General features: G+C 63.1%; 55 protein-coding genes (1 of these 55 only partly in view). 11 read left to right on the top strand and 44 right to left on the bottom strand.

Annotated elements, in window-relative coordinates; all coding sequences use genetic code 11:
* Window positions 1-1112: the 5' portion of a hypothetical protein gene (locus tag ACOABP_RS31975; RefSeq protein WP_474231459.1), read on the bottom strand. It extends 166 nt beyond the left edge of the window; only the first 1112 of its 1278 coding nucleotides appear in the window; its start codon is at window positions 1110-1112; the stop codon falls past the left edge of the window.
* Between the two features lie 219 nt (window positions 1113-1331).
* Here ACOABP_RS31975 and ACOABP_RS31970 point away from each other — a divergent pair, with 219 nt between their 5' ends.
* Window positions 1332-1661, top strand: coding sequence for a hypothetical protein (locus tag ACOABP_RS31970; protein WP_474231457.1), 330 nt, complete (start codon window positions 1332-1334; stop codon window positions 1659-1661).
* Window positions 1662-1731: 70 nt separating this feature from the next.
* On the opposite strand, the gene ACOABP_RS31965 is transcribed toward ACOABP_RS31970, so the two are convergent.
* The 7 genes from ACOABP_RS31965 to ACOABP_RS31935 all read right to left on the bottom strand — a co-directional run bounded on the left by ACOABP_RS31965 (window position 1732) and on the right by ACOABP_RS31935 (window position 6045).
* Window positions 1732-1854, bottom strand: a complete 123-nt coding sequence (locus ACOABP_RS31965) for a hypothetical protein (RefSeq protein WP_474231456.1) — start codon at window positions 1852-1854, stop codon at window positions 1732-1734.
* 79 nt (window positions 1855-1933) lie between these two features.
* Window positions 1934-2407, bottom strand: coding sequence for a hypothetical protein (locus ACOABP_RS31960; protein ID WP_474231454.1), 474 nt, complete (start codon window positions 2405-2407; stop codon window positions 1934-1936).
* Complete coding sequence (locus tag ACOABP_RS31955; protein ID WP_474231453.1) at window positions 2404-2826, bottom strand: hypothetical protein; 423 nt, start codon at window positions 2824-2826, stop codon at window positions 2404-2406. The genes ACOABP_RS31960 and ACOABP_RS31955 overlap by 4 nt, the downstream gene beginning before the upstream one ends.
* A 142-nt stretch (window positions 2827-2968) precedes the next feature.
* The gene (locus tag ACOABP_RS31950; protein ID WP_474231451.1) at window positions 2969-3310 is read right to left on the bottom strand and encodes a hypothetical protein; all 342 of its coding nucleotides are present in this window, start codon (window positions 3308-3310) and stop codon (window positions 2969-2971) included.
* Window positions 3311-3397: 87 nt separating this feature from the next.
* Window positions 3398-3655, bottom strand: a complete 258-nt coding sequence (locus ACOABP_RS31945) for a hypothetical protein (protein ID WP_474231449.1) — start codon at window positions 3653-3655, stop codon at window positions 3398-3400.
* Window positions 3656-3792: 137 nt separating this feature from the next.
* A complete protein-coding gene (locus ACOABP_RS31940; protein ID WP_474231447.1) occupies window positions 3793-4335 on the bottom strand; it encodes a hypothetical protein in 543 nt (180 codons plus the stop codon).
* 48 nt (window positions 4336-4383) lie between these two features.
* Window positions 4384-6045, bottom strand: a complete 1662-nt coding sequence (locus ACOABP_RS31935; protein ID WP_474231446.1) for a hypothetical protein — start codon at window positions 6043-6045, stop codon at window positions 4384-4386.
* Between the two features lie 427 nt (window positions 6046-6472).
* On the opposite strand from ACOABP_RS31935, the gene ACOABP_RS31930 reads away from it, so the two are divergent.
* Together ACOABP_RS31930 and ACOABP_RS31925 are read left to right on the top strand one after the other, a co-directional pair.
* Window positions 6473-6970, top strand: coding sequence for an ATP-dependent DNA ligase (locus ACOABP_RS31930; protein WP_474231444.1), 498 nt, complete (start codon window positions 6473-6475; stop codon window positions 6968-6970).
* Window positions 6971-7096: 126 nt separating this feature from the next.
* Window positions 7097-7585: a hypothetical protein gene (locus ACOABP_RS31925; RefSeq protein ID WP_474231443.1), complete on the top strand. Its 489-nt coding sequence runs from the start codon at window positions 7097-7099 to the stop codon at window positions 7583-7585.
* A gap of 167 nt (window positions 7586-7752) precedes the next feature.
* Here ACOABP_RS31925 and ACOABP_RS31920 read toward each other — a convergent pair whose 3' ends face one another.
* The 35 genes from ACOABP_RS31920 to trfA form a co-directional block, all read right to left on the bottom strand.
* Window positions 7753-8985 (bottom strand): hypothetical protein, encoded by a 1233-nt coding sequence (locus ACOABP_RS31920; protein ID WP_474231441.1) that lies wholly within the window; start codon window positions 8983-8985, stop codon window positions 7753-7755.
* Between the two features lie 10 nt (window positions 8986-8995).
* A complete protein-coding gene (locus tag ACOABP_RS31915) occupies window positions 8996-9394 on the bottom strand; it encodes a hypothetical protein (RefSeq protein WP_474231439.1) in 399 nt (132 codons plus the stop codon).
* A gap of 38 nt (window positions 9395-9432) precedes the next feature.
* Window positions 9433-17067, bottom strand: coding sequence for an N-6 DNA methylase (locus tag ACOABP_RS31910; RefSeq protein ID WP_474231438.1), 7635 nt, complete (start codon window positions 17065-17067; stop codon window positions 9433-9435).
* Between the two features lie 187 nt (window positions 17068-17254).
* Window positions 17255-18013, bottom strand: a complete 759-nt coding sequence (locus tag ACOABP_RS31905) for a hypothetical protein (RefSeq protein WP_474231437.1) — start codon at window positions 18011-18013, stop codon at window positions 17255-17257.
* Between the two features lie 125 nt (window positions 18014-18138).
* Entirely contained in the window at window positions 18139-19557 is a 1419-nt protein-coding gene (locus ACOABP_RS31900; protein WP_474231435.1) for a hypothetical protein, read from the bottom strand.
* A 200-nt stretch (window positions 19558-19757) separates the two neighbouring features.
* The gene (locus ACOABP_RS31895; protein ID WP_474231434.1) at window positions 19758-20051 is read right to left on the bottom strand and encodes a hypothetical protein; all 294 of its coding nucleotides are present in this window, start codon (window positions 20049-20051) and stop codon (window positions 19758-19760) included.
* 41 nt (window positions 20052-20092) lie between these two features.
* Window positions 20093-20542: a hypothetical protein gene (locus ACOABP_RS31890; protein WP_474231432.1), complete on the bottom strand. Its 450-nt coding sequence runs from the start codon at window positions 20540-20542 to the stop codon at window positions 20093-20095.
* A gap of 230 nt (window positions 20543-20772) precedes the next feature.
* Entirely contained in the window at window positions 20773-21171 is a 399-nt protein-coding gene (locus tag ACOABP_RS31885) for a hypothetical protein (protein WP_474231430.1), read from the bottom strand.
* 31 nt (window positions 21172-21202) lie between these two features.
* Entirely contained in the window at window positions 21203-22759 is a 1557-nt protein-coding gene (locus ACOABP_RS31880) for a DNA topoisomerase (RefSeq protein WP_474231429.1), read from the bottom strand.
* Window positions 22760-22808: 49 nt separating this feature from the next.
* Window positions 22809-23681 (bottom strand): hypothetical protein, encoded by an 873-nt coding sequence (locus tag ACOABP_RS31875; protein WP_474231427.1) that lies wholly within the window; start codon window positions 23679-23681, stop codon window positions 22809-22811.
* Between the two features lie 95 nt (window positions 23682-23776).
* Window positions 23777-24052, bottom strand: a complete 276-nt coding sequence (locus ACOABP_RS31870) for a hypothetical protein (RefSeq protein WP_474231426.1) — start codon at window positions 24050-24052, stop codon at window positions 23777-23779.
* 8 nt (window positions 24053-24060) lie between these two features.
* Window positions 24061-24336, bottom strand: coding sequence for an HU family DNA-binding protein (locus ACOABP_RS31865; RefSeq protein ID WP_474231424.1), 276 nt, complete (start codon window positions 24334-24336; stop codon window positions 24061-24063).
* Between the two features lie 24 nt (window positions 24337-24360).
* Window positions 24361-24567 carry a hypothetical protein gene (locus tag ACOABP_RS31860; protein WP_474231422.1) on the bottom strand — a complete coding sequence of 69 codons (207 nt, stop codon included), beginning with the start codon at window positions 24565-24567 and terminating at the stop codon, window positions 24361-24363.
* Window positions 24568-24629: 62 nt separating this feature from the next.
* Window positions 24630-24941: a hypothetical protein gene (locus ACOABP_RS31855; protein ID WP_474231420.1), complete on the bottom strand. Its 312-nt coding sequence runs from the start codon at window positions 24939-24941 to the stop codon at window positions 24630-24632.
* Window positions 24938-25672: a hypothetical protein gene (locus ACOABP_RS31850; protein ID WP_474231419.1), complete on the bottom strand. Its 735-nt coding sequence runs from the start codon at window positions 25670-25672 to the stop codon at window positions 24938-24940. The genes ACOABP_RS31855 and ACOABP_RS31850 overlap by 4 nt, the downstream gene beginning before the upstream one ends.
* Entirely contained in the window at window positions 25669-26583 is a 915-nt protein-coding gene (locus tag ACOABP_RS31845; protein ID WP_474231418.1) for a thioredoxin domain-containing protein, read from the bottom strand. The genes ACOABP_RS31850 and ACOABP_RS31845 overlap by 4 nt, the downstream gene beginning before the upstream one ends.
* On the bottom strand, window positions 26576-27070 hold the full coding sequence (locus ACOABP_RS31840) for a lysozyme family protein (protein WP_474231417.1): 495 nt from the start codon (window positions 27068-27070) through the stop codon (window positions 26576-26578). The genes ACOABP_RS31845 and ACOABP_RS31840 overlap by 8 nt, the downstream gene beginning before the upstream one ends.
* The gene (locus ACOABP_RS31835; protein ID WP_474231416.1) at window positions 27058-27261 is read right to left on the bottom strand and encodes a DUF3717 domain-containing protein; all 204 of its coding nucleotides are present in this window, start codon (window positions 27259-27261) and stop codon (window positions 27058-27060) included. The genes ACOABP_RS31840 and ACOABP_RS31835 overlap by 13 nt, the downstream gene beginning before the upstream one ends.
* Complete coding sequence (locus ACOABP_RS31830; protein WP_474231415.1) at window positions 27254-27622, bottom strand: hypothetical protein; 369 nt, start codon at window positions 27620-27622, stop codon at window positions 27254-27256. Before ACOABP_RS31830 ends, ACOABP_RS31835 begins: the two co-directional genes overlap by 8 nt.
* On the bottom strand, window positions 27619-28176 hold the full coding sequence (locus tag ACOABP_RS31825; protein WP_474231414.1) for a hypothetical protein: 558 nt from the start codon (window positions 28174-28176) through the stop codon (window positions 27619-27621). Before ACOABP_RS31825 ends, ACOABP_RS31830 begins: the two co-directional genes overlap by 4 nt.
* Complete coding sequence (locus ACOABP_RS31820) at window positions 28176-28529, bottom strand: hypothetical protein (RefSeq protein ID WP_474231413.1); 354 nt, start codon at window positions 28527-28529, stop codon at window positions 28176-28178. The genes ACOABP_RS31825 and ACOABP_RS31820 overlap by 1 nt, the downstream gene beginning before the upstream one ends.
* Before the next feature lie 136 nt (window positions 28530-28665).
* On the bottom strand, window positions 28666-31803 hold the full coding sequence (locus ACOABP_RS31815; protein WP_474231411.1) for a type IV secretory system conjugative DNA transfer family protein: 3138 nt from the start codon (window positions 31801-31803) through the stop codon (window positions 28666-28668).
* A gap of 8 nt (window positions 31804-31811) precedes the next feature.
* Entirely contained in the window at window positions 31812-34892 is a 3081-nt protein-coding gene (locus ACOABP_RS31810; RefSeq protein WP_474231409.1) for an IcmB protein, read from the bottom strand.
* Between the two features lie 26 nt (window positions 34893-34918).
* Window positions 34919-35113 (bottom strand): hypothetical protein, encoded by a 195-nt coding sequence (locus tag ACOABP_RS31805; protein WP_474231407.1) that lies wholly within the window; start codon window positions 35111-35113, stop codon window positions 34919-34921.
* Window positions 35100-36335 (bottom strand): hypothetical protein, encoded by a 1236-nt coding sequence (locus ACOABP_RS31800; protein WP_474231812.1) that lies wholly within the window; start codon window positions 36333-36335, stop codon window positions 35100-35102. The genes ACOABP_RS31805 and ACOABP_RS31800 overlap by 14 nt, the downstream gene beginning before the upstream one ends.
* Window positions 36332-37144, bottom strand: a complete 813-nt coding sequence (icmJ, locus tag ACOABP_RS31795) for a type IVB secretion system protein IcmJDotN (protein ID WP_474231811.1) — start codon at window positions 37142-37144, stop codon at window positions 36332-36334. Before icmJ ends, ACOABP_RS31800 begins: the two co-directional genes overlap by 4 nt.
* 4 nt (window positions 37145-37148) lie before the next feature.
* Window positions 37149-37514, bottom strand: coding sequence for a hypothetical protein (locus ACOABP_RS31790; protein WP_474231810.1), 366 nt, complete (start codon window positions 37512-37514; stop codon window positions 37149-37151).
* Window positions 37515-37542: 28 nt separating this feature from the next.
* Window positions 37543-38106, bottom strand: coding sequence for a hypothetical protein (locus ACOABP_RS31785; protein ID WP_474231809.1), 564 nt, complete (start codon window positions 38104-38106; stop codon window positions 37543-37545).
* A 12-nt stretch (window positions 38107-38118) separates the two neighbouring features.
* A complete protein-coding gene (locus ACOABP_RS31780; protein ID WP_474231808.1) occupies window positions 38119-39162 on the bottom strand; it encodes a hypothetical protein in 1044 nt (347 codons plus the stop codon).
* A 121-nt stretch (window positions 39163-39283) separates the two neighbouring features.
* On the bottom strand, window positions 39284-40693 hold the full coding sequence (locus ACOABP_RS31775) for a TrbI/VirB10 family protein (RefSeq protein WP_474231807.1): 1410 nt from the start codon (window positions 40691-40693) through the stop codon (window positions 39284-39286).
* A gap of 7 nt (window positions 40694-40700) precedes the next feature.
* Window positions 40701-41615, bottom strand: a complete 915-nt coding sequence (locus ACOABP_RS31770) for a DotH/IcmK family type IV secretion protein (RefSeq protein WP_474231806.1) — start codon at window positions 41613-41615, stop codon at window positions 40701-40703.
* Between the two features lie 9 nt (window positions 41616-41624).
* Entirely contained in the window at window positions 41625-42311 is a 687-nt protein-coding gene (locus tag ACOABP_RS31765; RefSeq protein ID WP_474231805.1) for a DotI/IcmL family type IV secretion protein, read from the bottom strand.
* Window positions 42312-42564: 253 nt separating this feature from the next.
* Complete coding sequence (locus ACOABP_RS31760) at window positions 42565-43134, bottom strand: hypothetical protein (RefSeq protein ID WP_474231804.1); 570 nt, start codon at window positions 43132-43134, stop codon at window positions 42565-42567.
* 873 nt (window positions 43135-44007) lie between these two features.
* On the bottom strand, window positions 44008-44574 hold the full coding sequence (locus ACOABP_RS31755; protein WP_474231803.1) for a YcbK family protein: 567 nt from the start codon (window positions 44572-44574) through the stop codon (window positions 44008-44010).
* Window positions 44571-45905: a plasmid replication initiator TrfA gene (gene trfA / locus ACOABP_RS31750; RefSeq protein ID WP_474231802.1), complete on the bottom strand. Its 1335-nt coding sequence runs from the start codon at window positions 45903-45905 to the stop codon at window positions 44571-44573. Before trfA ends, ACOABP_RS31755 begins: the two co-directional genes overlap by 4 nt.
* Before the next feature lie 123 nt (window positions 45906-46028).
* Between trfA and ACOABP_RS31745 the strand changes: the two genes are divergently transcribed.
* The 8 genes from ACOABP_RS31745 (at window position 46029) to ACOABP_RS31710 (ending at window position 53462) form a co-directional block, all read left to right on the top strand.
* Window positions 46029-46895: a hypothetical protein gene (locus tag ACOABP_RS31745; protein WP_474231801.1), complete on the top strand. Its 867-nt coding sequence runs from the start codon at window positions 46029-46031 to the stop codon at window positions 46893-46895.
* A gap of 243 nt (window positions 46896-47138) precedes the next feature.
* Window positions 47139-48485: an AAA family ATPase gene (locus ACOABP_RS31740; RefSeq protein ID WP_474231800.1), complete on the top strand. Its 1347-nt coding sequence runs from the start codon at window positions 47139-47141 to the stop codon at window positions 48483-48485.
* Complete coding sequence (locus ACOABP_RS31735) at window positions 48485-49468, top strand: ParB/RepB/Spo0J family partition protein (protein ID WP_474231799.1); 984 nt, start codon at window positions 48485-48487, stop codon at window positions 49466-49468. The genes ACOABP_RS31740 and ACOABP_RS31735 overlap by 1 nt, the downstream gene beginning before the upstream one ends.
* A gap of 242 nt (window positions 49469-49710) precedes the next feature.
* A complete protein-coding gene (locus ACOABP_RS31730) occupies window positions 49711-51084 on the top strand; it encodes a hypothetical protein (protein ID WP_474231798.1) in 1374 nt (457 codons plus the stop codon).
* 530 nt (window positions 51085-51614) lie between these two features.
* Window positions 51615-52241, top strand: a complete 627-nt coding sequence (locus ACOABP_RS31725; protein ID WP_474231797.1) for a hypothetical protein — start codon at window positions 51615-51617, stop codon at window positions 52239-52241.
* 75 nt (window positions 52242-52316) lie between these two features.
* The gene (locus tag ACOABP_RS31720) at window positions 52317-52610 is read left to right on the top strand and encodes an Arc family DNA-binding protein (protein WP_474231796.1); all 294 of its coding nucleotides are present in this window, start codon (window positions 52317-52319) and stop codon (window positions 52608-52610) included.
* 225 nt (window positions 52611-52835) lie between these two features.
* A complete protein-coding gene (locus ACOABP_RS31715; RefSeq protein WP_474231795.1) occupies window positions 52836-53117 on the top strand; it encodes an AbrB/MazE/SpoVT family DNA-binding domain-containing protein in 282 nt (93 codons plus the stop codon).
* Between the two features lie 6 nt (window positions 53118-53123).
* Window positions 53124-53462 carry a type II toxin-antitoxin system PemK/MazF family toxin gene (locus ACOABP_RS31710; protein ID WP_474231794.1) on the top strand — a complete coding sequence of 113 codons (339 nt, stop codon included), beginning with the start codon at window positions 53124-53126 and terminating at the stop codon, window positions 53460-53462.
* A 744-nt stretch (window positions 53463-54206) separates the two neighbouring features.
* Here ACOABP_RS31710 and ACOABP_RS31705 read toward each other — a convergent pair.
* Window positions 54207-55202: a hypothetical protein gene (locus ACOABP_RS31705; protein ID WP_474231793.1), complete on the bottom strand. Its 996-nt coding sequence runs from the start codon at window positions 55200-55202 to the stop codon at window positions 54207-54209.
* Window positions 55203-55602 lie beyond the last annotated feature (400 nt).

The raw sequence follows: 55602 nt of genomic DNA, 5'->3' as shown, positions 1-55602 counted from the left end.
TGGGCGCGCGTCTCGCCGGGCACCCGCGCCGGCAATGAGACCGCGAGGTCTTCATTGCCGGGGACCTTCAGGTCCGTCTCCGAGCATTTGTTGAGCAGCGGATCCAGACACTGGAGCACGGCGCCTTTCATGGTGGCCAGCACCGCCTGCAACGCCTGCTCCTTCCCGGCGAGCGCCACCGCGTCGTGAGGATCGAACTCGCCCGGATGCAGGCGGATGTATTCCAGATCGCCCAGCAGCGCCCGGCGCTTGCGCGCCGCGTCGTCGTAGGCCTCCAGTCGCAGCAATGCCGGCGTGTCGCTGTTGGCGGCCGTACGCAGGGCATCGGGCAACGTCAGGTTCAGATACGGTTGCAGCTCCACGGAGGAGACAAAGAGATCGGCATCCTGCATCGTGCGCAGGGCCACCGGGAAGGCCAGCGCGTCGGCCAAGATCGCATCGGAATCGGCGGCCACGGCGCCCTGCCCGCCTTTGCGCACAATGCGCGCGGAGTAGCTGTACTTTTTGAGGACCTGCGAGAGCTTGGTCCCGCCCTTGGCCTCGGTTTTGAAGATGCCGGTCGCCCCACCGGCGTCGCCTTCGGCGGCCTGCTTTTCGGTACTGGTCGACGTGAAGATCTCGACCACCGCTGAGTACTCGCCGCCGCGTGTCTGCGTGCGCACGAAATGCGTGCCGCACTGCTGCCGGAACGCCTTGGGGTCCTTCTGCCCCAAGTCAAAAACGGCCTTCTTGAGGGCCGGTGTTTCGGCGCGGTTCGTGCGGATGTCCACGCGGGAGATCACCGCCAGATAGACCGAGTAGCTGTTGAAGGTGGTCTCCCTGACATACGAACCGCTCGCGTTGAACAGGCCGTACTTTGCTTTGACCGAGACGTTCAGCTGCTGGCTGAAATCCTTCTCGTCAGTGATCCTGACGACTTGGAAATACCCATCCTCGCCCTGCACCGGCGCAAGCTTCCCGGTATTGACGCAGTCGCCCGCCATCTCGCCCGTGAGCACATCGTATCCCGCCCCGATCTGTGCGAGCGTCGACGGGCCCGTGAGCTTGACCTGACCGTGTGCCAGCGATGCCGTGACGCCCAGACAGCACACCACGTACTTGGCTGCCCCCATATGCCCCCCTTTGTCCTATCCGATGTGTCGCGCTCGCGCACGCATGAATTGGCAGCGTTGAATCTGGCGAGATCGATGTATGTGCGCTACCGGACGGAAATGCCGGAATTGTGAGCGCAGCCTGCCGCAGGCGAATATGGGAGCCCGCGAGATTGCGGTGTTCTTTATGAAGGCGCGGCCTCCGTGCCATGCCGATGCCCACAAGCCAAGGGAGAAACAATGGTCACGCTTCGCTTGCAGAACTTCACTGGCTTTTCGCAGCTCAATGATCCCACCGCGTTTGTCGAGTTGGTGTTCGACGCTGACAAGACGTGGAGGCGCAAAGCGGCCCAAGGATTTGACCTCGCACCGGCTTCGGGGGTCTGGAGCGCCGTCATGGCGCAGGAAACGCATGTGAAGACGTCCGCCGCCGCCAAGCCGCAGTGCATTCTTTCCGACTGCAACATGGCCAATCCCGATACCCTGCCGCAGGAGGGCGAGTTCTATTGGTACGGGGACAACGATCCGGTGACGATTGGAGGCAGGTGGCTGCTGATAGCAAAGTCATAGCTGACTGCACACGCACGCTTCGCAACGGCGCGCTGGCCAACCCCGTCGCGGGGTCGGTCACAGCTGCCGATCAGTACGCCCCGGCGATCAGCGCGCCGGCCAGCTGGCGCAGGTGAATCTGCCGGCTCGCCTCGCAGACATCGGCTTGCAGGCCCCGCCGGGCCACACCCAGCAGATAAGCGGTATAGGACATTGCACCCCCTCGGCGTTGTATATATCCCATCAGTATGCCCGATGCCGCCGCGCGGCGTAGGGCGCCCTGCGTGAACGCTTTAGGGTGCCCAACGCCAGACGGTCCGGGCTCCCGGCGCGACTTCACAGAGATGCAGGTCGTTGGCCACGTAACGCCAGATCGGCAGGCCATTGACCCGCCCGCCGGTATCGACCCGCGCACCATACACGTCGTATTCCACAAGTCTTGGCCCCGTGTCCTCCGTCACGGTGCCGGCGATGAGGGTTACCTGCTCCGGATAGAGCCGTACCAGTTCGCGCACGAAGGGCGCGATATGGCGCTCCCACGGGATGCTCTGGGATCGCACCAGTTGCAAGGCTTCCTGCGCGGGCAGCCTGCGGGCTTGGCGCACGCGGACCTTCGTGCGGCGCGAGCCATGCCGGCGCAGCCGGGCGAGCCGCTTGCTGGCCTGCTTGTCGGTGATCGATCCGTCAGTGATCGGTCCGACCTCGATCGACGGCGCCATCGCCGTGTCAGCCGTCGCCGCTTGTGCCCTACCGATTCTCTGGCTCATGGTGTCAGTCCGTAGGTGACCTGCCGCGCCATGTTGGCGAGAAAATTGCGCATCTGCGCGACGTCTGGCGCGTTCCCCAGCGCGCCATCGACCCCATAGGGATTGGTGACCCACAGTACGTCGTCTTCGTACTGGAGACGATGCTCGCAGACCATCTCCACGGCCCCCGCGAGCAGCCGCTCGGTCAGGGCCTCGGGGCTGGGCAGGCGCAGCGCCGCCCAGTCATTGCGGGCCAGCAGCGCCTCGATACGGGAGCGCGCCGCTTCGTCCGCAGAATCGGCCATCCGCCCGGCCTCCTGCTCAGCACGCCAGTCCGCCCAGCCGTGCACGCCCTCCGCGTAGGCCTCGGCAAGCGCCGGGACATCGGACAGCATCAGCGGACAGGTCGCGTCGCCAGCGGCACGCGTGAGGGCGTCCATGGCCTGTTCCACGGCGTCACAACACTGCAGGTGCGGCGTGCCCTCGTCGTACACGCGTGTGAGCGCCCAGCGGTACCGGACCTCCAGCGCCAACGCGAACAGCTCCGCGCCAACGGCAGACGCCACAGGCGCCACAGGCCCCTCAGAGCGCGCGCGCATCGACCTCCCCCACGGCCTTGCCGCTCGCCAGATCCGTCAGCAGGTAGCGGCCACCTGACAGGGCCGTCGCCCGGGTCCCGGGATGTTGTACGGCGAGCTCGCGCACAATGCGCTCGTGGCGGTCGGCGGCAAGGCGCAGCCGGCGGTTTTCCCGCACATTGGACCAGATGGCGAGCAACACGCCGATGACCAGCAGTGCGCCCAGCGTGGCACCGATCCACAGCAGGGTTCTCGTATCGGGCTTGACTGGCATCCAGTAGAAGCCCAACCCGAGGACCATGGCGATGGACAGGAGTTGGGAACCAATGGGAATGATTGGAGGCATCGAAAGTCGTCCTTTTTGATAGCGAAGTGGTCCGGGCCACCGGCCCGGCGGATCCCCGGCGCGCAGGCCGGGCGGTTAAATGCGAAATTACGCGGTCGTAAAGCCCAGCAGCGCCGCCAACCGGTCTTCGCTGAGATCGGGTATCGACACCAGCGGCTTGGCCTTGAGGACCACGCGCACGATGTGCTTGGTCTCGCTGTCATGCTGCGCCATGCGGCACTGCGCGTCGGCCAGCTGCGCCTTGCCGGCGTCGCGGTCGGTCAGCTGCGCGGTGGCAGCGGCGGCTTGGTCCTTGAGCGCCTGCAGCGCGCGGCGATAGGGTTCAGGCAGTAGGGAAACAGTCATCGTGTGTCTGGTTTAAGTAGGAGGTGAATCGGCAGTGCGTCTCGTAACCGCCGCGCTTTCCGGGCGTTGGCACGCGGCGGTCGTGCTGCCGCACGGCGGTCATTGCGTCAGCGTCGTCTCTGCCTTGCTCCGCGTGGTCACGGCTCGGGCGAGGTCGTGGACAACGCGCGCGGAGCGGCGACAGGGACGGCCTCCAGTGCGCCGTACTCGCTCACGATGACGGCCACGCGCGCGAGCTCGTCCACCGGCGTCGCGTCGTCCACGCGCCGCACCATGTGCGCGGCGCCCGCGTCGGGACACTCCCAGACCTCCCCCACCGGCAACGCCGCGATGGCCCGGCGATCCGCCGCGCTGTAGCCCGCATCCGCGCCGAAGGCGGCGGCATCCACCAGTTGCTCGCCCGGCTGCGCAAAGCTGGCGTCCCACTCGGCCAGATAGCGCCGGCAGGCGAGCGCCGCCACCGGCGCCGGGGCGGCGAGCCAGACCTGTACGGCCGCCCCCAGCGGCTGGCCACCGGCCGCGCATGCCTCCACGAGTTCGGCCATGGTGCGCCCGGTATCGACGTCGTAGGTCGCGCGGGCGTCGCGCTCGCAGAGCAGGCCGGCCTGCAGGAGCAGCCCTTCCTGTTCGGCGCTCAGCGCCAGCGGCCCGGCGGGCGTGTGAAGCATGGGATCGGGCATCAAGAATTCCTGTGTGAGGGGTGAGGGGTGAGGGGTGGGCGGACACGCTCAGGGCGCGACGTCCGCTGCGGGCGTGCGCGGCGCGGGGGTGGTCTCGCGCGTCCACGCCGGCGGCGTGTCCGACGCGGACAGGCCCCAGTGGTCCGGCCCGAAGAGCGCTTCGGGATTGGCGTGTACGAGACTGTCCTCGACACTCGCGCGCTCGGCCTCGGTGGCCGGGATCCAGCCTTTCGTACCATGGCGGACCTGCAGGGCCGTGAGCTTGTAGGTGTGGCGATCGAATACGAGGCGGCAGTCTCGCTCGGTCCCCCCGGCCTCGGCAAACAGATGGCCCCAACCGCCATGCACATAGCGCGGCACCGCTTCGCTCTGGTATTCGGGCGTGCAGCGTGCCGCGCGCAACGCGGGCGTCCACAGGCGGTCACAGGCCCGCACCTCGGCGTCGCCGGCCGACGCGCCGTGGGCAAAGACCACGCCCAGCGGCGCGCGCTCGCCCTCGGGCGTCACACTCAGCACGGCCACGCGATAGGTGTGCGCCGGTCGGCGGACATAGTCCTCGGTGTCCGGGGCCGGCGTCACGATGCGCGTCAGTTCGCCCTCGGTAAAGCGCACGACCGGCATGGCCGGCTCAGCCGGTTGCATGTCAATCGTACGGCCGGCGGCGCGGTCGGCCAACGCGTAGTCCTGCAGGACGATCCCGGTGCGCGAGGCCGCGTCCGTTTCGGCCGAGAGCTCCACGGTCGTGCCTGCCTTGAGCAGCACGTCGTCGCGGAAAGTGGGGAGCAATGGCAGCACCCGCGTGCCGGGCTGCGGATCCCACGTGGCCGCGATCGACGAGAAGTCCGTGTACAGAAAGGGCGAGAGCGCGCCCTGCGGATCGTCGAAGCGCCGGGGCGCATCGAACTGCAGCTTGACCCACGTGCGGCCGTTTTCCGTGTCGACGTGAATGATGGTGGCTTCGGCCTGCTCGTTGTTGAGCTTCGCCCGGTGCCCCACGGTGAAGCCACCAAGCGTCGTTCCGACCGGGCTCTCGTAGCGCGGCGCCGGCTCGGGGCTCACCTGCAGGTAGTCACGCAGCGCCGCGACCAGCGCGTCCTGCTCATAGCTGTACGCCGTGATGACGTCGTGAAAACCGTGGTGCGTGAGCGTCAGCATCTCGCAGCTCGACGGGGCGATCTGCTTCATGATGACGTAGCGCGCCGCGTCGATCGCGCACACGAAGATCTCGCCCTGCCCCCAGTGCTTGGCCCCGCGCACCACCTCGGCGAGCAGGCCGAGGTTCGTGTAGTGCATCATGCGTTTCGGATCCGCCGCCTCGTCGTGCGCGGCCAGAATCGCCTGAACCTGCGCGCGCGGCAGGCTGTGGCCGCCCTGACGGCCGGCCAGCGCCTCGCGCTGGCGCGCCAACCATGCCGGGCGGCGCAGCGCCGGCCGCGCTTCGAGAAAATCGAGCCACGCCGTCTCGCCGGCGCGCTCGGCCGCCGTCATCACAACCGTGTCGAGCGGCCCGTCGAGGTCGCTGCTGCGCGCATGCAGCGCATGCGGAAAATCGTTGACGTGCTCCGCCAGACGCGCGCGCCCCGCCTCGCCCGTCGCGACGTAGAACGACTCGCCATCCTCGGCGCGCCCGGGCGCCACGTCGATACCCAGACTTTCCAGCATGGCGCGCTCGGATTCCGCCGCCCGCACCTGACCGTAAAACATCCGCATGGTCGACCTCAACGTAAATTAATGTTTTTTTTGCATCCTATCACGCTGAATTCTTTGGAAAACAACGCAACCGGCCCGAATTGGATGGTAATCCCGATGCCTGCTCTTCGGCAACCCGGGCGGCCGGCCGCTGGGCCACCCGGCAAACCGGGCTGTGGAATATTTCTGGAATAATCGGACGCAGGTTCTGTCGTAGCGAGAGACCCCCTTGCCCCGCCGCCCTGTCGCGCCCCCGCCTGTCCCCCGGCCGCCCGCCCCACCCTTGGCCGCGCTCGACCCGATGCTGGCCCGGGCGATCCGCCAGCTGCCGGCCAGCGGTGACTGGCAATGGCAGCCGAAGCACGACGGTTATAGGATTCTCGCGGACACCGCACCCCTCGATATCGCGCCCGATCCGGCCGGCCGCCGGCCCGCCCCGGCAGCCCCCGTGGCTCTGCGCACTCGCCACGGCGCGGACGCCACCGTGTGGTTTCCGGAACTGCACGCGCCGCTGGCCCAGCTGGCCAGCCTTTCCCATGGTCGCCACGTGATCGATGGTGAGGTGGCCGTGCTCGACGCCCGGGGCGTGAGCGACTTCAACCGCCTGCATGCCCGCGCCCTGCGCCGGGGCTGGTATCCGGGCGCCGACCCCACCACCTATTGCGTGTTCGATCTGCTGGTCCATGATGGCGAGGACATCCGTGCGCGGCCGCTGGAGGAGCGGCGCGCCCGTCTGCGCGATCTGGTGGCCCCGGTGCCCGCGCTGCTGTTCGTCGACGATGCGCCGGACCCGGACGCCCTGTGGGCGCTGGTCCTCGCCCTGCGGCTGGAGGGCATGGTGGGCAAACGGGTCGGCAGCGCCTACACGGCCGGCCCGAGCCACGACTGGGTCAAGATCAAGCGCCCCGGCGCCATCGCCCCCGGCCGCTTCCACCGGGAGCCGTGAGCCCCGGCGATCACGCCCGGTGACCGGCGCAATCGCCGCCTATCACATTTAGTATCATATTGATACTTGCGGAGTCGGCAGAACGCCTCTACCATGGCGACATACTCGACCGCACCGGATTCCCTCATGGCCCAGCCGCTGACCCGCTTCTATTTCCTGCTGCACGCGCCCACGCATACGCATGCCGAGTCGTATGTCGAGGCGAAGAACAAGACCGAGGCCCGGGCCATGATCGCCAAGGCCTACCGGGCCGAGACGCCGCGCCGGGCGGCCGCCAGCGGCTACACACCATTCCATCAGTGCCGTATCGAGTGGACCACCGAGGAGGAGGTCGTGCCCGACTTGTCCTATGCAGACCGCTGGCACGCTGACCCCACCCCGCAGGCGGATGCGATCGCGGCGCTGCCGCTCACCCCACTGGAAGCCGAAGCGCTGCATCACGAGGGCGCCACCGTGCTGCCGCCGTCGCTGCGCGATCCGCGCATCGGCATCCTGATGCGCGAGGGCAAGGCGGTCTACTACCACTACCGCGACAGCGACTACCAGCACGGCTACCACGAAGGGACGCTGCTCACCGTGGTGCGTGCGCTTGGCGAGATCCGCCACAACGTCTGAGCTTTCCCAGCCGCCCGCGCCGAGCGCGCCGGCGGACCAAAACAGAAAAGGCCGGCATGCCCTCGCATGCCGGCCTTTTTCGTTGGCGTAGGCCGGTCGGATCAACCGGGCAGAGACTCGGCTAGACTCGGCTAGACGCGGCTAGACCCGGCTGGACCCGCCTGCTGTCAGAGTTCCAGCGCCGTGGCGCCGGCCGTGCGTGCCGGCTGCTCCAGCTGGCGCTGCACCGCGTTGCGACGGTGCACCTCCCGGTTGACGTCGCGCAGCACGTCGGCCGCTCGCATGCCCCCCAGTTCGGTGCCCACCGTGTAGCGCAGGAAGGCCCGGTACCCGGTGAGCGTTTCCGCGTCGACCGTGTCCACCGGCACATCCAGCAGCAGCGTGCGCGTATCGACACGATGTTCCGGCAACGCGTGCAGCGTGGCATGGAAGTCCTCGCGGTACTCGTTGAGCTGGCGCAGCGCCTGCGCGTCGACCCGCGCCGGGAACGCCCCCTGCATGTCGTCGTAGACCCCCAGATCGATGCCCATGCTCTGGAGGAAACTCCGGTCATCCTCGCTGGCCGCGATGTAGCCATAGTGCGTCAGCGCCGGTGCCTGATGCGGTTTCTGGTCCACCGTGAGCCCCAGATCCGCCAGCAGCGACGGCGTGCCCCGCGATGGAGCTTGCCCGATCAGCGTGCGGCCCAGCGGCGGCATCCCGGCGCCGGCGCTGACGCCGGGTTTCAGCGGCGTGAGGTCGATCCCGGGCAGCTCGCGCAGCCGCCACATCAGGTGGGCCGCGCCCGCATACGGATTCGGCGCGTTGCGGCGCACGTACTCGACGAAAGCCGGGGTCGCGACTTCCCGCAGCATGCGCTGCACGGCCTGACGGTGCGCGTCGCCCGTCAGCCCCGTATTGTCGATCCGCCCCGCCAGCGACGTGGCGCGCCGGTCGTGCCCCAGCAGCATGTCCTTGGTGCGTTGGTAGAGCTGGGTGAACGGGCCGCCACCTTCGCCCACGTAGGCCCGTTCCATGTCGTCGGGCGAGGCCTCATTGACCAGCCGGCTTGTCGCTTGCAGCTCGGCGTCCGCTGCGGCGAGCCGCGCATGGTGGATCAGCACACGTGCGGCCACCGCCGTCGCCGTGCCGCCGGCCACCAGCAGCGCGGCTGGCACCATGACCGGGGCCGACGACACCGCCAGCATGCCGAGCGAGCCGACCAATCCCCCCAATGCCACGATGGCGGACCGCTCCTGTACCTTCTCCTGCTTCGCCTCCAGCGCGCTCCAGCGTGCGTACACCGCATCGCGCTTGGCAGTGAAATAGTCCATCAGGCTCTGGCCTGAGGCCTTCACGGTCGGGGGGGTCATGGTCTCGACCAGCGTGCCGAGATCGGCTTCCAGTGTTGCAAAGTTCATGGCCTGCCCCTTATGCGTGTGCGAGGACACGATCGGCCATCGCATCGCCCATGTCGATAGCCTGCAGCACCACCGCATCCTCGGGCTCGAAGACGAGTGTCGTCACCGACTGGCACACCAGCATCAGCGCCTCGGTCTGCTCCATCACGCGTGCGAACGCGCGTTCGGCCGGGGCCAGCTCCGGGTGGCCCGTTTCAAGGCCACGGGCTGCCCCCAGCATGCGGTCCCCCGCGCGCTGCAGTTTCGCCACCACAGCCTGCGCGCGGGTCGCGACATCAACGACCGTGGCCACGCGGGCCTCGTCGATCTCGCGCCCCTGCGAGGTAAAGATCGCCCGCACCAGCGCCGGGGTCACGGGCGTCTGCGGGGTGCTGACCGGCGCCGCCGGCGCCGCTTGGTTAGTCGTCATGGATTCTCCTGACTGGGGATTCGGATTCACGTTGTGCCTCACGCGGCCAGATCGAGCGGGTTCGCCGCGCGGGCGAGTTCGAGACGCGCCTTGGCCAGACGCTCGCGGTCGTTGACGAAGAAATTCTCGTTGTGCTGGTCAATCAGGTAGCTGATGACCGCCTGCAGCCTGTGCGCCGGCACCGTGGCACGGCGCGCGCCGTTGATTTCCTTGAAGTCGAGCTCGAAGCGGTTCAGCGTCTCCACGCCCTTGATGACCGACATCACCGGATCGAGGAAGTACTCCCCGCCCTTGGCCACACTCCCCGGCACCCGGAACAGATAGTCGCCGTCGCGGCTCTTGTAGAAGTAGACCGCCCAGCGATCGTCGGTCTCCACCTTGCCCGAAGGATGGGTGCCCACCGGGCCCGACTCGATCAGTTGCGCGATCAGCGCCGGATCCCGCACGCGTTCCGCAAGCGAATTGAGCGCCTTGTCGGTGATGTGCGGATACACCAAGATGCCGTGCTGGCGGCTGCCAGCATCGTCGGTATAGACGATCTTTCGCCCCACGTGCTCACGCAGGTTCAGGCCCGTGGCGTCGAACAGGTTGCCGTCGAGCACCCGCACACGGCGCGTGACAATGCCGTTCTCGGCTTCGTCGAAGGTGTCGCGGGCGTCCAGATGGTCCTTGAAGGCATCGGCCTCGAAGTCGATGCCTTCGGCCGCCAGTGCACTGAGGGTCACCGTATTGATGACGTCCGAGCCCGGCTGCAGCGTGTACACGTAGTAGCTGCTGGGACGCGAGTACTCCTCGGCCTTCCCCGGCAGCGCGTACCACAGCACCACATGCGGCTGGGCTTCGCCGGTGATGTCCTTCTGGTAGAACACCGAGCCACGTCCGAGCACTTCCAGATTGCGCTCCATCCAGTCGAGCTTGTCGGCGAGCTTGCGCGTTTCGTTCTGCTTGTTGTCCTTGTCGGGCGGTGCGGCCAGCGCCTGCGCGACGCTGTCGAACTTCTTGCCGGTGACCTGCTGCAGCAACGCGTCGCGCCGGCTGCGCAGATTCTCCACGATGGCCATCGCGCCGCCCGCGCCGTGATCGCGTCCGTCGCCCTTGCGGATCTTTTCATCCACCTCCAGCGCGCGGACCGCCTTCATCTCCTGCTGATACTCCAGCGACGTGAGATAGACCGGCGCATCGAACATCGAAGCGCCGGCGGCCTGCGCGCCGGCCTGAGCGGCGGCCACTGGCTGCTCTTTCGCACCACCCTGAAAGATGCTTCGCCCCGTGCGCACGGCACGCCAGTCGTGACAGACCACTTCCAGCGGATTGCGGCCCTCGGCCTTGAGTTGGTCCAGCCGCTCGGTAAAGCGCGCCTGCAGTTCGGCGTACAGGGCGAACTGCTCATCCGAACGCAGCAGCGTCATGTGGCCGGTCAGGGACTTCACGAACCACAGCGGCCCCTTCATGAACACATCGCCGACATCCGGCATGTTGATGTCCAGCTTGTCGGCCAACCCGTCATGCTCCAGCAGCATGCGATGCGCGACTTCATCGCCCACCACATTGAGCAGATCCGGCACATGCTTGATGAGCTCGCCACTGTCACGGTTGGCCACGGTGCTGGCGGTCAGCGACCGGTTGGCGTTGTTGAACATCATGGCGAGGCGGTCATCCGCCGGCAGGCCCGTGAGCGGAATCAGGTACTGCGGCCGCTCGACCGAGCCCGTCCGGTCATGCCGGCCATCCATCTGGCGCTCCTGCGTGATGTCGGACTGCATTTCGGCCTTAATCATGCGGCGCGGCCGCAGATCGGTACCGGTAGCGGGGCTCGCGTGCAGCGAGATGCCGGTGCTGCCCGAAGAGGTCAGCAGAATCACATCCGCGCCGGGGTCCCCGTTATTGAAGGCACGCACGGCACGCTGCACGCGGGTCTTGTCGGTCTTTCCCGGTTGCGCTTCCACCGCTACCTTACCGTTCTCCATGGTGCGCGCGCGCAGGTTGCGGCCCGACACTTCAACCATGCCGTGGCCGAAGGACGCAAGGCCTTCGCGCAGATAGTCGATCGGGGTGAGCGGCAGGTCGTCCGGCAGCTCGTCAATCAGTCCCTGCAGGCGCTCGGTGACGGCCTCGATTGCCTCCCCGACCGCCTGCCGCTTGCTGACCTTGCCATAGCGGTTGGTGTCCGTGATGACCAGCAGTCGCTGCAGCGTGCGACGCAGATAGTCCTTGAAAGTGATGGGGCGCTCCAGCGTCACCGTACCCATTTCTTTCTTACGGCGCGTGCTGTCCGGCTCGTGCGCCACCTCCTGCTCGCCGATGTATTCGGCCAGCAGGCTTTCGCCCGTGCGGCGCAGCGCAATGATGGGCTTCACATTCTCGGCCAGTGCCTGCACGGCGTAGTCCAGCACGTCCGGCATCTTCAGCGCCAGCAGCAGCTGACCGGTGATCGCGTGCAGACGCGAGCCGAAGTTCATGCTGGTCGCGCCCATCCGCGCGCCCTCGCGCTCGGATTCCGGGATCTTTTCCAGCTCCTTGGCGTATTCCTTGTTGATCTGGCCGACGATCTTCTTCACGTCGCCCGACAGGAAGGCCATGCCGCTCAGGATCTCGGAGACCTGATCGGCCACGCGCAGGTTGCGCTCATTGCGCGGCGACACGCGGAACTCGCGCACCACGTTGCTGCTGTCCAGCTCGCGCGAGATCAGGCAGCCACGGGCCGCGATCTCGTAGTTCAGGGCCTCCTGCAGCGACAGCGGATCGCTGGCCACCGCTTGCAGCAGCTCCTCCGTGTTGATGCCCTTGGGGAGGATCGCTGTGTAAAGGCGCAGGTTTTTCGCGCCCTTGATCGGCGTACCCGACGAGAACAGCAGATTGCCCCCGCGCCGCGCGACCAGCGTCGTCATGGCCGCGAGGTTGTCGCTCGTATTGCTGCTGCCAGCGCCGTTGTGCGACTCGTCGAGCAGCATCGAGATCGGGAACTTGTCGGCGACCTGCAGCATGAAGCGCGAGGTCAGGTGGTTCTCCGGTCGGCGCGACAGCTGCGAGTACGTACACAGGATGATGTCGGTGCCCGGTGGCAACTCGCCGGCCTCGGCGAAGCGTCGGTACACGTCGCGCTTAAGCGAGCGCGCGACCACATTGCCGTCCCGATCCACGGTCTTCGAGTTGTCGTTGATGATGAGCGGATTCTGGAACAGTGCCCGGCTGTCGACGTCCACCATGTCCCGTTCCAAGAAATCGGTGAACAGGTTGTCGGTCACGGTCACAAACACCGGGATACGCCCTTCCAGTCGCTCCCGGCGTGCCACCAGCGCGATCACGCGACCCTTCCCCGCGCCCATCTTGTCGGCCAGCAGGAAACCGAGTTTCTGGTCGTGCGCGGCAAAGATCAGGGCCAGTGCATCGATCTGTTCGGGCTTCATGTTCAGCCGCTCCAGATCACTCACGTCGAACTGGAGCGCCTTGGCCACGTACTCGTCGATATCGCCATGACGGGCCTTGACCATGGCGAGCGCCGCATAGACCGGACCCGACAGGTTGGCCGGGATCATCATGGAAGCTTCGCCAACGTTCGAGAACGGCACGTAGGGCTGCTGGAATTCGTTGTCCTCGCGCTTGTCCTCGGCGAGCGCCCCCTCGGGCAGATCGAGCGGCTGCAGCAGCTCGTCGAGCGTATCCAACGCCTCGGGCGCCGGGCCCGCGAAATCCGCGATGGGCAACACTTCGCTGGCTGGCGGGATCACGACCGGCTGAGCCTGCGCAGCGGGCGTGTTCTCCTGTGCGTCCAGTCGCGCGGCATTGGCGCCGGCGATCAGGAACTCCGCGAAATCCATGCCGGTCTTCAGTATGGCCCGCTCGTCGTAGAAGTTGTTGGCCGGGCCGGTCAGGCGTCGCTCGCCATCGGGGCTGCGCGTAATGCGAAAACCATCCGCCACCATCTGGCGGATGTGGTCGCGCAGCTTGCCCGGCTCACGCTGATTCAGTGTGTAGGTCTTGTCCAGCGTCGCCACGATCTTGCCGCGACGCTGCGGCGACAGGTCATCTGCAAAGCCGCCCAGATCCTGCGCCTGCGTGGCGGCCTGCTGCGCCGCCTGCTCGCGGACCTGTTGCTCTGCCCGGCGGGCTTCGCGGTCTACCACGCGCTGGGCGTCTTCCTTGATGCGGGCTTCCAGCGTGTCGCGCTCCACGATGGGCGCGCCGAGCGTCTTGCCATTGAGCAGGGTCTGGTATTTGGCCGGGTTGCCCTGCCAGTGCGCAATGATCTCGATCTCGCCGGCGGCGGTGTGCCACTTGCGGCCAAGGTTCGGATCGGCTGCCTCGGCCGTGGCGGCAGCGGCCGGCTCGACCGACGCACCCGCCACCGGTTGCTGCGCGGCCCAATAGTCCTCCATCGCCGTGGCCAGTACCGAGCGTGGCACGCCGCGCTGCAGGTTCAGCTCGGCGTAGAACGCCGCACGGTCGGTGTCGAGCACACCGTTGAACGCTTCCATCGCGCTGTTGCGATAGGCGTTACGCGAGTGGGACGCCTGCACCAGAGACCGCATCTCCTCGACGAAGGCGTTGGGCGCCCCGTCCGCAGAAACGGGTACGGCCGTCGCTTCACTCGATTCCACCGACGCGACGGTGTGCGGCAGTTCCGGGGCCGGGGCCTCGTGCGCCGGCAGTGCCGTCACGGGCATGCCCTTGGCCGCCAGCGCCAGCAGTTCGCCGTACGTCTTGCCTTCGTTGAGCTTGTTGATCTGCGGACGCAGGATGTCCTTGCGGTCCGCCTCTTCGTATTCGAGATAGTTGGCGTGATAGCGCGGATCGATGTTCTGCAGGGCCATCGCCATCAGCACGGCGTCATCGGCCGCCAGATACACGTAGGCATCGTCACGGCGGTTCTGCTCGATGTAGCGCGCGGCCATGAAGCCGGCCGGATCGATCGCGGCGTAGAAACGGCCGTGCTCGAACTCACCTTGCGCGAGCTGATCGCCTAGCAGCGGACGCGGCGCGTTCATCACGATCCACCCTTGGGGCAGATCTGCGAAGGGGCCCTTGCCCCCCACCCAGCCGCGCAGGGCCAGCGCCTGTTCGCGGATCGCTGCGCCAGCATCGGCCGGCGCAGCGGTGATCGCAGGGTATTCCGCGAGCACGTGCTCGGGCACCGCCTTGCCCTCGGCAACCGCCTTCCGGATGACGTCCTCGTGCGTCGCCCCGAAACCATCGGCCACCCATTCCACGGCCTCGGCATCGCCCGCTTTGGCGCGCTCGTGGTACCACTGGGACACGCCATAACGCAGGCGCTCCCGTTCGGTGATACGGGCGACTTCCCGGCCGCCCGGATGCTGACCACCCACCTCGGGCGTCGCCAGCGCGGACATCGCCGCGTCCCATTGCGCCGCCGTCATGGTCCATGCCAACGCGTCGGCTGCCGGGCGCAGCAGTTCGCTGCCCTGTGCGGCGATGGGCTGCGAAGCCTCGATCGCCAGTTGGGCCGCCGCCACGGCCTCGTCGACGGCCCGCGCCACGTCCGCGTCGTCCGGGCGCGCTTCCTTCACACTTTCGAGACTGCCGATCAGGCCGGCCGCCTCGGACAGCAGCAGCTTGCGGACGCCCTCCGATGCAATACGCTTGCCATTCGCCGGGTGCGTGCCATCGCGCAGCCCTGCGGTGACGGCCTGCAGATCCGGCAGATCGACGGCAAACGTGTTGAGGGCTTCCGCTGCATTCTCGGCCGCCTGCACGGTTGCCGCATCCTCAACCGTCGCCTCGACCATCGCCGGCGCCGGGTCCGCCGGGTTCTGGGCCTGCTTCGGCTTCTCATCGGGATCGCGGCCGGCTTCGGCCATCACCAGACGCTCGAACGCGCCGCTGTAGCGTTGTTCCGCGTCATCACCGATCGCGAGGACGTTCATCTTGGCGAATTGACCTGCACGGCGTTGCAGGCCAATCACCATGAAGCGGCCATCCATGCCGCGCAGCGCAATGCGGGGATTGCGCTCGTCCCACCAGAAGGCCCCCGGCGTGCGCAGAATCACATCCTTCCCGGGCTGGGGGATCACCAGCGACAGCAGCTTGCTCTCGAAGGCGTAGCGATGCAGGCCGGCGTTCACCGTTCGTGCCTGCTCGGCCAGATAGTTGACGAGGTCGATCTCGCCGGTATGCGCGTGCATCTCGCGGCGCGCCTGTTCCGACGCACGGGGCGACATCAGGCGCAGTTCCGGTGCGATCGCCGGGTTGTCGCGGCGATCGATAATGACCTGCGACCATTTGCGCAGCTCATCATAGGAGCGCAGTACCGGCAGACGGTCGGGCAGTTCGGCCTCGACTGGCTGAGCACGTCGGGCGCCTACCACGTACATGCGCAACGGATACGCTGCACCCTGCTTCTTGTACAGATCACCACTCACATCCACGACACCGTCAACGTGATAGTGGTCCAGCAGATAGGCCAGCAGATTCTTGCTACGCCCCTCAACCGCCCCTTCATCGACCGTGCTGTCTGCACCGGTGATGAACACGGCGCGACCGTTGTCGCGACGAGCATGCAGGGATCGCAACAGAATGTAGTGGTCGAGCCGCTGCACTTCCATGTCCTCGGTCGCACTGCCATCGGGCAGACGCACCGTGCGCTTGCTGTTCATCTTGCCGAACGGCGGATTTGCGATCACATAGTCGAAGCCCTCGGGCTCGCCGAACTGCTTGCGAAACGACACGTCCGTGGCATCACCCTGCACGACCTTGTCGGCAAAATCGCGCGCGGCAGCGACGCGCTCCTCATCCAGCTCGATCCCGTAGATACGGCAGCGCGTGTCGTCGGCGCGGCCCACGTTGAAGGTGGTCACCAGCGACGCATTGCCAATGGTGGGATCCAGCACGGAACGACCGACCAATTCTTCCCGGGAAGCCAGCATCGCCTGCGCGAGCACCGACATCGGCGTAGGCGTGGAGTACTGCTGCAACGCCATGGAGCTGGCCGTGCGGTGGGCCATCTTGGGCAGGCCCAGATAGATGCGGTTGGCGATATCGAACACGCCCATCGCGTCCCAGCCCCGCGCGAGGTGCGCACGGGCCTGATCCTGCAGCAGGACATTCGCCTCGGTCTCGACCGCTTCCTGATACTGGCGCTCGGTAAAGCCGCCTTCGTTGGACAACGACATCAGCGCCTGCAGGTCCTCGCGCTTGAGGTGGTTGTTGCGCACGACAATGCGGCGCACGAAACCGCGTACGACCTGCCGGAGTTCGCTGTCTGTCCGGGCGCGCAGGAAGGTGGCGCGTTCGAGGCCATCGTCGCGGACGATGGACTTCCTGCCGTCAATCACCCGCTGCACGAAGCGGCCCGAGTTCGAGTCGAACACCACCTCGTCGCGATCGTTCATGCCGATGGCCTTGGCCGAGTCGTACATGGCGTTGACGGTGGCGTTGCGCTTCTCTGCGACCTTGCCTTTGAAGATGTTCTGGATGAGCTCAGGAGAGCCGCTGACCCACTTCAGGTGCTCGGACCCGAAGGCTTCCTTGAGCGATGCCGCAGTCAGGGTGTGATTGGGCTTGCGATAGATATCCTGCCCGTAGGTGCTGGGCATGGGCTCGAAGCCCAGCTTGCGGATGGCTTCGCCATGCTGGCCGGACATGTCGACCACGGAGATCCCTGCGACGCCCGTATCGCGAAAGGAGCCGAAATACACGCCGATCGCGCTCAAATCCATCCACTCGATTTTCTTCATCGCCACGGGCGTCAACGCGCCATCTGTGTCATCAATGAAGAAATTATCCCCGACGTCATTAGAAAACCCAAAATCAAGGTCACTGTCGTGGTAAATATGAGTTTTATCATGATTTGAGCGATCATTTTGACGTTTTTTTCTGTCTTGATTGCACCAAATCGATGGGGTCTCAGGCGCGGGCGACGGGCGCGCGCAACGCCTCGGGAAGGCCCGGCGGCTGGCCGTTGGCCACGGCCAGCGGCGTCACGGCTGCCGCATGAAAGAGATCCGAGACATCGGCACACACCGGGCCGTGGGCGCGGCCAGCGTGCTGCGGCCGATAGTCCCACGCCCGCACCTGCAGGGCGTGTTGCGCGATCCATGCGCGCACGGTCTGCCAGTGATGGGCCAGCACCGGCAGGCTGAAGCTCAGCACCCACGCGGGACTGGGATCGCACGCAAGCGGCAGGCCGTCTTGCGAGGCGCTACCCGCCAGATAGGGCGCGGCGGCGGCCGTGTGCAAGAGCGCCGCGTATAGCCGCAGCAATTCGGCGCCGGCATGGGTGGCTGTGCCGCTCAGTTCGAGCCGCAGACCCGCAACATCCTCGGCGCGTGGCACTGGCACGGCCCGTGCCACCTCGGCCATGCGCTCACGCAACGCGCGTTGTGCGGCGGCGTGCAACGCCCGTTGCTTGGCCTCGATGCCCCGCAGGTAGTCGGTCCAGTCCAGAAAGTAGAGGCGCAGACGGGCCTGCGCATCGAAGTCTTGGCCGCGCTGAAGCATGGCGTCGCGCAGGCGGCCGATGGCCGCATACGCCTGACGCCTGTCTTCGCTGTCGCCGTCGGGCAGGACCGTCAGTTGCTGGAGACGCTGGTCGAGTTCGGCGGCGAGCCCATCGAGCGTCAGACGGCTCGATACCGGCACGGCTACTACAGTGGACGGCTGCATGGCATGGCCCCGAAATCATCGCCCCCCGGAATGAAAAAGACCGCCCAACGGGGGGATGGGCGGTTTAAGACTACTGCGTCGCCGACGGGAGTATGGCGGCGACGGTTCGGACAATGGTCCTGCGATTACATGCCCAGCTCTTCGGTATCGAGTGCCGCCGCCGCTTGCGCCAGCTTGCCGTCGACGGTGCGCTCCGCTGCATCGTCGATGGCCGACGGGTCGAAACCATTGCCGTCCGCTTCGGTCAGCTGCGCTTCCTCGACACGCTCCTTGGCCGCGTCAGCACCGTTCTGGAAGTCATTAACGGTGGCCAGCGTGGCGATCGTGACCTTGCCCGGGCTGTAGTCTTCCAGCACGTTCTTGGTGAAGAAGCGCAGACCGTCGCGGCCGATTTCGGTGGTCAGGTACGTCGGCAGGAAACGACGCTCCTTGACGCGGCCATTCTCGTCGCGCGGCGACCAGAACATGTGCACAGGATGATTCGACTTGATTTCCGCCTTGGCATCATCGCCGGTGTAACCTTGCTTGATGAGGCTTGCACGGGTGGCGGGGCCAGCCGCGATGCGTTCGCCGGGAATGGCTTCCACCAGAAAGTCGCCGTTGCGCACGCCATCGACGATCGTCTTCAGATCGGCGACCACTGCGCCGTCCCCGGCGTCGGAAAAATCGGGGTAGCCCGGCTGGTCGCCCAGCGCGTAGACCATGGCGCGCGCCACCAGCATGTCCTGCGAAATGCGGTCGTCCTTACCGGCCGGCGTCGTGATCTTGGCGATGGACTGCTCTGCCGGCGCGGCATCGTGTCGCGTAATCTCGATGCCGGTATCCCAATCCTTCTTGGTGGTGGGCACATAGGCGGCATGTACGCGCGCCGGCGCAATCAGCAACTTGCCGTCTTCCTTGTTGATAAGGCGCAGGAACACGAACGGGCGGCGGCCCACCGGTTCATCATTGAGCGTAATGCTCGGCGCCATGGCGGCCAGCAGCGTCGGCTGCGCGTTTTCGGTATTCAGTACGACGGCGCTCTCGGGCATCACGATGTCGGCGACCACCGTTTCCTGCCAGCGCTTGTCGGTGTCGTTCCAGCGGCGGTCCAGCACGATGTTCGCGTGAACACGGTCGCACTGCACGCCTGCCGACGCGGCCAGCGTTTCCGGCCAGTACGCACGATAGCTGCCGTCTTCGTTCTTCAGGCAACGCGTGAACACCATCAGGCCATTCGTTTCGCAATGAACCTTGTTCTCGGGGTCATTGAATTCGCTCGGGCGCGGGCGACGCTTCTGATCGGTGCCACCAAACGTCTTTTCGAGCTTCGCGATCGCCGCTTCGCGGGTCGGGGCGAACTTCGAGCCGACGACCGCCAGCGCTTCGTTGACGTCCATCAGACGGACCGACACCGGCTCACCGGTGACGGCATCGAGCCCATGGAAGAAACTCGGGCTGTTCGGAGCCATCTTGATGGACTGCTTTCGCATCACGATGGTCTTCGGCTGTTCGGCCTTCGGGACGCGCTTGGGCTTTTTGTTGTTCAGGGCATTCAGTTGCATGTCGTTGCTCTCCAAATCGCAAAGTAAGTGGGACTTCTCACACCGCTTTTGCTAATCCACCGTCGGGATCGCAACGAGCGATTGGTGGAATTTTTATCACGACGTGCACGAAACGCAAAATTCACGGGTCTTTTGTGCCAAATAATGCAAAACGCTCGCCGGAGCGAGCGTTTTTTAACTTTAATTTCTTACACAATGCATCAGATTGGCGCATTTGGTGCGGACGGGGCCTGCGAGCCCGAACCCGTGGCCACCATCATCGGGAAGCGGCGCCCTGTCGCATCGCTGCCGGTGGTTGCCTTCAGCAAGCCCTTCTCTACCATGGTGCGGATCGTCCTTGCGTTCACGCGCGTGGCCACGGCCACGGCGCCACCCTGCACCGCACGGGTCTTGCCAAGGTGAATCTCGTAGCCGCGCGACGCGGCACAGAGCAGTTTGCCTTGCGCCAGTGCCTGCAGGATCTGGCGATGCAACGGGGTCAGTGACTCGGACATGCAAACCTCCCATGGTGGCAAGAATGCAGCAGCGACGTAGCCTATTGGGGCTGGTGCTTGGAAATGGGATCCGGGGCCGGCGTGTTCAAGACCATCCGTTCGCCCTGCCACGCGCGGAAATTGGCGAAAAGAATCGACAGGTCGAAATCGCCCTGCACGCTCGGCAACATTTCATTGCGCAGGAAGTCGCTCAAGAAAAACAGCGGCGTCGACTTGGCATTCCACTCCGAATAGATCTTCGGCATCGTCACGCCCAGCAGCGCCTGCGGGTCCGGCTCGAAATCGAACGTCGCAAATTCGATCTCGTAGCTGGCCAGAAACTCCTCGGCAAAATACAGCACCGCCGGCAACCCACCGTCGGGGGCTGCCACAAGTTCTGGCGTCAGCGGTCGACCATCGTCGTGCAGGCGGCCGCCGTTGCTCACAAAGCTCTCCAGCGCCTCACGCACCAGCGCGGCGGCGGTGTGTACCAGCTTTTCGTTCGTGTCCATGTGTCATCCAATGAGGCCGCGACTTCCTCCGTTGGGTCGCGTAATAATTTGATGTTTTTTTTGTGCGCTTCCGCACCGAAGATTACCACAAAGACAGAAAGAACTACATTTGATGTAGCTTTTTCTACGCTATTGCATCATCACCGGCGCGTACGCGGCCCCAAAAACAACGCCCGGCCAAGGCCGGGCGCGGGAAAGACAGCGGTGGCCCTGCCACCACACATGCGAGACTACAGACGCTCGGTGAACCGCTTGCGGCCCGCCACAATCATTTCCGTCTGGGTCTGCCCGGCCTTGCGCACGAGCTCCAGATCCGTGTTGTCGTTGAGCACGCCCCAGCGCACCGCACGCGCTACGGTGAGCGCGTCCACCCCCTGCTCGATCAATTGCACCCAGACCTGCCCCAGCGCGTGCGCCCGCTCTTCCTCCATGTCCTGCAGCCATGACTGCACCGAGCCCAGCGCCGCCGGCTTCAGCTCCACGTGCAGGGGCTTGGGCAGCTCTTCGTCGCCGATGAGGTCGTAATAGCCCACACCCGATTCGTCCACCACCGCCAGCTTGCGCTGGCCGGTCATGATGTCGTCCAGCTCCACATAACTAGCGGGGCCCAGTTTCACCACCTGACTCATTTCGTTTCTCCCAAACCTTGAATTCCGTATCTCATGGTTCCATCACCGCCGCCGGCGCGGCGCGCGGCGTGCTTGGCGTCATGCGGGCAATCGCCGTACCGACCTGATCGAGCAGGCCGTGCTCCCGCAGGATCGCGCGGGCGCTCGCATGTACATCGTCGATGGGCGCAGCCAGTCGCGCCTCGATGCCCACCGACACCTGTGCCGACAAGCCCGCCTGTCGCGCGTGTGCGAGCCAGTGCCTGCCCTTGTCATTCAGCGCGATCCGCCCGCCATCCACGGCCAGCAGATTGCGCTGCATCAGCGTCGCCACGTGCCCGACAATCGTACTGGGCCGCCCGAGGCCTGCGTGGCGCACATGCCGGAGCAACGCCACATCGGTCGGCCATGCTTCGTACCCGGCTTTCGCCGGCTTGTCCTTCCAGCTGCGCATCGGCGTACGCGCCGCATAGCAGAACAGCAGTTCCCGCTCCTCCACCGCCACGCGCAGGCGCTGCTGCCTGACCTGCTGTCCGCATTCAATCAGGTTGCGCGCCAGCAGCACATGCACGGCTTCCGCCGGACCCATCAGCGAGAGCGAGCGGCCAATCGCCGCCTCGCCTTCATCGTCGAGCGGGCGCGGCGCCTCGTGCGGCTTGCCGACGGACGCGTCGCGGTCTCGCACCGGTACCCGGCCCGCGTCATAGGCACAACGGTTGTTCTCGGCGAGCGTGCTACCCAATGCCGCTCCCGCCGGTGAAAAGGCCTGTGCACGGGCACGCGGGTAGGTCACCAGACCACGCTCATAGGCATCCTGCAGCGCCTTCGCCGCCGGCTCGATATCGATATGCAGACGCAGCGCGATCTGCTCGACCGCCTCCTCGTAAGCCCACGGCGTGCTCGCCGGGATATCCGCTTCGGATTGCTCGCGCAACTGGACCTTGCCCTGCGCAAGTGCTGCGGCCAGTTGCTCGCAGGCCGCGACGTCTTCCGGCCCATGCACCGGGATCTCTGTGATGAAAACCCGGCCGTCCTTGACCGGAAGGGTCAATCGATAGACGCCGACCTGCGGGGCCTGCGCTTGAATCGCATCGAGAATGCCGCTCTGTACCCGCCCCACGGGGATCGTGGCGCCTTCGACAATCACACTGAATGCGCTGCCGATCGCACGATCGATGATTCGCCGGCACATGCCCGCGTGCGCATCGGCCGCATCCAGCGGCGTGGCGCGCTCGAAGGCCCAGCGCAACTCGCCCTCATCCAGTGAGCCCAGCCGCACGCGCGACATCTTGCCCCGCTCACCTGACAGCAGCGCCGCCACGTCGTGGGCAATGACATCCCCCTCCTGATCGTCATCCATAGCGAGGAAGATCCGATCGGCCGCCATGGCCGCACCTCGGATCTTCTCCAGCAGCGCAGCGCGATCGTCGCGCAGGCCATACGCGAGCTCACGCAGCTGGGCATCCAATGCGATCGGTCGCAGGGATTTAGGGTTGTCGCAGAGATGGCCGACGGTGGCGAGAACCTGCACGGTATAGCGCAGGTCGCGCAGCCGGCGCGCAAGCAGATCGGTCTTGCCAGAGGCCTCGACCAGCACCAGTGTTTTCATGATGCACTCCGCCTGTCGCGGGCCGCCTCAGCGGCCCCGAAATGAAAAGTTAGCTGGCCTTGCCGACCTTGCTCGCACGCGGCAGCGGTACGCCGTACGCCACGAGGTGCATCTCGCGAAGGGCGCTGTTCACCAGCTTGGTCAGGGTAAGTTGATTGTCGCGCGCACCGGCGCTGCGTTTCTTCGCGCGGACATCCCCGAGGAATTCGAGCACATCCGCGTCGAGCGTCACGCGGCTGCTTTCCTTCGCGGCCGCCCGGCCCGGCGTGAAGACACCAAGCTCCATGGCTTTGGCACGAATGCGCGCGAACTCGTGATCCTTGACATCGTACTCGTTGCGCAGGATGTCGCGGCACGCGCCGATCGCCAGCTTGCGCTTCGTGCGCAGGTCCCCGAGCAGAATGGCGAGCTCGCGGTCACGGTGGTCGCGCAACAGCTTGTTGGTTGCGGACTGGATTTCGTTTTGCTGGATCTTCGTGCGTTTCTTGACCGAGTACAGGTTGAATTCAAACGCCTTCATCGCTTCCGCATCATCCAGCGGATTGGGCTTGAATTCGATCGTCACGCCGTCGCGCACGCGTCGCACACCGTTGTCCATCGCGCCGGCCTGCTCGCCCCGGAAGTACAGCATGCTCTTCTTCTGCCAGACCTTGATCCCGAACATCTTGACCGCAAACACGAAGTCACGTTCGGTCACGATGCCCGGCATCCCCATCAGTTCAGCACGCGTCTTGAGGAATTCGACGGACGAATCAATGGGGGTATGTCGGTCCGAAAACATGAACTCGTTCGCCAGCATCAGTTTGCAGAGCGCAAACGTATGTGGCGTACTGGACAGATAGTCGAACGACCGCTCCGCTTCAGCGATCATGGTTTTCAGCGCGTCGTCGGAAAGATCCGGACTGGCAAGAGCGGTCGGCATGCGATTCGTATCCGAAAATTCGGCAGTTTGATATTCTTTTTTATTGTACCCGAGCACTGGAAAAAAATTAAATTTCTGTTGCCAAGGCGCAGCAATTACGGGTTTTCGCCACTTTTGGGGATAAGAATGATGTCTATCCTCGCCAACGCATCATCAAAGGTCATGCCTTCATTGATGTAAACATCAAACTGCCTGATAAGTGACTGGATCAGCTCGTCCCGTCGCCAATCCGGCCAGCCACCGGCATCCGCCACGCGTTGGGCGCGCTCTGTCAGCGGGGCGATGCGCCATGCCAGCCGCTCGTCGATCTTGACCAGCGCACCGTCCGCATACACGGACGGCGGCATGTCATCCGTCAGGGTACGACCCACCGCAGCCGTCAGCGATTCAGGCGATCTTTCACCACCTTCGCCGCGCGGAACGCCACGCCACGCGACGCGCCAACCTGAATGGCCTCACCCGTCCGGGGATTGCGCCCAGTGCGCGCGGCACGGGTCTTCACCTCGAAGGTACCCAGCAAGGGAATCGTGAACGGCTCGCCGGCGACAATGGCGTCACCGAGCACTTTCACGACACCGTCGAGCACGCGGCCCGCTTCGGCCTTGCTCGATCCGAGCTGCTCGGCCAGCTTGCCTACCAGTTCTTCCTTGGTCATCTTCACTTCCTCCTGCAGCAGGCCTCAGCCGCCACTCATTTCATCAAAGCATCCGACAAATTCTGGATGCACGGTTTCAATCGAGGCGAGATTCGCCTGCATGCGCGCATAGCCCACGCAGTCGTTCGCGTTGTGTTCCTTGGATGGGCACGAAAGGATGTCGTTGCCGGGATGGCGCATATGGCACGGGAATCCCTCCAGTGCCTCCGCATTGGCCTGCATCTGCTGCACGAGTGCCCAATCCAGTTCGCCCCGGGCAGTCACACGAAACGGGCACTCGCTGCACGCCTCCATCACTGGCTCCGGCTCTCGGCAAGACGTCGCTTGAGGTCCGGCACCGTCAGCTTGGCCAACGCAGCGTCCGGGTCGTCTTCGACGGCGAGCCAACGCTGGATGCGATTGGAGGCGGCCAGCACATCCTTGTCGGCCTCCAACCCTTCCCACAGTTCCTTCACGCGCTGCTGGAGCGCCTGTTCGGCGATCGCTACGTCGGCGGCCTCACGGTCGAGCAGCATGAGCGAGCGCTCATGCCGCTTGATCTCCTGCAGCACCTCAAGGGCGCGGCGAAAGGCCTTGGGCACGCCCGAGCCAAAGCTCAGGATCATCGCTTCACGCCAACGAGGCAGCCGGCGCTTGCCTTACCCGGTTCGAGTCCCATGGCGCGCATGGTGCCTTGGGCCACCGATGTGCCATCAAGGCCCGGGAGGGTGGACCCATCCGCCGTCGCGTTCATGACCTGCTTCCTGATCCTCTCCTGCAAGCGCTCCTGATCCTCGGCGTTATAGGTCAGCCCTGCGAAGGCTGCCTGCTCTGCCGGCTTCTTGAGATAGCCGTAGGCCACGGTGCAAACACCGAACGCGACAACCAAGCCGAGGAACGACTTGCCCATATTGCGGCGTGCCCACGAAGCCGAGCGGCGCAGCCGGCCACCCGTGACTGGCGGCACAAAGGCAGGCGCCGAGGGCGCGCCAGTGGCCGGGCCGGCGATAGTCGCTGTAGCCGCCCCATCCTTTTCCACGAAATCGAACACCGCCGTGGTAAAGGCCGCCTGCACTTGCGCAGCCATCGCTGCGCCGATCTTGGCATTCGGGACCGTAAGCTCGGCAAGCGGGTGGTGGCTGCCGTCACCGGTCACGATGTCCAGCTCGACCCTGCTGCCGTCTTCGTTGGTTGACGTGATGGGCTTGTACTGCACCGTCGCGTCGATCAGCTGGCTGCTGGCCAGCTTCGCGGTGCGTGGTGCGACCGCGACGCCTTCGCTTGCCGGCAGGATCAGTCCAATGAGGCAATCGCCACCGTGGCGGGCGATGCGGATGGTTGGCTGGGTATCAGTCATTTCTTGATGTCCGTCAGAATGCGCTTGAGCAGTTCGTCGTCGTCAATGCCCGCAACCATTTGCGGGCCTTCCTTGGTTTCGAAATACGCCACCGGCACGCCGGCCGTGCCGGCCCCCTTGTTTGCGTCGAACGAGGCCCAGAAGTACGACTCGTTCTCGGCTACGGTCCGGCGCGTGTCGGCGTTCGGGGCGCTCGCGCCACCGCTCGTCTTCCCCATGACCTTGGCCAGCGCTGCGCGCTGATCCTTGGCTTGCATGATGTCCGCGATCAGACGCATGCCATCGTCCGGCCGACCCAGCACGGTCGACGGCAACCACTTGATGCTGCCGCCAGCTGCGACGTACTTGCGGGTCTTCTGATAGGCCGCATGGCAGTGCGGGCAGCGCGGATCGAAGATGATGTAGAGCGTCTTGTCGAACGGCGCGTTACCTTCCTTGATGCCCGTCAGCTTGCTGATGCTCTTGAGCGCTTCAGACGGTGCTCCCGCAGGCTGAGCCATCGCCGTAGCGGCTGCCGGGGTTGCCGTCGGCTCCGCTCCGGCCGCTGGTGCCTGCATGGCGGCCGCCGCTGCAGCTGCCACCATTTCCGGGGTAATAAACGCGTCCGAGAGGTTCTTGCCAGTCGCGGCGTCCCACAGCACGCCACTGAACATGACTTTTGCGTCCGGCGTGGTATAGAGGACCGTCTTGACGGGGCCGCGCTCGACCTGCCACACGGTGAGCCCCCCGGGGCCAGCCTGCTGGCCCACAACCTTGATCCCTTGCTTGGCAAAGAACGCGGGAGCCGCGACCGGTTTGGCGGTGCTCGGCTGCGCGTGAGCGCCGGCGGCGCCAAGGAGTGCCGTCGCGCCCATGGCGAGCGCAATTGCGACACGACGTGCGCGATGACGCAGCGCTTGATAGTTACTCACGGGAATAGCTCCTGACGGTGAACTGCTGCATGAGAATCCGCGACCAGCTCTCGGCCAGCGGTCTGATCTTCCCCTGATAGATCACGTTGAACTTAGGGGTCGTTGAGTGATAGGACGCGGCGCAGAACCAGAAGTCGCTGCTCTTGCACGCGCGGATCTTCTTCGAGAGGATGAAGGCAGCCATCTCGTAGTTGTAGCAACCGTCGTGCATCAACGCGTCCACGACCTGCGCGCGTGTCACGCCATAGCGCGCGATCTCCGGCATCGCGTCGTCGACGGATTTGTCGTTAATCCCGGCGCGCCCGAAATCGCGCGTGCCGTTCTCGTTCAGAATGGCACTGCCTTCTTTCCCGGCTTCGTGCTGGCCGATCGCCAGCAGCACGTTGGCGGGTACATTCCTGCGAACAGCGGCGTCCACGACGCACTGCAGCGTCGCAGGGCGCCACTTCTCCACCGTGTAGAAGGACGGATCGGCTAGACCAGCCATTTCCTCACTACCTCCGCGTGCTGCGGGAAGCGAGACAGGTCGACATGCGTGGTACCGGCATAGATGCATTCGCCGTAGACCTCGGCCAACTGTCTGGCATCGGGCCCAAGCGCATGATCCACGGCCGGGTGCGCCGCCATGCAACGATTGATGGCGGCCTCGAAGGTAGCCATGGGAATCAGATCATTCATGGCGAGGATCCTCCTGCAGCATCCGGGGCACGATGAAATGCACGAACATGACACCCAGATACGCGTACACGGACTTGCCGTCCATCGCCTTGTGCGGCTTGGTCTCGATGCGCGAGACGGAATTGCGTGAGATCTTGAACAGGTCCGCGATCTCGTCCTGCGAGAGCTCCAACACACGGGTACGGAGCTGCTTGAGCTCTCGCCCGGAGATCGGGCTGATATCCGGATCGCCAAACCTGCGCGCCACGGCAATGCTGCCCGAATCGGTGCGAGCCCACTCTGCGACGGCCATCAGGAATTCCCGCGTATTGCCGTATCGGGATGCGATCACGTCCTCGCTCGCCTCGGTAGTCGCGCTCATACGATCCATGCCCCTTGTTTTAGCCAGTGCCGGAAGGCACCCTTGACGAATAGCTGGCGTTGACCAACCTGCCAGTAGCGATAGCTCGCAGCCATCCCGTAGACTGCGAGGTTGACGCTGACGAACAACAGGAAGACGAACGTGAGGCCCGCCGCGTCGACGAGGACTTTCCAGCCAGCCAGCGTCAGGGTCAGAATGGCCAGCACATACCAGATCCGGCTCAGCCAACGGAACTTGCGCTGCTGGGCGTCCAGCGCCGCATCGCCCATCTGGGCCATCCGCGACTGGGACAGTGCCTGCAGCCGTTTCAAGCTGTCGGCGTCGCGCTCGATGTCCACGGCCTCGAAATGCGGGCAGTGTTCGCAGCCCCGGAACTGTCGCCGTTCACCGTCCACGATCTCTTCGAATGGATACATGCGCCCCGCCCGACAGCCGGGACAAACGCGCACGGTGACGCGGCGCCAGCTGTTGTTCACGACCCGGGCGCCAACGACGATATGTTCGACGTATAAAAGGTGCTTGGCCTGCTGAACGACGGCACGGCGGATGCCCATCAGGCGACCTCGTTGAAGCGGCTAATCACCGAGGCAATCGACGTCTCGTCATAGGGCAGCGAAGCCCCGTCGATGGTGACGGTACGATCGTCGAACGACACATGTGCTTCGAATGTCGCCTCCGGGTCGGCATCGTCGGTATCGAGCTGACGTTCCGTGACGCGCAGGGTCAGCTCACCGAGCATCAGCTCAACGGCTGCCGTCGCCTCGGTGGCCAAGCCATCGCCCACCTGCCACGACGTCCGCTTGCCGAAATCGTCGTCCTCAGCCTCCCAGACCCAAGCCTGCACTTCCGCCGATTCGAACCGCTCGGCGAAGCGGCTCAGAAACGAACTTGCGTCGGTGATGTGCATGGATCATCCTCATCATGAAATTGACGCGCATTCTACCGCGTCTTTTGGTCGTCTTGCTCCATTCGGATGCAAAACTAATCTTTTTTTTGCATTCTGTTGCATCAAGACACCGGGCCCAGCCCGGTGCCTCGGGGGGTTAAACGTCCAGACGGTAGGTGGACGCTTTCTCCACCAGTGCGTCCAGCGCGTTGTCGAACTCGTCCTGCGTTACCGGATCCGGCGTTGAGCCGTCCACGTAGGACGTGGCGTTTTCCATGGATCGCACGTCCCTGCTGGCCCGTGCGCGGGCTTCCAACGGATCTTCGGCCGCACCGAGGGCCACGTCGGCGTCGGCCAGCGCACCGGCAACACTGGCCCCGACCGGGGTGAGATAGGAACTGACTTCGCTCGGCGGCTCCTCGCCCTCCCCCAGCGGACGCAGCGTCAGCAAGCTCAGGGATTTCGGCGCAACCGTCTCCCCCGTCGCAGCATCCCCACTGATCTCCTCCGGGAACTGGTAGTTGTTGATGAAATCCACCACCGCCTCGGCGACCTGCACTTCCATGGGCCGATCATCGTAGTCGGCTTCGCCCGGAACCGTTTCCGGAGTCAGCGCCATGGCCATCCCGCCACCACCGCTTCCACTACTACCGCTGTTACCACCACTGGCACCCGAAGACTGTCCGTCCCCACCGCCGGCCACATCGGTCGCGGCCTGCGTGTCACCGCTGGCGGCGTCGCCAGACGTAGATGCAGTGCGCCGGGCGCGTGGCGCCGGCATGACGTCGTCTTCATCTCCGAAGGACATGCGCACGGCGCCGGCCGCCGGCGCACTAGCGCCATCGTCCTCGCCGAGATCTTCCAGCGACAACGATCGAGGCAAGTCATCGTCGGAAGGTGCATCCCCGTCACCCATCGGCATCGCAATGCCGCCCGCCAGTTCAGCGTCGAGCTCCGCTGCCAGATCCGCCGCCGTCACGGCGCCGGCAGGCCCCGCTTCCGGAACATCGGCCTCTTCAGCCAGCGCTCGCACCGTTTCCTGCAGCGCATCGTCTACCGACGCGCCGGTGGACAGGGCGGCCGTCCGGGATGCCTGCAGCTCGGCCGTGCGCTCCGCAACGCGGCGGGCCTGCATGCCGCCCTCTTGCTCGCAGCACACAAGGGCTACCCGCACGGCTTCACTCAGCGACAAGTGATAATCGTTGCGCGCCTTGCGAATGTACTGGGACGCCTTGAACAGCTCGTCAGCTTTCTGCGTCCGCGCGAAATACGTAGGATCAGTGGTGAAGCATTCCTTGATCTTGCCTTCCTTGAGCAGGCGGATGAAATGCTCCTCCACTTCCTCGATCAGCTCCGGGTCGTCATTGCGTCCACCACCCTTGGCAGGCGGTGCGACCTTCAGGAAGTGGTTCACGCGGATGTGGCTCGGCGTTTCGGGCTTCCCGTTCTTGTCGAACGTCTGCGTAAAGAATGACATCGCACGTACCACGCGCACACCATCGTTGCCGTTCGAGGCCTTCTTGCCGATGATGAAGGTGAATTCGCCGTCCTGCTGATGCGACAAATCGTTGTACGTGATGCGCTTGGTTTTCGTGATTGATACATCGCGCTCCGCGCGGTAACCACTCGCGATCTGTCCCGCGTCAAAAGTCTTGCGCGATTCCTCGTAGACAAATGCCTCGCCACCTGCACCGACAATCCGTTCGAAGGTTTCCGATTTTTCGCCTGACGTGAGACGGCCCACTGCACGCACGTTGGTGTTTTCCCACGTAGCGTCCGCCTCTTCCTTTGAGGCCTTCTGCAAACTGGAGAAATCTTGTGCAGCAAAAGTGATGCAGAAGCCCAAGCTTCGTGCCTGCGCGGGTGCTACGGCGAACCCCAGAACGGCATAGTAACCATACTCGTCGAGCACCACGTAATAGGGCACCGGTGCATTGGTGGGCCGTGCATACACGATCTCCCGTACTGCACCCTCTACACGGTTGCCAAGGCAGCCCGCCATCATCTGCTTGATTGCGCCGACGATCATCTTGCCGAGCATCTTGAGCGAATCCGGCGCCCGTTCCAGCGCGGGCAAGAGCACCACCAGAATCCGACGATTAATCACGACGTCGTACATGTCGACTTCGCTCAGGCTCGTCTGGAAGATGTGGCCGTAGGTGTAGGACAGATCCGAGAACAGACGCGTGAGCTGCATCGTGATGAAGCCATACTGCTCCAGCGTCTTCTGCTCCTGCTGGCCCATCACCGCCTTGTTGTAGCCCGGCAGCGTAAGCACGAAGGCTTGCAACGGCTCTAGCACCTTGTTGAAGAGCGGGTCGTCCACAACAATGTCTTCACCGTTGGACGGAATCTTCTTGTCCCAGCACATCCGCTCGATCACCGGCAACTCCTTCATGAAATCCATGAAGGTGTTCGCTTCGAGCAATAGATAGCCGCGATCGCGCAGGAACGTCAGCGCCCGCGTCAGACCCGCGACGAACGCGATGGCCCGGCCCTTCCACATGTCCCCGCCGCCACCGCTGTCATCCATCAGCGAGATGATGAGCTCGATCAGCATCCCCGAGGACCCCAGCGCGAACGGGTTCATCGTGTTGGTGGTCCGGTCCGTCTGCTTGTCCAAAAAGTCGCGACCGGACGTCAGGAAGTTGATAAGAACGAGGTCATACTCGCGCCCGATGTAGCGCGCGAGTCGGAACACGTTATTCCAAAGCGCGACATCGCCCTTACCGTCCGTATAGATGAAGCCCGAGTTCTGGATCAGCGCGTTGTACACCAGACCCAGCAGGAACTCAGTCTTGCCCGACCCGGTCGTGCCCAGCACCAGCATGTGCGTGCGCAGATCCGAGTCACTGGAGTAGATGCCCAGCTTGCTGGAAATCTCGTGCCCGAGAAATGTAATGCCCTTCCCTTTGCTCGGCCGCTCCCGTGGCATCGAACCATCAAAGGCATTGGCCTGCGCCGGCACCCGGTAAGGAAAATCGTACTTGCGGACGGCATCCGTCTCGAAGATGCGATCCCAAAGCCACCAGATACCTCCCCGACGCGGCACAGCCTTGCCGGGGCTGACATACATGCGATAGAACACCACCATGGCGAGCAGCAGGATCTCGCTGGCCAGAGGCACCTTCATCAGCAGCAGCGCCGTGACGGGAACACCGAACATCGCGGCGAGCACGCCGTCGGTAGTGTTGAAGAAGTCCCCGGCTCGCTTGGAGAACCGGCGCGTATCCGGGCGTAGCCGGTGGGCGGACTGTTCTTGGCCGGCTTCAATGCCGGAGAAACGCTGTGACATGTTCCCCCTTACACTGCTGCCGCTTCAGCGCCGGTGCGCCATTGCAGAATGAGCTCGGCCGCCAGCTGCTGGATGGTCGACGACTCCAAGTCGTCGTCAATGAAACCATCGTTGGCCTCTTCCGCCACAGCCAGCCGCTTGGCCATGACATAGTCCTTGCACGTGCCCTTGGGAAAGCGCTGCTTGAGGATCCGGCGGGCCTCATGGGCCGGCATTTCATCGTACAGCCTCGTACGCAGCGCGCGATCCTCGCCAGTGGTCGAAAGGGCCCAGAGTTCGAGGCCGCCGCTGGTGGCCGTCAGAAGCTGGCTAAGATCCCCGTCCTTGGTCTTAATCTTCGCCAAGATTGTCGAACCAACCCCGGGCAATGCCCCCTTCACGAAATTGCGCAGCGCCGTGGTTTCTGTGTCAGACAGTGAGAAGATCTTCTTGATGCGTTCACGCGTCTGTTCATTGCCCTGATCCAGAATGAAGACCGAGGTGGCAAGATCGGCCAGCGCCTCGAAGTCATCGGGCAACTGGCTTGCCAAGGCAATTTCCAGCATCCACTTGCGCGACTCGCGGCCGAACACCGAAATGGATCCACGCAGCATTTCCGAGAATTTCTCGTTCTTTGCCGAAACGTTACCTTGGGACCCGGTCTTGTGATACTCGTCGATGAACAGACGCTTGTATTCCTCGCCGTACTCTTCGATCCGTCGTGTGTAGTACGCCCGGTATTTCTCCGGAATCAGCGGCAGATCCTCCTTGATGATGGAGAACTTGCGCGTGAAAGCATTGAGCGCGGCCATGTACATCAGCGTCGTGGTCTTGCGGGCAGTCGCCGACGTTTGCTGCGCGACGTCCTGCAAGTCGAGCGCCATGATCCGCGAGGATGACACATCGAACTGGGTCTCCCCCTTGAAGATTTCGAGGTCGCTCAGGCCAACCATCTTCTGGAACTCGTCTACCACTTCGTCGCCGTGCGACTGGCGAATCGCCGGATCGGACGAGGCGGCGACCAGTTCGCTGAGTGTCGGCACGGCGTAGCGGTTCGCGACATTCGCCGCATGGTATTCGCCCCGCTCGAAGAGCGCGTCGACCATCTCCCACCATGTGGTCGCTTCGGTGAACTGAATGTTGTGCGCCTTGACGGCAGCCGCCACCGTTTCGTTCACGTAGAGGTTGAACTTCTTCGGACTCCCTCGTTCGTCCTGATCCGAGGTCCGCGTGTAAGCGAGGTCCACCACCTCGCTGAGCAGCTGCGGCATGAAAATGTGGGCGTGCCCACGCTCCGGCGGCGTCACCAGCAGGAGCAGGAAGTTGGTGAAGAGGTCCCGATCGCGCGGCAGCAGCTTACGCATCCCCATATGCGTGTCACCCTGATTCATGGCGAACTGCTTCGTGTTCTGCAGACGTTTATAGACGGCCAAATGCTTCATGTTGTCCGGCAACCCGTCCTGAATCACCTTGATGAAGCCGGAGGACGAAATACCGATGTCAATTACGCAGATAAAAGGCAAGCGCTTCAGACCCGGCATCAGGCACATCTCGACGTTCAACCGGTTGGCCAACACGGATTTGCCGGAGCCCGGACCACCGAAGTAGAGGGATACCCACGTGTTCTGTAGCGGCGAGAAAAACTCATAGGGCAGCAGCTTGCCATCGAGCGACCGGAATAGCGTGGTCCCGCGAGGGAACGGGCTCGCCGGTCGCGCAAGCGGCAACATGGAGGCGGCTGTATAGAGGGACGGCGCACTGACCGTCGCCACTGCGCCAGTCGCCACGCCGGGCGCGACACTCACCAGCGCGGTAATCGGGTCCCCGAATTCCTCCTCCACCGTGATGCGCCCCCAGCCCTGCAGGGCGCTGGACAGCTTCGAGCGCCGCATCATCAGGCAGTCCGCATCATCGTGCTTGGCCCATGTCAGTGCCATGATGCTCATCTTGACGATGCTGGCATGCTCGTTGTCACGGTAATGCTTCTGCGCGTTATAGGCGGCGTTCAGGTTGCGATTGGTCTCGCTGAATGACAGGATGGCGGCGAACGTCGAGCGCAGATCCAGACCCTTGAGGCCGTCGCCTTCGATCATGAAGCTCATGGCCCACGGGACCCGCCGCTTCACGCGCTTGTCGCCAATCAGCTCCTCTGCATCCATGTTGTTGATGGCCCGGAAGAACTGTTGGAATCCGGCCGGCCGTGTTGGCATGATTCGCACGCCGACCGGCGCAAAGGCTCGATCCGACAAACGGACCGCCCGCGTGTCAGTCACCGTGCCCTGCTGGGTATCGCTCTTGCCCTTGGGCCCAATCTCGGCTGGCGTCAGGAAAAGCTGGTCTTCCAAGCGTGGGTACATGAACTCGCTGATGTCGGCCTTGTTGGCATTGCGCTTCCACCGCGCGATCAGCTCATCACCGCGTAGCGCCGGACGCCAGCTCGCCGGCGTGGAGCGGTAGAAGAACCGGCGCTGCTCGCAGATCGACTCACCGACGTCGACGCGTTCCACCCACGCACGCATGCGATTCAGTTCGTTCTCAAACTTGCTGACGAACGTGTCGTGGCGATCTTCCAGAAAGCGCAGCGGGCGCAGGAGATTCTGCGCGTTGCGCATGGGTGGGACCTTGTGCGTTTTCCGGAAGGCAGCCGATTCGGCCTGCGACAGCTTCAGCTCCTCGCGAGACAGCACCGCCTTCGTGGTCCAGAGCACGATGTACACGTGCTCCTCCATGCAGTGCGCACCGTACACGTCAACGCGCTCTTCCAGCAAATCCGTAAGATCCAGTTGCAGGGCTTCCGCGCTGGTGTACATCGGCGACAGGATCCGACGAATCTGCTCATGCGGATCGTTGTCGCGCATGATGACGACCTGCACCATATGGCCCATCCGGCCGAGAAACGGATCGTTGAACTCCGTAAATTCCCGTGTGAATTCCGCGAAGCTTGTTTTACCGAGCAGGGTTCGGTAGCCGTGGTATCGCAGCACGGTACCGATCGCGCCATTTTTGTGGACAAGATTACCGGCGCTGGTAGTCTCCAGATCGCAGTAATCGTTGATGGAGACCTTCAGCTTCGAGAGGACCGTCGAGACGCCATGCTCGATGGCTTCCATAAGTTGCGCAATCATTGTCGTGCCCTTCAGTCGTTCAGCTTGTCGATCAAACGCTTGATACCGGCCAGTGCGTCCCGGCGATCTGGCATAGCCGCGATCGCATCCAGCTCCATCACCAGTTTTCCGTCACCACGCCGACGCACCTGCTGCTCGACGCTCTTGAGCTTCATCTGGCGGTCGGACGGCGCGTTCTCGTCCACCATGTCATCACTGGTCGGCATCGAGTCGTTTCTCCGAAATCAGTTCGCGATATTTGGATACCGGCACATCGAGTCCCATTTCCGTGGCCAAGTCGATGATGTCCGTGGTCGCTCCCGGCGGGTAATACGCAATGACGTTTCCCCAGCCGTAGCCGTAGATATCGAATTTCTCTTTGTAGAGTCGCGCGGCATCCATGAACGAGAGGACGCGATCCATCGCGCGGTACCAGACCGCACGCGGCAGGAATACTTTCTTGCCCACGCGGTTCACGCGCGGGTTAGCCATCGATGCCCAGAAGTTCTCCGAGAGGATGCCAAGGCTGGTCGAAGCGAGTGAAAAGTCGCCTTGGCTGGCGAAGACGTCCAGCTCCTTCTGGTGCTGGTAGCCGTCCTCGCAGACGTACGCACCCAACACTTCCACCTCGCAGTACTGCTGCAAAAGCAGCAGTTCCGGCTGGGCTACCCAGTTACGCGAGTTTGGAGCCCCCGCATTGAAGCTCAGCAGCTCGGCAAGGCCGCCCCGGCGGCCCTTCACGGTCACCTTGGCAAGGACCGGCATGTCCTCATTCGCGAGGCACCATTCGATGCGATCCTCATTGCGCTGCGGCAAGCGCGCGCCTTGGAGATAGACCCACCGATTCGAGCTCGGTACCGGCGTCGTCAGCACATCGATGGCGTGGGTGTAGCGAGGACGGCGCAGCGAAATACTCTTCCAGTCCTTGCGCTGCGGCTTCATTACGGAATTCCACGTCTGGAATGCCAGCTCCATCGCATCGTTGACCTCGCCGTTCATCCGGCCTGTCACAGGGAAGCGCAATGCTAGATATTCCGCGAGGGTCTTGGTGATGCCCTTGGGAATCTCGGCATTCAGGTCCAGCTTGAGGGTCTGCACGGCCAGCCGCATGACGCGCCCGAATAGGCCCGAAAGCAGTTCGGCGGCTTCGCTGACTGCCATCTGATCCGGCCCGAGTCCCAGCTCGTCGCACAGCAGCTTCAGCTCGGTGCGCAGGAATCCAGACGAGTACAGATTGGGATGCCGTCCGAGCTGGTTCCCGTTGAAATCCTTGAATTCGAAGTTCGTCAGCCACTTCACATCGGAATCGAGCTCCGTGACCTTCTTGATACGGCGGACGGTCCCACCGTCGATCGAAGCGTAACCATCGGTGGCCGCTTTCTGCGGCCCACCGCGTCGCTTGACGATCGCGTCGTCAAACAGCACGACGCCATAGCGTTGGTCGCTCATGCCGCACTTCCTTCGTTGTGTACCTGTTCGACCGTCGCCAGCGTCTGCATGACGATGTCGCTGAATTGGGCCTCATCCAGCAGCCGGTACCACGCGTTCAACGGCAGGCGCCGGCTCTGGTCTTCCGTCCAGTACTGGAACTGGGTCTCGAACCGCTCCGGGCGCGGCAGAAGACGCAAACTTCCGAACAGCTCCTCGCGGCGCGCGTACGTTTCGGCATCGAGCGACATCAGGGCGTTGGCGATTAGCGAAGGGTTAATCACGTCCAAGCTCAAGCGCTGGGTGAAGTCCTTGCTGACGCCGTTCCTTTCGAGCAGATCGCAGAACCGCTTTTTCACGTTCGCCCGTCGGTTGATGAGCACGCTGTTGAGCGACTGCACGCGCATCTGCACGTTCTTGACCATGAGCGCATCGTCTGCGCTTAGGTTCTTTGTGTCCGCACGTTGCACGATCCACATCACCAGACAAAGCTGGTTCAGCTCGGCCTGCGTCAGCTCTGGCAAAGAAATGATGTAGCCGCCATCGCGCATGCCGGCCATGCCGACGTGGAAAACCTGATGACACAGCGGACACGCGCACGCAAGATTGGCAAGATCGTTGTTCGCATGGTTGTCGTCCAAGTGGTGGACTTCCTGATACTTGTCCGAGTGCAGGCCGCAGAACTCGCATGAGTACTCTGCGGCCTCCAGCACGGGGGCCCGCACACGTTGGAACGCCTTATCGGCCTCTCCGGCGTGGTCGTGCATACGCCAGACTTCGCGCTTGGCCGACAGCACCAGCGCACCGAGCGTGCGGGCAATTCTCGCCATGGCGTTACGCGAAGATAGTGTTGCGGGTCAGGCCGATCAGCAGCGGAATGATCGTCATGGCGGCGCCGACGAACACACCTGCAATCGCGCCCTTTGGGCTTTCGCGCTCTTCCTTGGACGCCTTGTACATCCCCCATACGCAAATGGCGAACAGGAAGATGCCGGCGGCCGCGCAGCCGATCAGGAACAGATCGATACCCGACTGAAAGGTGTTCTTGCCTTTCGTGAAGGTTGCGGTGAGGTCATTGCTGCCTGCGCCGGATGTGTTCTTGATGTCGTCGAGCTTGAACGAGGATTGCGCTTGTGCGCTGCCCATCGCGGCGTATGCGACCATGGTCGCGACAATCAGTTTTTCGTACTGCTTTTTCATTGCTTAACTCCCGTGGTGGTGTGGTGAATCAGAAGATGAAGATCTTTACGAAATCGAAGCCGGTGACCTTCGTGAAGAAGGTCAATGACTCCTCCATGTAGACGCAGAACATTCCCCCGATGATGTAGGCGATGGAGCCGCCCCACTCTTTCTCGGTACCGCTGAAGAAACGGTTGAGCAGCATCCATCCACGACCAGATGCGATGTAGCCAAGGATTGCGAAGAGTCCAAAGAGCGCGGTGATCGCAGCCTGCTGGGTGGCACTCATGCCTGCGCTCTGGAAGCCCATCGATCCGTTCTGGATCTCCGTGCCCAGCACCGTGTTTTTGGTGAGTCCGATCATGTACATCAGGCTCGATATGACCGCGCCGATGAGGATGTTCGAGATGGCACCGCCGTTGCTGACGTTTCGGCCGCTTGCCGTACGGCCATCCTTGTGGTGGATGATGTAAAAGCTGTAGACACCCATGGCCACCAGCACGACGCCGGCAGCGGCGAACACGACTGTGCAGAAAGCGAAGATCGCGGGGAACGCTCCCGAGATGTTCACGAGGATCTGCAGCAGGTCGGCAAAGCCCTGCGAACTATTCATCGCTGCCTCCGCTTAACGCGTACCGATGTACTGGTTCCCTTCGAGGACGATGCGACGGTTCTGGGTGTCGATACGCTGGACCTTCATGCCATCAATCATGTCTCCCGGCTTCACGCTTCCCTCGCGCTGCTCGCGGGCGCTACCGCCGGTCCGCTCGTAGAACGCCATGTCGCCGACCCATCCCGTCAGGAAGTAATCGCGGCGTGCCATGGGCTCGCCGCTGGCTTTCGCCGGTTGCGCGACGGGCTTGGTCGCGGCGCCACGCGGGACACCACGCACAACGCCTGCAGCGGCCTCGCGCTTGTGCTCGGCTTCTTCGTCCTTCACAGCCGGCTTGGATGCTGGCGCATCCCTGCGGGCCGGCTTCGGATCCGCCTTGGGTTCGGCCTTAGGCTGCGCGGCAGCACGGTTGTCGTTCAGGGCCTTCACGGCACGCCCAAGGTCTTCGAGGCGGGCATCCATCGTCGAGAGCCGTTTCATGATTTCATCGCGCTCGCGGGGCCAGTCACGCAGGGTCTGCGCCGAGCGCGCATCGATCGCTTGCGACGGCGCGGCACCTTGCGGCTGCGCGGCCGGTACCGCGATGGCCGGCTGCGATACGGCCGGTGCTGTGCTGGGCGTAGTAGTCGGCCCGGCAGTAGGCGCGTTCTCCATATGCGGCGCGGCTACGGGCTGCTCCTGCACGGGCGGCACAGCGGCCGGCGGTGCGGGCTGCATAGGCGCTTGCGCGGGCGGCTGCAATTGCTGCATTGGCGCGGCGCCCATTTGCGGACCGCTGGGTTGGCCTTGAGGCGCGAATTGCGGGCCGGTGGGCGCCCCGTTGCCGTAGACCGGAACCGGCGCATTCATTTGCGGTTGCGGGATCTGCGCGGCGGGCGGTTGCATGGCAACGCCGCCCGCCATTTCATCCTCGCCGCTTGCCTTGGACTTCTTGACGAGGACGACCGCATACAGGGCGATCAGCAGTACGACAACGACCACGAAACCGATAATGAGGTACTTCAGAAATGGCGGAAGCCCGCCCTTTTTGCGGGGTGCCTCGGGCTCCGGCGGCAACTCGGTGCCGTCGTACGGTCCGTGTTCGTCAGGGCCGAATTCGATGTCGGCGTGTGTCAGAGTAGGTTGGTCCACGGTTGGCCTCTCGTTTATTCGGTAGAGCTCGCGTTTGCGAGTGAAATCAATATTTTTTTTCTTCGTACACTGGCGCCAAAAAGATCACCGTGATGTCCTTCTTCGGATAGAGCTTCATGGTCGTTTTGATGGCCTGCGCTTCGCGATTGAAGGTGTCACCCCACGCCATGCCGGCTTGGCCTGCGGCCATCTGCGCGGTGCGGCGTGCATCGATGTGGTCGGTCGTGGTCGTGGTCGTGGTCACGTTGCCCACCGTGGTTGCGCTGGTTGTGCCAGTAATGATCGACGCCGCCTGCCCGAGACCTTTCAGCAGGCCCGCAACGAAAACGCTGCCGTACTTGCGCACGCTGTGCTTGTCGACGTCGTCAGCCATGCCGCTGTCGCCATGTTCGTCGACGCCGATGGCGTTGACGGCGATCATGCCCTTGCCCGCGCGGGAATACTTGTCCAACGTCACGATGAAATTTGGGTCCATCGCATCGGCGCTGCTCGGCTCTGCGCGCCCGATCAGCGTGAACTTGTCATCGGCATAGCCAAAGCAGTCCAGCACCACGTCACGGCGGCTGGAATCCGAGTTCACGCCGTTCTTGAGGTTGCAGTAGTACGCGTCACCGGCGTCGATCAGTGGCTTTTGTCCCGAGGCGGCTGCGAGCTGCTGCGCGCTGAGCTGGGCGTTTGTCCCCGTGGCCTGCCCGTTGACGACACCCGTTGTGGTTTGCGCCGATACCGGCATGGCCGCCACCGTACGATCCGGCAGCTTGTATGCGCCCGTAGTAAAGGCGCCTCCGGCGCCCATTGGGCAAGGCTTGCCCATGACACAGGTCACCTGCTCCATCACGTTATTCGTGATCTTGTTGATCGTGTCTTGGCTGAGGATCACCACCGGTGCGGCCGCCTGTGCGCTGGCGGCCGACGCGGCAGCAGCAGGCGCGCTGGCCGGCGTTGCGCCGCCCACCGCATTTGCCCCATTTGCCGGGGCGGCAGCAGCGCCGCTCGCAGGTGCCAGTGCGTTGCCACCCGTCCGGAAGTCACCACCAGAATTGCTGGTAATCACCGGACCCGGGATGTACACGCCACCTTGCTTGTTCACGTTGGCGCTCTGCGCGTTATCCGCTTCGCGACGCATGTCCGCTTCCTGCTGAGAGGCCGCGATCGTCGATCCGTAACCATTCGGTGACGGCGCCATCGCATTGCTTGCGTCTGCCCGTTGCTGGAGGTTCAGGCGCGGCTTGCTCGTGAAGTTGTAGAAGCCAATGATCGCCAGCAAGATCACCGCACCGCCGAACACGAAGATGCCAACCCGACCCGCGCCCGAGCCAAATGTATTTTTGATGTTGCGCTTCTTGAGCTCGGTAGTCTGCTGGCGGAGCTTCTTCTGCTTGTCAGCATCAAACTCCGTACCGAGTTCGTTCAGGTCATCCGGCGGCGTGCCGTTGTCGTTTCCGTTCTCGCTCATGATGTGCTTAGTTTCCGGAGATGATGAGGGAGTTGCCCTTACCGTTGATGCTCACAAGCAAAGACGGGTACACGCGATTGAATGCGTAGACGTGCATGCCATCGGCGCTGCCGACGTGATTCATGAATGCGGGGGACAACAGCGTGTGGCGCGTGCGCAGGTAGAGCTTGCCGTTGAGCATCCATGCGTCCGCACCGGCGCCACCGACCTTGAGACGAACCGCGCCCTGCGGCGGCACACCATCTAGGAATGCGCCCATCGCGCCGTCGGCTTCTGGCACGCGGTCCATCGAAATGATCTGCGGGCGCGCATTCGGGTTGCGCCCGGAAATGCGCGCGGCGATCTGCGAGTCGACCTCGTTCGATTGCCCGGTGTTGAGCACGAACGTGATGGGTGAAGCCAGATCCTCCAGCTCAACCACCACGTTGCCGTAGGCGTACATGAGCTTGGGCTGCAGCTTGACGATATTCGTGGCTGACTTCTCTTTTGTGCCTGCCGCTCCGCCGTCGCCGGGACAGGAAGCACCGTCGGTGAACTGGCTGCAGTCGAGCGATACGCTCTTCACGAACCACGGATTGCCATTGGTGTCACTGAAGACCAGCGAGGTAATCCAGCCGGCGGACAGTCTCACCATCTTGGGCCCGTCGCTGTCGGTCGGATCAATGTAGAGCGGCCGTGATACCGGCTTGGCAACCTTGTTCTGCGGGTAAGGTGACACCAGCTGCTGACGCGCCTGCGCTGTACCGAGCTTCAGCTGCTCGATCTGCTCTGGCGTCAGCACGAGCGCAGACTGGCCCTTGACGATGTTGTCGACCTGCTCGCGCACAATGGGCACCGGTGGTGTCGTGACAGTTGGCTGCTGCTGGGCGACAGCTGCAGCGGCGATAGTGGTCAGCGCAAGCGCGGTGAGTAGCTTCCTCATGATTTGATCTCAGTTGCGCGATTCGAGCAGGTAGGAGGAGTCGATGCTCTCGACAGCGAGGCCTCGCGGATTGCGGGTGCTCGGCGGCACGCGGGTTACCCTCACTTTCAGCAGCAGCTTTTCTGCGGTGGGTGCCTTGTTGCCGGCGCTGTAGCTGGCCAGCACCGGCACATCGATTTGCCACCAGTCCGGGCCGGCGCTGTTCGGTGCACTACGGCGCGACGGTACGGGAACGTGTCCGGTGCCTGCGGTCGTGGCCGATACAACGAAGTAGTTTTCGACGACGTTCTTCAGCACGCGGGACTGACCGAAGGCGCTGATGTAGGCGTTGCGGTAGTCCTCGGTGAAGCTGCGTTGCGCACAGGATTCGATCTGGCGCTGGTAGTTCTTGAAATCGTAGGTGTTGACACACACGGCCGCGTCAGTCGCGAAATCAACGATGGAAGGCAAGTCGACAGTCGCGCCCTTGGTGCCGCTGACGCTGCACATGGCTGCGGCATTGGCGGTCGGGACGTATTCGCTCAGTGGAAAGTGAAAGAACGCGAGCCACACCAAGAACGCATTGGCCGCGACGCTAACACCCGTCACCGGTGCCCATACGCTGAGCGACTTCTTGTTCTCGGTGTAGGTGTTCTCTTCCTTGCGTCGCTCGTTGTGCACACGTTCGAGCTCCTTCGACGGTTTGTTGTCGCTCATCTCTTGCCTTTGATAGTCGGAAGTTCGCACGCAAAGGTGCCATCGCTGACGAAGGCAGTGGTATGGCGTGCGAAGTAGCCCGCGTAGACGAGCAGAATCAGTGCCGTCACGCAGAGTCCGTAAGTGGTGTAGCGGCACGCTTTGCCAAGCACGCCAAAGATGCGGCCAAAGACCCGGAAGAAGAGCGGACTGCGATCGCGTTGGGGTTGGCCCCAGCTCGACGCATGCCGGACGCGCGTGGTCTGAGGAGCTGTCATTGGCGGAGCAGTAGCGAGCGGAAATCGCGCTTCGCCGTTTGCGGCGCGACTTCGGCTTTCACGGAATAGGCCAGCAGGGGGCCCCCTTCGTCGCGCAGGATCGCGCGGGTCACGGCCTGCTGCCAGTCGTCGGCGGCGGCGGTCGCGAATCGCTCCCGTCCGACTTTGCGCACGGCGGTCCAGAGGACTTTCTCAAGCCATCGACCGGCGATGTCGGGATTGGTGGGAGGGGTCGCAAGGAAAACCTTGGCGCGCTCGTACAGCGATGCGAAAGATTCCCCGAGCTCAGCCAGTACGGCGTCGGCCACGGCCTTGCGGAACTGTTCGATGGTGGGACATTCGGCGCACTCAGTCACGACGTAGCGGATCAGTCGTTCGGCGGCCCCGGTGCGTTGAGATAACGGCAGAACGCTCATCAACTCGGACACGAACAAGCCGACCTTTATCCCGTCGCCCCCGGTGCTCTGGGGGAACAGCTGCGCAGCCTGCTTCGCAAAGCGGTGCTCGTAGTACCGCTTGCCCTGCAAGGCAGCCAGCAGCCGATCGGTTTGGGATGGTTCCGCCATGGGAAGATGCGCACAAAACAGTTTCGTCAGCGCCGCATTCTGTTGAATTGGCGTGTTTCTGTCAATGTGGATTAGAAAAAGAACGTTTTTTTCTATGCAAAAGTGCGGGGTGCAAACCACAGTTGGCAATGTCCGAGTTCAACACGTACTTGCACAAAAGCCGCGCTACGGAGCCTCGGTCGTCTGGGTGCTGGGATTTTGGTTCTGGAAAGCTATCTATCGACCCACCCCACCCCCCGCGTGCGAGCGCACGCGTTTACTGGGTATTGGTAAACAGTGGTATACCTGTTGTAAACATAATGTCACGGTCGAGAGAGTCCAGATTTCTCTGGTAGATCAATGACTTGCCGATGGATTTTTGCCCACGCTGTCCGAGTTGAACACGTATTTCGTCCGAGTTGAACACGTACCCTGTCCGAGTCAAACACGTACTGTGTCCGAGGTAAACACGTACCAAGTCCGAGTAGAACACTCCAGCTGTCCGAGTCAAACACGTACGAGTGTCCGAGCTAAACACGTAGATGTCCGAGCTGAACACGTGTTTGTCCGAGTTGAACACGTCGGTGGATGTTCAGCGTAAACCGGCGCGTATACCGTCATCGCGGTCAAACTGAATGCCCGGATGTCCGAGTAAAACACGTATGTAGGAGAGGATCTGCGCCCGCTGGAGGCGGGGTGTCCGAGTAAAACACGTATCAGCGTGGACGCAACACTGGCACGCGGTTGCCCATCTGAAAGCCGCTATTCTTTGACATTGAAATACAATGAATAGCCATCAGGTCGGCTGCGCTGATGCCCCAAAAAAAAATGGCGCGCCCGAAGGCGCGCCCAACGATGGACGAGGTCTTGGCAGACCTCGCGTACAAGCCTGTATCAGCGTGTTGGCTTTGTCTTGGCCTTGGAGCCGTCCCAGAAACGGACGCGGCCGGTATCGCCATGCGTGAAGGTATCGTAGACGCCGATACCGCCCATCCCGAAGAAGCCGAACATCTGCGCGACTTGCTTCGGCGTGAAGTGATGGCTCTTGATATCGGCTGCCTTCGCGTTCTTGTGCTCGGAATTCTCCTTCCCCTTCTCTTTCCGATTGGTCTCGTCCGTGCGGAATCCGCTGGTGACGATCAGAGGGGCCGGCTTGCCGATCAGCAGTTGCTGCCAGTACTGCGTGCCGTACAGAAGATTGAGCAGATTGACGTCCATCATAACCGTTTCGTCCTTCTGCCAGTCGCGGAGTATGTGGCAAAGGCGCACGTAATTGTCGAAGACGATCTGCCCGCCCGACCAGTAGGTGACCCAGCTCTCCTCTTTGGTTTCCTCCCGATATAGCCATAGGCCTCTATCCCGAAACCAGAAGTCGTCGGTATAGGCTCCAGCGATTGTGGGCGTCAACATGCCGAGGCCGAGCGCGGCTGCGCCCTTGATGACGAAATCTCTACGGTTCATGCCGGCAGGGCCTCTCGTGCCTCCACAGCACTGAACGAAGCAGGCTTGGTGACAGCGACCTTGTCGTTTTCTTCGTCGAAGGTGAAGTCTTCTATGACGCCCTTCTTTTTCAGGACCGCAAGGGCGGCCGGCAGACCCTTCTGGCGGAAGTCGGACACCTTCTTGGTCACGATCGCCCGCCGGGCTTCCTTGTCTGATTTGTCCGGGTTCGCTTTCCGGTATGCAGCCTGCAGGGCATCGACGGTGCCGTAACAGAGCTCGAACAGACTCAGGACCTTGATTGGGTGGACCTCGGCGTACGGATTGGTCTGCAGGTACTTGAAGATCTGCCGCTCGATGCCGTTTGTCGCGTGGTACTGCTTGTCTTCCAACAGGACATAGCTGTTGGTGAAAAGCAGGACCATGCGTGGGTCCAGCTGGATATAGCGCTTGGCTCCGCTCACGATCATGTCGCGGATCGCATTGAAGGGGACAACGTTGCGTCCCTTGGCAAGCATGATGAGCCCTTCCCGTAGTCGCCAGACGCTTCGCTCCAGTTGCTCGACGTCGGGGTTGCCGAATTTCCGCGCCGATGCACTGGCCGTCTTGGCGAACGGTATTGTGCTGATCTCGATGTAGGCCCATGGCGCCTGATGCTGTGCGATCTGTATCAGTTGCATGAGGACGCGCTCATCATCGTGGCGGAGTTCGGCTCCGCTGTAGAGGACGCTGATGTTTCCTCCCAGCTGCCCCATGAATTCCCGTTCGCAGCGCCGGCGCGGGACGTTGTTACTGGCAACGTGAAAGAGTGAAGTCCTGCAAACGTCGGCCGGAAAGGCCAATCGCCCGACGGGTGTAGGTGGGAAGCGAAATCCAAGCTGTATGGCTTCCTGCCGCGCTTTGACCCGCTCGGGCTGCAACTGGTCTTTGATGGGATCTTCGGGCTCTACCAGAGCCAGTAGCTTGGCATGCGGGTGGATGTGGGCGTCGTTCTGTTCCAGCAGCAGAGCTCGCAGGGCGTCGCCCTTGAGCGGCTGCAGCTCCTTTTGTTCCGTTGGCGCTGCTTCGGTGGGCGCGGCAGGCTTTTCGTTGGATGCGGCGGGAGGTTCAGAGACCGGCCCGAAGAGATTGCGCTGGGCCGCCTTCCCTTTCGCCGGCTTACCTCCATTGAGAATGGTTTCCGTCTCGGCCTTGAGGATTTCCCACGCCTCCCGGAGGTTGATGTTCCGGTCATCCATCATGGCCCGGATGCTTTTCTCCACATCCTTGGCATGCACTGTTGTCAGCTGCCCGTTCACCTCGAAGGTGGCTTTCTGTTCGTCGGGCGCAAGGTGCTCGTCGATGTCGTTCATCGTTGTCGTGGCCCCTTCGGGAGGGCTGGAATTCCGTCAAATGCCTGCTATTATACGCGCCATAGAAAAAGATCATTAAATTTCTATCCTTTTGCGACGTTTACAACATTGTGAGGCCAGAAAATGGCGAAATTGAGCAGACAACAACTCAGGGACGTCTCGCTGGTGCGCGGCGTGTCAATGGACGATCTGGTAGCCCGGACCGGCGTGCCGATGGCCTCGCTGATGGCCATGATGGCTGGAGACGGCGACAAGGACCCCAGACTTCTGCTGTCGCAGGACACTTACGGCCGCATTCTGGATCTGCTCGGTGTGAGCGGTGACGGCTGTGGGCTGGCGGCCAAACAGGTCCGGCTCTGGATCTGCCCCGAAAAGAACCCCGGCGCATGGCAGACCGCGTTCACTAGTATCAAGAAGAGCCTGCTTGCCGACAACTCGGCCATCGTGCTGGCCGAGATCGTGACGGGCGGCACGTTCTTCGCCCGTAAGAGTCGCATCGTCCTGCTACACGACGAACAGTCGCAGGCCTCAATCGTCATTCACGGTGTCTCGGACAAGTTTTCGGCCGAATTGCGGGCGATCTGCGGCACCGAGTACGCGCATAGCACGAAGATGTCCAAGAGCGACTTCGCCCGGTTCCTCAAGCTGGTCAACAACAACGCCTGCTCTCATGCCCAGTTCATCGGCATGCTGGGCGGCGGTACGTTGCGGTACAGCTGGGCTGACGTCATGGCCGCCGCCCAGCAGTTCAACCTCCAGACGGATGACCTGATCGTGATGATTACTGATCGGGTGCACGCGGCAGTACCGGCAATATCAATCACCACCGAGGTACCGCCTGTTGCTCAGGAATCTACCAAACTGTCGCTGGTAGTGGATGGCGCGGTGCAGCCGCCGGCGTCGACGCCGGCCCCGGTCGCAGCCCCCGAATCCAAGGTGACATATGGCTCCGCGCTGCTGTTTAACGGCCCGCGCGTGGCTTCCATGTAATCCCCTTTCTCCTCGCTGCCCTCAAGCCCGTCATCGACGGGCTTTTTTGTTGCCTAAAACAACGTGAATGGTGCGGAGATCACCTGCGGCATGCACGCAACGGCGCAAAGTTAACTTGCGTATACGTCACAGGGCGGCTAATCTTCTCGCCATGCAACAGAATCCGATGCTTTGTTGATATTCTGTTGCATGCATCAAGAACCAACTTCGGCAATCCATCCCATTGCAGTAGCGAAAGTCAATATGGATATCAAACTTCCGTCACCGGGGAAGACTCGCCCAGAAGACCTCAAACGTCTGGCGTCCCTATCAGCTGTCATGCTTCAGCGGATTCGCGACGAAATGCTGGAGCCTTTCCCGCGAAAGGAGGCTCCACTCATCGCCTCGACCCGTTTGCAAGATATTTGCGGGATTGAGCGCGTTCGGTTTAGCAGGCTGCTAAAGAAGGGCGACCTTCCGCAAGGTAAGCAGCCGAAACCGGGAGGCATGCGGTATTTTACCTTGGCCGAGGCGATGGAATGGGTGAAAGCCGAACGGAAGCCGAAGGAGCGCAAAGGTAAGGGTAAAGTCATTGCTGTCGCCAACTTCAAGGGGGGCGTCACTAAGACCACGACCTCGACCCAGTTGGGACAGGGCTTGACGCTCCGCAGGGCTAGGCGCGTTTGCCATATCGATCTCGATCCACAGGGCAGCGCCACGACTTTGTATGGCGTGAATCCTCACGCTGAGATCAGTTCTGAGCAGACCATCATGCCTCTTATCGAGGCATACACGCACGGCAGGTCCTTCAACATGAAGGCCCTGCCGCTGGAGACGTACTGGCCGAATCTTGATCTGATTCCATCGTCCACTGAGCTTTTCAATGCCGAGTTCATGTTGCCGGCCCGGGCAGCCCGGGACGCCAATTTCCTTCAACTGCAGCGCCAAATGCGCTCGCAGCTCGATGGTCTGCAGCAGGCACTGCGTCACTCGATCCCGGATGGCGGATCAAATGCGGCGTTTGAGCGTGCGCTTTCCGAAGGGATGGAGTCTCTGCTAAAGCTACTTCCGCCGCAGCCGACCGAGCTGTCCAGCGATTTCGAGAAGGTTCTGTCTGACGGTCTTGAGCAGCTAAAGGATGACTATGACTACATCATCCTAGACACCGCTCCGACGCTCAGTTACCTGACCATCAACGCTATTTTTGCGGCCGACGCAGTCATTGTTCCGATCGTGCCAGACGTTTTGTCGTTCGCGTCCATGGTGCAGTTCTGGCAGCTGTTCTCGGATCTTGTGACCGGCATGGAAAGCCGGGGCGAGTCCCGAACGAAGGAATTCGATTTCATCGAGATTCTTGTGACGCGGATGGCGCAGAAGGACGCGCCGCGACTGGTATCCACTTGGATCCGGGAAGTATATGGCAGTCGTGTGAGCCCGATCGAAATCCCCGAGACCGACCTCGCTCGCAACAGCAACATGCGCTTCTCAACGATATACGATCTCGCGCCCAGCGACACGAATTCGGAAACGCTCAGGCGGATCCGCGTGCCTTGCGACCAGTTTGTCGATCTCATCGACGACAAAATTAGCGCCGAATGGGGAGGTGAATAATGTCGCTACGCAAACGATTCTCTGACGTCGACATCCGTGTGACGGATGCAGACCGGGAGAGGGCTGCGGCCGATGCGGCTACGCCGTCGGCTCCGCGTACCGCACCCGGTCAGACTATGCAAATGGAAGGCCTGCTGCGAAACGCGGAGGCTGACATCGCGCGGCTGCAAGCCCAGCTTAAGGACGCCAAGGCCAGCATGCAGATCCCGCTGGCGGATATAGATGAAGTAGAGGGTCGGCGTCGAAAGCTCACGGCAGAAGAATACGAGGAGCTGCGGGAGAACCTTAAACGGCATCCGCTGGGGCAACCGATTACCGTCCGAAAAAAGGCTGGCGGGCGGTTTGAACTTGTGGCCGGTCACAACCGTACCGCTGTGTTTCGGGATCTCGGACGCACGTCGATTCCCGGATTTGTCATTGAGGTCGATGACGATCAGGTGGAAATGGTTGCTTTCTTTAGCAACTTACTTTCGCCCACTCTGAGTGACTTCGAGAAGTATTGGAACTTCAAGAAGCTCGCACAACTGTCCGGCCTCACACATGCGGCGATTGCTGAATCGGCTGGTATAAGCCGCCCGCACGTCACGCGAATCATGCAGTTCGACGGACTGCCCGATGCGGCGTTGGAGTTGCTAAGCGGCAAGCCTGATCGACTTGGCGCGAACGCCGCTCTGAAGATGGCGAAGCTTGCTCAGGAAGGAAACGAGGAAGCTGTTACCAAGGCTATCGAGAAGCTTGTTACCGATGACTCGGTGACTCAGGATCAAGCACTCGCCTTGGCGACGCCCAAGCCGGGAAAGGCCGAAGCTTCGCCGCCTACGACTGAAACGGTGAAAAATGGAAAGCAGAAATTCTGCGACATTTCGATCCGAAACAATGTGATCGGCATGCGGTTTGCGAAAACCGTCACTGAAGACGACGCAAGGGTATGGATGAAGAAGTTCGCCGACTTTATGAAGGCTGAGCTCGCCAAGAATTCTTGATGTTCTAGTAGAACATCCTTATGAATCAGGGACTTACAAAATGAGAAAGATCTAACGCCGGGCGGACGCCCAAAAGACAAAAGCCTTCGGCGGCAACCGAAGGCTTTTGAATAAAAGGGCTTGGTTCCATCACCTCGCCCGCTACACCCAACCTCATCGAGAGGAAGGACTAGGAATCCCGAGTGTAGCGGATGACGCGATGGAGTCAAGCGTGGCCCCCTCTTTTTCGCAAAGAGACCCGCATGAACATCGCGCAATCCCAGATTGCAGGCGAGGAGTCGTTGCGCCTGCACGACATCCACGCCGCAGAACTCGACGCCGCTCTCGCCGCTATGCGCGGCGATCACATTGCTGATCTGCCGGCGCCGACCCAGCTGGCCGACATCGAGCCGGCCAGCCTAACAGTCGACCTGACCCAGCTGCCCTACAAGGTCCTCCGCGCGATCCGTCGCGCCCACAGTCTCACCACCCTGCCCTCACGCGCCCGCAGCGCATTGGGCGCCATCGCGCTGACAGTCGACCAGCACGCGCCGCTCCATTCTGTCTTCGCAGGGCGCGAATACCTCGCCCGCCGTGCCGGCCAATCATCGCGCACTCTGAAGCGCGCCATGGACGATCTGGAAGCAGCCGGTCTGATTCGAGTGGACGGTCAAGGCCGCAAAGCCGATGGCACGCTCGCTGGGGCCTACCTGTATCTGACAGCGCACGCTGCGGACCTCTTGGGCTACTTCGAGTCCGTCAAGGCCGCCTCGCGCCCTGTGTCCGTGCAGGCCGAAGCCCCGGCCGCTGCTTCATTTGACCAACCGTCGGACACCCTGTCCGACGGCTCTATATATGGTTTTTATCGGTTCCCTCTTTCACAAAAGAGACAACCCGCAGACCTGCCCGAGGATGTGAAGCCACTGCTGTCGATGGGGTTCTCGAAATTCCACATCTTTGCCCTGATGCGCTCCGCCCGTGTCGACCACGGCAAGCGACTAGGCGACGTTGTCGCCGTGGCAGGTGATCTGATCGCCAAGGCCAAGCACCCCCGAGCCTATCTAGCCAGCCTGCTGCGTGCCGAGACCGATTTCGGATTCCTCGCCCGCCAGCGCCGCGCTGATGCCACCCGCAAGGCGCAGACACAGGCCGCCGCCGAGGCCAATGCCGAGCTGCAGCACCGCATCGCCGGTCAGGTGTTCTACGACCGCGATGCCGGCAAGCGCTACGAGGTCTCCGTTGACGGGGCCCAGCTCTTCGTGCGGGATCCGGAGGAGGGCGCCGACCGCATGGCGGCCGCCGGCTGGATTGCCGGTGTTGCCAAAGGCCTGCGCACCGCGCAGCTGGTCCCGGCCACCGCATGGCTCGACGAGCAGTTTGCCGAGCGCCTGCAGGCCGGTCTTGCCAACCGTCCGAACGCTGCAGCGGCGTGGTCGGGTACAGCGGCGACATGCCGGGTGGGTCGCGTGGTGACGGCCGATGGGCACGGGGCCGAGGAGGGCGCCACAGGGGCGGCCGTAAAGGTGGATACCCCGGCGACGGCTGCGCCAGTGGCCGGCTATCTGCGGGACGTGCCGCGCCAGCGCAGCGCCGCCTTCGAGGCCTGCATGGCTGCGCTGCGCAAGCCCGTGCACTGAGCCCACGTCGGCGCCGTGTGGCTATCGATTGCAAAACATGGAATTTGAATGTCAAAGAATTCCAAACGTGGCATCGGATCATGGGGCGTTTCCCGCGCAAAATCTGACGACACACGAGACAAGCCAAGATGTCCGCACTGCTGCGTAGGGAAATCCTTACAAATCAATGAGGTGGCACGACGGAAAGTGGGGTCGACGGCGCATAAAACCCGGGATATAGTTCGGGTTATCAAGTCACTGCCGTAAATCGGCAGAAGATTCGGCGCTCGTGGTAGCGGCCAGTAGCGGCCAAGCGAGGAAGGCGGGAAAGCACCATGGGCAGGGCCCGTAGCGCTTGGGGTCGGAGCCGAAGAGGGCATCGGGATCTCGCAGGCGCAGTGTCCAATGACCTGCCTGTGGCGTCAAGCCCTGTCCCCTCGGGATTACCCCGCGCACAGATTCTTAGGCATCAACCCATCCCGGGCAGCCGGAGCATCCGCCCAGTGCGGCAACTCAGCGGGCGCATATCCGGCATCAGATCAGACAACACCATGGCTGCATTCACGCGTGAGCAGTTCCGCGCCCTCGTGCGCTGGAAGGGTTATACCTATCGGGAGCTCGCCGAGCGCTGGGGCGTCTCCGCCGACTACATCGGCGAGCTGGCGCGCAAGACAGATCGGGCCACCCACTGGGACGACGCGCTGCGCGGCCTGCCTAACAAGCGGACGATGACGCGCGACGCGCGCCTGCTGGAGCGCCGGCTGGCGGCGCTGGTCGACGCTCGCCGGCACGCCGCCGCGCTGCGGGCGCTGGCGCGCAAGCAAGGCGGAGAGTACCGCTACCACGGCCATTGCGTGGTGGGTGATATCTATACGGTGGAGAAGGCGCTGGGCGAGGTGGCGGACGAGGGCGAGCGGGGCATCGTGTTTCAGGTGAAGGACACCGGAAAAGGGGAGCGTTACGGGATCGTCTTCGAGCGCGGCCTGTGGGACTGGTTCGAGCCCATCCATCTGGACAACGATCTCGCCACCACCGGGCTCGTCGATCCGGCCATGGCCAAGACCCCGCCGAAGGACGAGGTGGAGCTCGCCAAGCGCATCGCCGCCGGCGGCCTCGACTTCTGGCCGGCGGTGCCGACCGTCAAGTCCGTCAAAGCAGGGATCCGGCCGACCGCCTAACGTGTGGTACCCAAGACGGGTGCCCGCTCGCCTGCCCCCAACACATCGATCACACATGAAGAAGGAAGCCAACCAATGGCCCGTACAGACCTGCAGGTGAATATCCGGATGCCTGCCGCACTCAAGACGCTGCTGGAGGACAGCACGTCGGCGACCCAGCGCTCGCTCAATGCCGAAATTCTCGCCCGACTGGAAGCTTCGTTTGCATCCGCCCCGGCGTCGTTTGTCGCCGACGCATCGATCGCCATCTGCGCTGCGCTCGTTGGACGTGGGGCCGCCGATGGCAAGGCGCCAGACATGCTGGCGCTCGCGGACACGGCCGTCACCGTCGCCCAAGCACTGGCCGCTCGTCTCCAGCAGGCCACATAGCCGGCCGGGTGACCTGTGCCATGGGGAATGGGTGCGTGCTCACCTGTATCAACACGTTGACACAGCGGGTGATGCCACCTATGATATGGACTGTATCAACGCGTATCGACACGCCAATGTCGCGCGCAAGTGCCGCCGGGGCCGACCGGCGATGAGCAACTATCAGGAAGGGGGTGTTTCGGCCTAGCCCCTGAGCCTAACTCTCTCGAAATGGAGTCGCACACGATGGCAGTTCAGACCCTGAAGCGTTGGGGGAACAGCCTTGCGGTGCGCATCCCCGTGGGCATGGCCGATCAGGTCGCGCTCACGGAAGGTCAGGAAATCGATGTGGACGTGGTGAACGGGCAACTGGTCATCCGCGCCCATGGGGTGCGGCGATTCTCGCGCGAGCGCTACCTGCAGCAACTGCGTGATGCGCGGCTGGCGCCGCACCCGATCATCGATTTTGGCGAACCCCAAGGTTCGGAGCTTGGCGGCCCCGACGACCCGACGCGTTTTGATACTTGAAACGCAATGATTAACAACATTCCAGAAGCAGGTGACGTCATTCGGCTGTACATCGGGCCGAGCAAGGGAAACGAGCAGGACGGATATCGCGCGGTGCTGGTGCTCTCGCCAGTCGACGTGAACGAGCTCACGGGGCGTGTCTTCGTGGCCCCGATCACAACCACGGTGCGCGGCTGGGAGACGGAGATTCCGATCGCCAGTCTCAAGCGCCCCGGGGTCGCGTTGATTGACCAGACCCGCTGGCTTTCCTTTGAGGCCCGAGCGTTCCGCTACGATGGCGAGCAGGCAACTGGCGAGGAGCTGACGGCGGCGAAGTTTGGCCTGCGCATGCTGCTCGATCTGTAGCTTGATGGAGGAAGGCGCCCACCCGGGCGCCTTTTTTCATGGTGCGCGCGCCCTTTGCCGCGCGCTGCCCGAAATACGCTGCCGCAGTGGATTGGATGGCGTACGCCGAAGGCGCGTTCGATGCCGACTGGCACGCCGTTGCATTGATGTCCCACGACGCTGTCGATCGATTCCGATAGCAGGTGGATCGGTCCCCCAGTACCCCGTACATCAGGCGTATGCGCGCCCCTACGGCGGCCTGACCTTGCTGCCGCCGTCAACGACCTTGCCCTGCAGGCAGCGCGTCCCGGCGAATCATATTCGCCGGGACGCATGGTCAGACCAGCGGCCCGGGCCTGCGGCCCCGTGCCGAACATCGCCACGACAGCCAGCGCTTCGAGAGGCCAGCGTCTGGCTGTCGGGGCACGCAGGCAAATTCAAAAGCGGCGCGGCGCGCCCCACGGCCCGCGTGCGGGCCAGATCGATCCCTAACAAAGCGGACGGCGATGCCGTCCGGCCCGGGGCACCCAGTCATCGGTGGTTGGCATCGACCTAAAACGGCCGCCGGCTTCGGGCCGGCGGCGTCAGCGACCAAGCGCGGCGCGCCAACCAGACAAACCGGGATGCCTCAGGGCGCCGGAAGCTTGGTGCCAATGCTCGCGCAGGGACGGGATCCAGATCGCGGATAGACGCCCCGACAGTTCCCATTGATATCCAAATAAAAAAGGCCCGCGTGCGCGGGCCCGATTGATACCTCGCTACCCGTCAGCGAAGGCGCGGGACACGGCCGGCTTGGCGAGCGGCCAAATAGCTGCGATAGGTCTCCAGCGTGACGTTCTGCACGGCTGCCACGCTCTCTGCAGTCGGGAACACGCGAACCTTGCCCCGCCCATGGCGGCGCTTGCCATAGTGCTCGAAGGCCGTTTTGGTGCTCTTGTGGCCGACCGTTGCCGACAGGAGGATTGCGGTCTCGAACGTGAGCTTGGCATCGGCGATGAACTGATGCCGAAACGAATACATGGTCACGCTGGACTGTTCCTTGCGACTGCCCGCTACGGCCATGGCGCGGCAGGCCTCGAACTCGTGCTTGAGCGCGAGCTTGATCCGCTGGGCGTCCTCATCCGTATCGGCTGCGCAGGCGGCAAGGGCGCGCGCGAGCGTGTCCCGCTCGTCCGCGTCGAGCTCGTCGACATACATCTCTCGGGTCGGACCGTTGGCGCGCCCGTTCGTGTGCTTGGCGTTGCGTACCTGCAGGACAGGCCGCCCGTCCTCCGCGTGCGTCGTCAGTTTCGAGAACGACCATTCAATCGGGCGCAGGCCAGCCAGCAGCGTGCCTTCGAGCACGGCGAGCAGCGTTGCCGCATGCTTGTGACCGGCCTCGATGCGGCGCTCGATCACGTGACGGATCTCCTCCCAATCCTGCTTGGGGACGTGCTTGCGCTTGCGCCCTGCGGTGTTCGCACTCGTTCGGGCCAGCCCCGAAGACCCGTATTGGGCGAGCTGTTCCAGCGCTTCGTGATGCCCCGGATATTGGGTCTCGATCACGTAGGTTGCGGCCGCCTTGTTGAACCGCCAAGTGGCCATGGCCATGTCGGGGCGTCGCATCATCAGATAGGCAACGATCTCGGCGGGGGTCGGATCCTCAACGCCCGTCTCGTCCACGAGCCGGTCTACGAGACGCCGATAGTGCTGCTCATAGTTGGCCACGGTACTGGCGCTGCGTGTGGGTGACGCGGATTGGAACTGGGTCGCGCTCTGCATGCAGGAGGTCGGTCCTTCAAGTCGATGCCCCGGGCCGTATACGGTGCCGCGCAAGCGTTTACCGGTGTCCCTTCAGGCGAATTTGCTGCCGATTTTCCACTTTAGATACCGAATTGGCAATGTGGGGGCCGATGTTTTGCGGAATAGTGAACGAGCTTCGTTGTTTTGGTATCTCCCCCCGTTATAGCCAGTCTCCAACGCGACCGTAAACGGATCGCGTCGTCCTGTCCATAACGGGGGTGCGTAAACGCACCGCGCTCGATACCGAAGGGGCGTTTTGGTTCACGAGCAGAGCGAAGGGTGGGCCCCGAAACAGTCCCGACGACGGTCGGTGTCAGCCACTGCGATGCGTGATGGCAATTAAATGAATTTGAATGTCAAAGAATTCTAAGAATGACAT

The sequence above is a fragment of the Cupriavidus sp. HE11 genome (genome assembly GCF_056097175.1).
This window is presented reverse-complemented; position numbering and strand designations above follow the sequence as displayed.

What these genes read in the sequence shown, in the direction of transcription:
- ACOABP_RS31970 (WP_474231457.1), top strand. Translation starts at nt 1,332, where the DNA reads ATGGTCACGCTTCGCTTGCAGAACTTCACTGGCTTTTCGCAGCTCAAT.
- ACOABP_RS31965 (WP_474231456.1), bottom strand. Translation starts at nt 1,854, where the DNA reads ATGTCCTATACCGCTTATCTGCTGGGTGTGGCCCGGCGGGGCCTGCAA.
- ACOABP_RS31960 (WP_474231454.1), bottom strand. Translation starts at nt 2,407, where the DNA reads ATGAGCCAGAGAATCGGTAGGGCACAAGCGGCGACGGCTGACACGGCG.
- ACOABP_RS31955 (WP_474231453.1), bottom strand. Translation starts at nt 2,826, where the DNA reads ATGGACGCCCTCACGCGTGCCGCTGGCGACGCGACCTGTCCGCTGATG.
- ACOABP_RS31950 (WP_474231451.1), bottom strand. Translation starts at nt 3,310, where the DNA reads ATGCCTCCAATCATTCCCATTGGTTCCCAACTCCTGTCCATCGCCATG.
- ACOABP_RS31945 (WP_474231449.1), bottom strand. Translation starts at nt 3,655, where the DNA reads ATGACTGTTTCCCTACTGCCTGAACCCTATCGCCGCGCGCTGCAGGCG.
- ACOABP_RS31940 (WP_474231447.1), bottom strand. Translation starts at nt 4,335, where the DNA reads ATGCCCGATCCCATGCTTCACACGCCCGCCGGGCCGCTGGCGCTGAGC.
- ACOABP_RS31935 (WP_474231446.1), bottom strand. Translation starts at nt 6,045, where the DNA reads ATGCGGATGTTTTACGGTCAGGTGCGGGCGGCGGAATCCGAGCGCGCC.
- ACOABP_RS31925 (WP_474231443.1), top strand. Translation starts at nt 7,097, where the DNA reads ATGGCCCAGCCGCTGACCCGCTTCTATTTCCTGCTGCACGCGCCCACG.
- ACOABP_RS31920 (WP_474231441.1), bottom strand. Translation starts at nt 8,985, where the DNA reads ATGAACTTTGCAACACTGGAAGCCGATCTCGGCACGCTGGTCGAGACC.
- ACOABP_RS31915 (WP_474231439.1), bottom strand. Translation starts at nt 9,394, where the DNA reads ATGACGACTAACCAAGCGGCGCCGGCGGCGCCGGTCAGCACCCCGCAG.
- ACOABP_RS31910 (WP_474231438.1), bottom strand. Translation starts at nt 17,067, where the DNA reads ATGGATTTGAGCGCGATCGGCGTGTATTTCGGCTCCTTTCGCGATACG.
- ACOABP_RS31905 (WP_474231437.1), bottom strand. Translation starts at nt 18,013, where the DNA reads ATGCAGCCGTCCACTGTAGTAGCCGTGCCGGTATCGAGCCGTCTGACG.
- ACOABP_RS31900 (WP_474231435.1), bottom strand. Translation starts at nt 19,557, where the DNA reads ATGCAACTGAATGCCCTGAACAACAAAAAGCCCAAGCGCGTCCCGAAG.
- ACOABP_RS31895 (WP_474231434.1), bottom strand. Translation starts at nt 20,051, where the DNA reads ATGTCCGAGTCACTGACCCCGTTGCATCGCCAGATCCTGCAGGCACTG.
- ACOABP_RS31890 (WP_474231432.1), bottom strand. Translation starts at nt 20,542, where the DNA reads ATGGACACGAACGAAAAGCTGGTACACACCGCCGCCGCGCTGGTGCGT.
- ACOABP_RS31885 (WP_474231430.1), bottom strand. Translation starts at nt 21,171, where the DNA reads ATGAGTCAGGTGGTGAAACTGGGCCCCGCTAGTTATGTGGAGCTGGAC.
- ACOABP_RS31880 (WP_474231429.1), bottom strand. Translation starts at nt 22,759, where the DNA reads ATGAAAACACTGGTGCTGGTCGAGGCCTCTGGCAAGACCGATCTGCTT.
- ACOABP_RS31875 (WP_474231427.1), bottom strand. Translation starts at nt 23,681, where the DNA reads ATGCCGACCGCTCTTGCCAGTCCGGATCTTTCCGACGACGCGCTGAAA.
- ACOABP_RS31865 (WP_474231424.1), bottom strand. Translation starts at nt 24,336, where the DNA reads ATGACCAAGGAAGAACTGGTAGGCAAGCTGGCCGAGCAGCTCGGATCG.
- ACOABP_RS31855 (WP_474231420.1), bottom strand. Translation starts at nt 24,941, where the DNA reads ATGATCCTGAGCTTTGGCTCGGGCGTGCCCAAGGCCTTTCGCCGCGCC.
- ACOABP_RS31850 (WP_474231419.1), bottom strand. Translation starts at nt 25,672, where the DNA reads ATGACTGATACCCAGCCAACCATCCGCATCGCCCGCCACGGTGGCGAT.
- ACOABP_RS31840 (WP_474231417.1), bottom strand. Translation starts at nt 27,070, where the DNA reads ATGGCTGGTCTAGCCGATCCGTCCTTCTACACGGTGGAGAAGTGGCGC.
- ACOABP_RS31835 (WP_474231416.1), bottom strand. Translation starts at nt 27,261, where the DNA reads ATGAATGATCTGATTCCCATGGCTACCTTCGAGGCCGCCATCAATCGT.
- ACOABP_RS31830 (WP_474231415.1), bottom strand. Translation starts at nt 27,622, where the DNA reads ATGAGCGCGACTACCGAGGCGAGCGAGGACGTGATCGCATCCCGATAC.
- ACOABP_RS31825 (WP_474231414.1), bottom strand. Translation starts at nt 28,176, where the DNA reads ATGGGCATCCGCCGTGCCGTCGTTCAGCAGGCCAAGCACCTTTTATAC.
- ACOABP_RS31820 (WP_474231413.1), bottom strand. Translation starts at nt 28,529, where the DNA reads ATGCACATCACCGACGCAAGTTCGTTTCTGAGCCGCTTCGCCGAGCGG.
- ACOABP_RS31815 (WP_474231411.1), bottom strand. Translation starts at nt 31,803, where the DNA reads ATGTCACAGCGTTTCTCCGGCATTGAAGCCGGCCAAGAACAGTCCGCC.
- ACOABP_RS31810 (WP_474231409.1), bottom strand. Translation starts at nt 34,892, where the DNA reads ATGGAAGCCATCGAGCATGGCGTCTCGACGGTCCTCTCGAAGCTGAAG.
- ACOABP_RS31805 (WP_474231407.1), bottom strand. Translation starts at nt 35,113, where the DNA reads ATGCCGACCAGTGATGACATGGTGGACGAGAACGCGCCGTCCGACCGC.
- ACOABP_RS31800 (WP_474231812.1), bottom strand. Translation starts at nt 36,335, where the DNA reads ATGAGCGACCAACGCTATGGCGTCGTGCTGTTTGACGACGCGATCGTC.
- icmJ (WP_474231811.1), bottom strand. Translation starts at nt 37,144, where the DNA reads ATGGCGAGAATTGCCCGCACGCTCGGTGCGCTGGTGCTGTCGGCCAAG.
- ACOABP_RS31790 (WP_474231810.1), bottom strand. Translation starts at nt 37,514, where the DNA reads ATGAAAAAGCAGTACGAAAAACTGATTGTCGCGACCATGGTCGCATAC.
- ACOABP_RS31785 (WP_474231809.1), bottom strand. Translation starts at nt 38,106, where the DNA reads ATGAATAGTTCGCAGGGCTTTGCCGACCTGCTGCAGATCCTCGTGAAC.
- ACOABP_RS31775 (WP_474231807.1), bottom strand. Translation starts at nt 40,693, where the DNA reads ATGAGCGAGAACGGAAACGACAACGGCACGCCGCCGGATGACCTGAAC.
- ACOABP_RS31770 (WP_474231806.1), bottom strand. Translation starts at nt 41,615, where the DNA reads ATGAGGAAGCTACTCACCGCGCTTGCGCTGACCACTATCGCCGCTGCA.
- ACOABP_RS31765 (WP_474231805.1), bottom strand. Translation starts at nt 42,311, where the DNA reads ATGAGCGACAACAAACCGTCGAAGGAGCTCGAACGTGTGCACAACGAG.
- ACOABP_RS31760 (WP_474231804.1), bottom strand. Translation starts at nt 43,134, where the DNA reads ATGGCGGAACCATCCCAAACCGATCGGCTGCTGGCTGCCTTGCAGGGC.
- ACOABP_RS31755 (WP_474231803.1), bottom strand. Translation starts at nt 44,574, where the DNA reads ATGAACCGTAGAGATTTCGTCATCAAGGGCGCAGCCGCGCTCGGCCTC.
- trfA (WP_474231802.1), bottom strand. Translation starts at nt 45,905, where the DNA reads ATGAACGACATCGACGAGCACCTTGCGCCCGACGAACAGAAAGCCACC.
- ACOABP_RS31745 (WP_474231801.1), top strand. Translation starts at nt 46,029, where the DNA reads ATGGCGAAATTGAGCAGACAACAACTCAGGGACGTCTCGCTGGTGCGC.
- ACOABP_RS31740 (WP_474231800.1), top strand. Translation starts at nt 47,139, where the DNA reads ATGGATATCAAACTTCCGTCACCGGGGAAGACTCGCCCAGAAGACCTC.
- ACOABP_RS31735 (WP_474231799.1), top strand. Translation starts at nt 48,485, where the DNA reads ATGTCGCTACGCAAACGATTCTCTGACGTCGACATCCGTGTGACGGAT.
- ACOABP_RS31730 (WP_474231798.1), top strand. Translation starts at nt 49,711, where the DNA reads ATGAACATCGCGCAATCCCAGATTGCAGGCGAGGAGTCGTTGCGCCTG.
- ACOABP_RS31725 (WP_474231797.1), top strand. Translation starts at nt 51,615, where the DNA reads ATGGCTGCATTCACGCGTGAGCAGTTCCGCGCCCTCGTGCGCTGGAAG.
- ACOABP_RS31720 (WP_474231796.1), top strand. Translation starts at nt 52,317, where the DNA reads ATGGCCCGTACAGACCTGCAGGTGAATATCCGGATGCCTGCCGCACTC.
- ACOABP_RS31715 (WP_474231795.1), top strand. Translation starts at nt 52,836, where the DNA reads ATGGCAGTTCAGACCCTGAAGCGTTGGGGGAACAGCCTTGCGGTGCGC.
- ACOABP_RS31710 (WP_474231794.1), top strand. Translation starts at nt 53,124, where the DNA reads ATGATTAACAACATTCCAGAAGCAGGTGACGTCATTCGGCTGTACATC.
- ACOABP_RS31705 (WP_474231793.1), bottom strand. Translation starts at nt 55,202, where the DNA reads ATGCAGAGCGCGACCCAGTTCCAATCCGCGTCACCCACACGCAGCGCC.